Genomic DNA, 57,671 nt, shown 5'->3' with positions numbered 1-57,671 from the left:
GCACGGAATTAGATGAAGCTTTTTGCCGAGAAGTCCTGATAGCAGAAGAAAAGCATAAAGCGTATTTAGGTGCTTTGCGATACCTTGGCATACGCCCACGGACAAGCAGTCAGCTGCATTCTTATTTGGTAGAGAAGGGATTTTCTACGCAGATTGCCGAAGAGATATGCCAGCGCTGCAAGGATCACGGCTACATCGATGATGAAGCATTTGCGAAGCAATGGGTAGACGAGCGATTGCGTTTGAAGCCGCGGAGCCCGTATATGCTGCGTATGGAGCTTACTCAGCGTGGAGTGGACAGAGCGATTGTAGAGGATGCAGTACGTGGCGTGTCTAGGCAGGCTGAACTCGATGCTGCCCGCGCATTGATAGAGAAGAAGGCGCGACGCATAGAGGGGGCACCGAACCCCGATGAAGAACGCAAGCTGCTGTCCATGCTGATGCGCAAGGGATTCTCTCATGCGATCATTCAACAAATGCGTGAAGAATTGCGTCATAGAAGCGATAGTTAGGGCCAACTCTATTTGCATGATCTTGACAATTCTTGTTCACAAATAATAAAATAGGTTTGTATTTACTTGGTGTATCATAACTTTTTGTGATTTGCTCACTCGTTGCCTATGAAACAACTGAACAACCGTGCGAAAGCAGTACGGATTCAGCGGACCGAGTAAAATCGGTCTTGTTTTTTAGCCGAATGTTCAAATGTGAGAGCACTCCATGAAAAACAAATGCTTGGAAAGCGGGGAGATGTCTTACAATAAGGAGGTGAAACGAAAAAGCCTATGGATCCTATAATTACTGTTGTCATTGTGCTCGTTGCCCTGCTGATCGGCTTGGGTGCTGGCTACTTCACTCGTAAATCGATTGCGGAAGCGAAGATCTCCAGTGCAGAAGAAGCTGCACGACAGATCGTGGAGGAAGCCAAACGGGACGCCGAGGCCGTTAAGAAGGAAAAGGTGCTGGAGGCAAAGGATGAAGTGTTCAAGCTTCGATCCGAAGCGGAAACTGAATTGCGTGAGAGACGCAATGAGATCCAGCGTCAGGAACGACGAATTCTACAAAAAGAAGAATCGTTGGACCGCAAGATGGAGCAGTTGGAGCGCAAAGAAGAAGAATTGTCCGAGCGTGACCGTGCCATCGCAGAACTGCAAAGCAAGGTAGAGCACTTATATAAAGAACAAGTATCAGAGCTAGAACGAATCTCCGGCTTGACGCAGGATGAGGCGAAGACGATCATTCTCACAGATGTGGAGAATACCGTCCGTCACGAAATGGCTGTGATGATCAAGGAGATTGAGACTCAAGCCAAGGAAGAAGCGGACAAGCGTGCTCGTGAGATCATTACGACCTCCATTCAACGTTGTGCAGCCGACCACGTAGCAGAAACAACCGTTTCCGTGGTTACGCTGCCAAATGATGAGATGAAGGGACGTATTATCGGACGCGAAGGACGTAACATTCGTGCCTTGGAAACGTTGACTGGTATCGATCTGATTATTGACGATACTCCAGAAGCAGTCATCCTGTCTGGCTTCGACCCGATTCGTCGAGAAATTGCCAAGACAGCGTTGGATAAACTGGTCGCAGATGGTCGCATTCACCCAGCTCGCATCGAGGAAATGGTGGAAAAAGCGCGTCGCGAAGTAGACGAGCGAATCCGTGAATACGGTGAGCAAGCAACGTTTGAAACAGGCGTTCACGGCTTGCATCCGGATCTGATCAAGATTCTCGGACGCTTGCGTTATCGTACAAGCTACGGTCAAAACGTACTGAAGCACTCTATGGAAGTGGCACATCTCGCCGGTTTAATGGCGGCAGAACTGAAAGAAGATGTGAAGCTGGCCAAACGTGCAGGTTTGCTGCATGATATCGGAAAAGCGATTGACCATGAAGTAGAAGGTTCACACGTTGAAATCGGTGTTGAACTGGCTAAGAAGTACAATGAGCATCACGTAGTAGTGAACAGTATTGCGTCTCATCACGGTGATACCGAACCAACTTCCGTCATTGCTATGCTCGTGGGAGCTGCTGACGCTCTGTCTGCCGCACGCCCAGGTGCACGCCGTGAGACATTGGAAACATATATCAGACGTTTGGAGAAACTGGAAGAAATCTCTGAGTCGTTCGATGGCGTAGAAAAGTCTTATGCGATTCAAGCAGGACGCGAAATTCGCGTGATGGTTCAACCTGATAAGATTGACGATGCGGAAGCTACCCGTCTGGCACGGGATATCACGAAACGAATTGAAAATGAACTTGACTACCCTGGTCATATTAAAGTAACGGTTATCCGTGAAACACGGGCAGTTGAGTATGCAAAGTAAAGTGGCTGCGTGCCACTTTACTTTTTTTATCGCACATCAATTGCTTGCCGAAGTCAAGTTTTCTAATGAGCAGAGGAATTGTGTATACTAGCAATGAGGTGATTTGGTAATGAAGTTGTTATTCATTGGAGATATTATGGGCTCGCCTGGCAGAGAGATCGTGAAAACATATCTGCCGTTACTAAAACGAAAATACAATCCTACCTTTATCGTAGCGAATGGAGAGAATGCTGCGCATGGTCGCGGGATTACAGAGAAAATTACCAAGGAGCTTTTCGAATGGGGGGTTCAGGCGATTACGCTCGGGAATCATACGTGGGACCAAAGAGAAATTTTCGATTTTATTGATGATGAGCCGCGGATGATCAGACCCGCGAACTTCCCAGAAGGAGCTCCTGGAAAAGGGATTACATATATCAAGCAACCTGAAGGGGAACTAGCGGTTATTAATTTAATGGGGCGTACGTTCTTGCCACCGCTTGACTGTCCGTTCCAAATGGCTGACAAGCTGGTAGAGCAAGCACGGAAGCGTACGAAGCTCATTTTTGTAGACTTTCATGCCGAAGCCACATCGGAAAAGCAAGCAATGTCATGGTATCTCGATGGGAAGGTAACAGCCGTCGTGGGGACACATACCCATGTGCAAACCGCTGATGAACGGATTTTGCCTCAAGGAACCGGATTTTTGTGTGATGTAGGAATGTGTGGCCCAAGTAATGGCATTTTGGGGATGGAACGCGAAGCTGTTATTAAGAAATTTTTGACGCAGCTCCCTGTTCGTTTTGAGGTAGCGCCAGATCCAGCACAGTTGAATGCGGTGCTGATTACCCTAGATAAAGCGACTGGGCATGCGAAAAAAATGGAGCGAATCAGAATTGACTCTGACCATCCGTTTATGGAATAATGGGAATAAGATTAGAATTTTTTGAATCTTTCAAGCAAGTTAGCAGGAATTTTTAGGGGTTATGCGAATATCATTCTAATGATGACAGGATTCCTATCAGACGGGAGGTTCAAAAAGGATGGAAGTATTAAAAGTTTCAGCAAAGTCTAACCCCAATTCCGTTGCTGGTGCCCTTGCCGGAGTTCTTCGTGAACGAGGAGCGGCTGAGATTCAAGCCATTGGCGCTGGGGCGCTTAATCAAGCTGTGAAGGCAGTAGCAATCGCACGAGGGTTCGTAGCGCCGAGTGGAGTTGACCTCATTTGTATTCCAGCCTTTACCGACATCGTGATTGATGGAGAAGAGCGAACTGCAATCAAATTAATCGTAGAACCCAGATGATACAACTGCAAATGCTTCACCTGCCTGTTTGTTCGAAGAATGAACAGGTTTTTTCGTTTGTCTAGAAGTATTACCTCCGAGGTTATCGAACAGAAGGAGCGTTTCCATATGAAAATCTTTGATGCGCAATTGCGATGTATTATGCTAGCTATGGTAAAATCCCGATCTGGACTTTTATAAAGAAGACAAGCTCTTACATTCTGGTTTTACCGCTCTTGAAAACGGGAATGTAGACATACAAGTGCTTGCCTGTTTTGTCCCTTCTCAGGTGCCGTTTGGACGACGTTTTCATACAGTACTAGAGATGATCGATATTTTTTATCAAAAGGTGGCGAGTGATAAGTTCCGTCCCATTTTTACAAAGGGAGATTTGGCAGAATGCGTATTAAAGGGACAGAAAGGGGCTATTCTGTTTGTAGAAGGCGCGCATGCATTAGAAGAGAGCCTCGTTCAGCTGCGCACGTGGTTCCGGCTTGGCGTACGAGGGATGACGCTGACCTGGAATCATGGCAATGCCCTAGCGAGTGGAAATCACTCTCGCAATTTGACGGACGAGCAAATTCAAGCGTTAATCGCCAATGATGGAGCGATCGGCTTGACGTTTGTAGACTTCTTTACCGTATCGGAGAAGCGCAAGGTCTGGATTGATGACTTGTTGCTCCACTTGGATCACATCTGCGCATTGGGTGGCGTAGACCACGTAGGTTTTGGCTCCGATTTCGATGGGATTACCGAGACGTTTGGAGACATGCATCCGCAGCAGATTACTCCCAGTTACTAGAAGCTTTGTTAAAACGTTATAAAGAGGCGGAAGTATTGAAATTTGTGCAAGGAAATTGGTTGCGTGTTTTCGGAAACGTGCTACAATAAAGCATGAGGATATTAATGTACCAAGTTCAACATTAAAATTCAGGTCAAAAGTAAGTTGAGTAAAAGCACTTGCAATTTGACATGGACAGGACTACAATTGTTACTGTCTATGCACAGAAATGTCACATCTTATCAGTCTTTTCAAGGTGTGATAGGCAGCTTTTCTCACAGTCACTGAAAGGGTGGAATCTGAATGATTAGTCAACTTTCCTGGAAAGTTGGAGGACAGCAAGGGGAGGGCATCGAGAGTACTGGTGAGATTTTCTCGATGGCGATGAACCGGATGGGGTACCATCTGTATAGCTACCGTCACTTCTCTTCCCGTATTAAGGGTGGACACACGAACAATAAAATTCGCGTGAGCACAACGCCAATGCGTGCGATCTCTGACGATCTGGACATTCTCGTAGCGTTTGACCAAGAGACGATCGATTTCAATGCGCATGAGCTTCGTGAAGGCGGTATCATTATAGCGGATGCGAAATTTAATCCTAAGTTGCCGGACGGCTTGAAGCCAGTTCGCTTCTTCACTGTACCACTGACTGAGATCGCTGATGAGCTGGGAACTTCCCTGATGAAAAACATGGTGTCGATTGGTGCTTCCAGTGCCATCCTCGGCATTTCAGTGGAAAGCTACCGTCCCATCGTTGAAGATATGTTCCTCCGCAAGGGCGAAAAAGTGGTTGAAAAGAACATGGATGCCATTCGCCGCGGTTTTGATTTTGTAAATGAACTGACTGGTGGTCAACTGCCTGAGTTCCAAATGGAAAAGGCTGACCCACAAAAACAACTGTTCCTCATCGGTAACGATGCGATCGCTCTGGGTGCTGTAGCAGCAGGCTGCCGTTTCATGCCAGCTTACCCGATCACACCTGCTTCCGAGGTAATGGAATACTTGATTAAAAAGCTGCCTAAATTGGGCGGTACGGTTATCCAAACAGAAGACGAGATTGCTGCTGTAACAATGGCAATCGGTGCTAACTTCGCGGGTGCTCGTTCCTTGACTGCTTCTGCAGGTCCTGGTCTGTCCCTGATGATGGAAGCAATCGGTCTGGCTGGTATCACGGAACAACCAGTTGTAATCGTGAACACACAGCGTGGTGGCCCATCTACCGGTATGCCTACCAAAATCGAGCAATCCGATGTGAATGCTATGATCTATGGTACACATGGTGACATTCCAAAAGTAGTTATCGCACCAAGCACAGTAGAAGAGTGCTTCTACGATGCAGTTGAAGCGTTTAACATTGCGGAAGAATACCAACTGCCTGTTATCCTGATGACAGACTTGACACTGTCCTTGGGCAAACAAACAGTAACTCCATTTGACTACAGCAAAGTAGAAATCCGTCGCGGAAAACTGCTTGCTGGACAAGAATTGCCAGAAAAAGAGCAAAACGACCTGTTCAAACGTTATGAAGTAACAGAAGACGGCGTTTCTCCTCGTGTTATTCCTGGTCAAAAATACGGTCTGCACCATGTAACTGGTGTTGAGCATGATCAAACGGGTCGTCCATCTGAAAATGCTGCAAACCGTATTCAACAAATGGATAAACGTATGCGTAAAATGGAAGGCGTCCTGAAAAACTTCAAAGGCGCTGTAACAGCAGATGCTCCTCACGCTGATGCGGATGTTCTGGTTGTGGGTATCAACTCCACAATTGGTACGATTCAAGAAGCAAAAGGCCGTCTGGAACAAGAGGGAATCAAAGTAAACCATGCACAAATCCGTTTGCTGCATCCGTTCCCAACTGAAGAAATCAAAGCACTCGTGGACAAAGCGAAGAAAGTCGTTGTTGTTGAGCACAACATCCAAGCTCAAGTAACAAACCTGCTCAAACAACACGTTGGAAACGCTGAAAAAATCGAATCCGTGCTTAAATATGACGGTAACCCATTCCTGCCGAAGGAAATCTATGCTGAAGTGAAGGAGCTGGTAAAACATGGCGACTATGAAAGAGTTTCGAAATAACGTTAAGCCAAACTGGTGCCCAGGCTGTGGAGACTTCTCCATCCAAGCGGCTATTCAACGCGCCGCAGCAAACGTAGGCCTGGAACCTGAAAATCTGGCGGTTGTTTCCGGTATCGGTTGCTCTGGTCGTATTTCCGGCTACATCAACTGCTATGGTTTCCACGGTATTCACGGACGTTCCCTGCCAATCGCACAAGGTGTGAAAATGGCGAACCGCGAGCTGACAGTTATCGCAGCAGGTGGTGACGGGGATGGTTTCGCGATCGGTATGGGCCATACTGTACACGCTATCCGTCGTAACATGAACATCACGTACATCGTAATGGATAACCAAATCTACGGTCTGACAAAAGGTCAAACCTCCCCGCGTTCTGCGACTGGTTTCGTGACCAAGTCTACACCGGCAGGTTCCATCGAGTCCTCCATTTCTCCAGTTGAACTGGCGCTGTCTGTAGGTGCGACATTCGTTGCTCAATCCTTCTCCAGCGATCTGAAGGGCTTGACTGAACTGATTGAAAAAGGTATCCAACACGAAGGCTTCTCCTTGATCAACGTGTTCAGCCCTTGTGTGACCTACAACAAGGTAAACACGTACGACTGGTTCAAAGAGAACATCGTACCAGTAGACACGATCGAAGGATACGATCCACATGACCGTATCAAAGCAATGTCTACCTCTATGCAACACAAAGGCCTGATTACAGGTCTGATCTACCAAAATACTGAGCAAAAACCTTACGAAGCTCTCGTAAATGGCTTCAAAGAAGAAGGTTTGGCTAACCAAGATATTCGTTTGTCTGAAGAAGACTTCGAAAAATTGGTTAAAGAATTTGCTTAAGTTTGATAGAGTGAAAAACCTCTCCTTAACGGGAGAGGTTTTTTTGTTACAGGCGATCGCGCCACTGCCTGTACACGAGCATGACAAGGAAAAAGACAACCAATTGACCGAAGAGTGGATACAGGAAACGGAGAAGCGAGCTAAACCCGATAAAACTGATCAAATAGCAAATGAGCAAAATCCCGAGTATAATAGTCGGACCTCGAAGGGGGATAACTTGTCTAATCTGTTGGGTTAGACCAAATACGTTTGCCACAAGAGTCGAGAAAATTTCGGCATATACCAATAGGGAGAACAAAAAGGGAATAGTTGGTCCTAAGCCTTGCAGCACAGCGATCATGGGCATTTCCGCGTGATGGATTCCCGGCATTTTCACAGACAGAGAAGCGTAAGCGAGCAAGAGCAGAAGGCCGATTCCCAACCCTCCTATGATTCCCCCCAGAATAAGAGGCTTCTCGCTTGTGCTCTGTCTGCCCATCGGAATCAAAACCGCTTGTGTAAGTGTGACATTTAAGGCAACATAATAAAAGGGAGAGCTAAGCCACGCCCAAGGCCGTAACGATTCAACGACGACACTCGTATCTAACCATGGCTTCGTATAAAGGAAGACAAGTACAGTAAACCCAATGAGCATTGGAACAAAAATGCTGTTCACGTGATGGATGGCAAACAGCCCTTTTTTCGTCACGAAAAAAATCAAAATCATGCTAAACCAAATGCCGATTTGGGGGGATAATCGAAAAGACTCCCAAAAAATCGCACCGGTAGCAGCGAGCATGACGGAGGTAGTGCCTAGCAATACGGTTAGAAGCAAGGTATTAAACACAGTGCCAAACGGATGCCCAAATAAATAGATGCTGACCGCTTGATAGGAATCGGCCTGAATCCGATAGGCAATCAGCATGACGCGGATGCCGGCCCAAATAAACAGCGTCGTCGCCAGAATGATGCCAACTAAGCCTTGTGTTCCATATTGAACAAAGAACTCTACAATTTCTTTGCCTGAGGCAAAACCAGCTCCTACGACTGTCCCAATATACGTAAAAGCGATCTGCCATGCGGCTCTCCATGTTCCTTGCATCTCAGACCTCCTGTCCCACCTTATTCCATCCTATGAGAGGGAGTGAACCGAATATGCGCATTACTGTGTTAGGCTATCAATCTCCTTATCCTGGCCCAGGTGGTGCTACTCCGGGTTACCTGATTGAGACAGAGCGTGTCAAAATTCTTCTCGACTGCGGCAGCGGTGTTCTTGCGCAGCTAGGCAAGCATTTACCCATTTATGAGCTAGATGCCATGCTCTTATCTCACTATCATCATGATCATGTTGCGGATGTAGGAGTGATGCAGTACGGTTTGATGGTTCATCAGTTATTTGGCCAAAGACCTACTGACAAGCCACTTCCGATCTACGCTCCTGCGTTACCAGTTGTCAATGCTCAGACATTGGTGTATCGAGAAGCGACCACATTTACCCCAATCACCGAAGAAACGTCTGTTACCATTGGGGACGTCGTGATTACTTTTTTACGGACAGACCATGGCGACGGTGATCCATGCTACGCCATGCGCTTAGAAGCAAACGGACGTGTTCTCGTATACGGAGCTGACAGTGGACCAGGGACAGCTTGGGAGGGCTTTGCAAGTCAAGCGGATCTGTTTATTTGCGAGGGGACGTATCTGGATTACAATTTACCAGCGAAGCCAAATGGGCATCTGTCTGTTCGCCAAGCAGCAGAATTGGCACAATCCCTATCGTGCCGTTCTTTATTAGTTACGCATTTGTTTTACGGCTATGATGAGTCGCAGGTAATCGCGGAGGCGCATGCCTTTGTCGCAGGTCCAGTCTATGCCGCGCGAATCGGTCTGCAAATCGATTTATAACGTTGTTTGTGTACATAGAGAGGAGAGTTGACTTTGTTTCCTAATGTATTAGAAGTCGCACGCAAGTTAATCCGTGAACGCGTACAAGCAGGAGAAACAGTTGTAGACGCCACGATGGGGAATGGAAATGACACCTTATTTCTTGCGCAATTGGTGCAAGAAGAAGGGAAAGTAATCGCCTTCGATATCCAGCCACAGGCGATCGAGAAAACGCGAGAGAGACTTGAGAGAGAAGGTCTGGCAAGCAGGGTAGAAATGAAGCTCGCCAGTCATGAGGAAATTGACAAGCTGGAGATTAGTGCCGCGGCGATCATGTTTAATTTGGGTTATTTGCCGGGTGGAGACAAAGAAATCACCACACAAGCGAGCAGTACCATTCAGGCGATTCAATCGGGGTTGAGGGTGCTCAGACCAGGGGGAATCATGACAGTCATGATTTATTGGGGGCACCCGGCAGGAGAGACAGAAAAAGAGGCAGTGGAAGCATTTTGCCACGAGCTAAGTCAATTAGATTACTTGGTTTTAAAATACCAATATATCAATCAGCAAAACCAAGCACCATTTTTACTGGCTATCGAACGCAGGGGACAATAAAGAAGAACGCAACGGGATCCTTTCCCGGGCAAGTGCAGCATCCGACATCATTCCTGTGAGAAAGCAATAATTTGTCGGGTCGCCGACAGGTGTACAAAAATAGGCACGCTCTTGCCCTTTCTGGCACATACCCTATGTAGAGCAATGTGGCAAGGGGGATCAACGTGGACAGAATCGGAATAATGTTGGATTGGGCCCTTATGGAGAAAGGAATTCATGGCATCAAGTCATATGAGCGTCTGCCTTATTATGTCGAAATCGGTAAAGAGCTTGGATTGGAGCCTGTTTTTTTCCATCCGCGGCATGTGAAGCCAGGAGATGAGCGGGTCAAGGGATATTTTTGGAACGGAAACCGACTCGTTTCACAGCTGGTTTCGGTCCCGCGAGTCATCCACAATCGTGTTTTGACAGGGGATTCAAAAGCACGGAATGTCATTCGAAGATTGAGCCAAAAGAAGACAGTATTCAACGGCTTGGTTGTACGAGATAAGAGAAAAGTACATCAGATGCTCTGGAAAAACGAACAGATTCGCAGCTATCTGCCCCATACAGTGCCTTATTCCATGGAGCAGTTGCGTCTGTTCTTGGATAAGTACCAGGTGGTGTACGTCAAGCCTTCAATTGGATCTGTTGGAATTGGGGTAGCACGTATTGAACGGCACGGAGGCAATTATCACTTCATTGCATCGAAAAAACGTCAGATCTTATCTCGTTCGCAAATACTCTCCACGGTGCGACGTTGGGTCGGTAACAAAAGATTTTTGATCCAGCGAGGAATTCCTTTGGCGCGCTATGGAGGCAAAACATTTGATATTCGTGTTTCGGTGCAGAAAAACAAAGAGAAGCAGTGGACAGTTAGCGGGATGGTTGCCAAGGTCGCCAATAAGAAAAACAAGCTCAGCAACCTCTCGCGTGGTGGGACAGCAGTACCGTTTGCGGAAGCTTTGGCACCGATTTTTCCTGAGGTAAAACAACAACAAGCGGTCATGGATAGAGTAGGCATAGCGGCGGTGGAAATTGCGAAGCAGTACGGTCGGCATTTTTCATCACTAGCAGACTTAGGGATGGATATGGGAATTGACGAGCGAGGCAATCCGTATTTAATTGAAGTCAATGTGCGTGATCAACGCTATTCTTTTTTCAAAGCAGGAGAGAAGGCGATGTTTAAACAAACGTACCGTCATCCACTGGAGTATGCCCAGACATTGCTCGTGGAAAAAAAGAAACGGAAACATCAGCTCCTAGCGCCGAGCCAATTGGTTTAAGGAAGAACGCAGAAGAATTTGAAAAAGACGGTGGCATTTATTGCCCCGTCTTTTCGTATACGGTGATCTACGATTCTGCCGGCTGTTGTTGGTCAGCCAAAGGAAAGGGCAGATTGCGAAAGTGACGATATACCAAAGCCAAAATCGATTTTCGAGTCAAAATTCCTTGGAAATAGTGCTCGTCGTCTTCTATACAGACAAAAGGGTGATTAATGGACACTTCTAATGCTTTCAAAAATTCATCGGTGTCACGCAATCGAGGGACCTTCGTATCCATCACATCATCTACAATATGTTCGGACATACGCTCAGTCTCGAAGCGCTCCAAACCAAGAGTCTTATTCATGATCATATTCGTGCTGATTAACCCATGCAAACGATACTGATGATCCAGTACAGGAACGGCTGAATAGCCGGACTTGATTAGGACTAGCAGGGCGTGCTCAAGCGAATTACCTAGCTGCACATGTGCGACCTTTGTGGACGCGATTATGAGATCTTTGATCGGAATATGTAACAAAGGGATCTCTTGATTCATTCAGATCCACCACCTTTTCTTTCTGTCTTCTAAAGCAGTAAGAACTGCCTGTGGTCCCCTTCTATGATACCGTAAGAGAGGTACAAACGGTAGGGCTACATTTAGAAAACTTGGCGTTGCCAAGGCTTCACCTCCACGAAGAAAAATTTACTCTGCAATCGGCGGTGAAAACTGCATTTCCTAGCAAACGGCTGGCGATGTTGACGTTAACTATCTCTCATCAGAGACGCGGATTGAACGGAACGGTTTTCAAACGCAATTTTTGCAACTGGTGGAAGAGCAGGGATTGGATGAAGCGTTGGAAGTTGTTTCTTCGCTTGTTTATTTGAAGTGGTTTGTGACTACTTACTTGTGAATAAATGGAAAAACGTTGATATGGCGCACTAATTTTCCGAAGTCATTTGATAATAAGTAGAAGGATCGCATCAATTCAACAACTCCTGTTCTTATTTTTCTTGAACAACCAAAAACAGTTCCTTATTGGAAAATTCAGTAATAATCGCTTCTATGTTGAACTATACAAACCTAATCCAAATTAAACTAATGCAGGAATTATATTGAATAGGAAATCAATCGTAAGTTGCGTCGTCGCTGTTGCCATCGGTCTCTTTTCTGTGGTTCCTGCTGCTTTGGCGGAGGATATTTCTCCTTCCGCAATCTCTAAAGAGGCAAACTCCGCACTTTTTTCATGAGACATGGGTTTCTTTTGGCAGTAATTAGATTTAAGCTGCACCCCAATTGTTAGGCACAACTAAAGTCCAGTTTTACAGGTCAGACATAGAGGAGATGGTAAAATTATCCAGGGATTCAACAAAGATGGTGGGATGGTCTTCGTGGTTGGTGCAGATGGATTAGTTACAGTAATCGACACTGTTAGTGGAAATATACATGCTGGTCTTGACGTATGCACGTGGGGGTAGGCTCCCCAGTGACAAGACGTTAAGGAGAATTTTTCCGACGTCAACACGCTTGAGATTCTTGATAACGTAGAAAGAATACCAATTCAGTCTTAGAACTACAAAGAGGCCCCGTCCAGTGAGCGTCACATTGGCCCGACTGCTCAGGATTTCCAAGTGGCCTTCGGAGTAAATGGAGAGGATAATCTACATATCTCAAGCATAGATTTGCAGAGGATAGCCTTGGCTGCTATACAAGGCTTAAACGAAAAACTCAGGGATGAAAATGCTCAGTTACATGCGAGTTTAGCTAAACTCGAGGAACGTCTATCCGCCGTTGAGGCCGAGAGCTAAAGTTAAAAAACATGGATCTTATTGAGTTAACTAGATCGATAGCTTAACAAAGTAGCGGCGAGTCTAAGACTGATATGCTCCCCATACGGTAGTCTGACGACACTAAAATACTAAGTATTTAGCGTGAGATTAGCATGTGAAAGTATAAACCCATGTAGGAAATGTTGTTTTCCTACATGGGTTTTGTAATCATTATTGCTAGTTATTATCAATAGAGTCCAGCACTAATTTACCTCCCTCTAAAACGATTGAGAGTTTCACTTTTCTGTACATGAAAAGTGAATTTCATGTACCTAATGCGAAAAGAACTTCATAACTTTTTGTGGGAATATCAATCACTTTCTGAATTAAAAAGACTTACTAATTTTCTAGTCTTTCTTTTTCTTTAGAATGGAAATTTTTTATTCATAGAGTTAAATCTTTTTGATCAACTCCACAACTTGCCTACTGGAAAGGGTGGGGGGCGCTTCGTACCCGAGCCCTTCATTGGCTAACCGATCGCAAAAAATTCGGCAGCCTTTCTGCGCAATATGGATGTTTACTCCAATATTTCAATTCCAACGTCAATCATTCTCTCGTCTCCTAGAAAGTCAATGACAATTTTGGCTCTTTTCTTTCGCCGATTCACTTTTTTTATTATTCCTTCTTTTCCGGCAAGGGGACCTTTCTTGACGGTAATTTTGGAGTCGGTAATCTTTAAGGTTGAATATCCAAGTACCCCGTCTGTGTCCAGCATTTTTAAAATCGGAATGATTTCTGCTTCTTCGATTTCGGACACTTGCAGTAAACCATCCGATCGTTGTCTTGTCTGCTTATTATTATTTAGTAGCCTGAAAGTTCTAGGGGTTTCTTTAAGGTCGTAGTATGTCTTTGTGTCCATATTCGTTTGGATGAGTAGATAACCCGGAAACATAATTTTTAAAGGGTGGGTAATAAGACCCTGTTTTCGTTCAGGAAGCCTTCTTTTCGGTACAACGGCCCTTAATTGGCGAGAAGAGAATTTCTCCGAAAGAAATTTGGCCACTCGTTCTTCGTATCCGGTCTCTACATAAAGGGCATACCAATTCATCAATTCCCTCCTCGTAGTGTGACATAATTCTAGTAAAATTTACAGGATTCGACTTTTGTGGTACAATTAGATTATAATTCAGTAAACTATCTTTGTACATAGTCCCAGACGGCACGAACTAATCGTTGTTGCGGCACGTTAGTTTGCTTTGGATTCAGAATATTGGATGCATTTTTTGCTGCTATATAGCCGCGAAATGTCTCGTCATGTCCATTTTTGGGTGGTGGTCATCATTGCAGTGGCGTTCATTCGAGAAATGCATCGTGTTGAATAGGCCCGATCTAACCATGAACGCTGGGCTAAGCTTCGTTCATATCGGCGAGGATAAGGAACCTGGGATAGATCCGCTTATATTCGGCCTCGACGAAATGGAAGAATGTCAAAAATTGACATTTCATGTCGGAAAGAGAAATTATTTGTTAGGCAGAACAGCTGCCAAACGAGCGGCTTCGACAATGATGAGCCGGTTTGATTTAACAAAGATAACCATTAGCCGGGGAGTCTTCGGACAGCCAGTTCTTCATACCGGCAGCTCGGATAAATTAGCGGTCAGCATTTCTCATTGCCAATGCATGGGAGCTGCTATTGTTTTCCCAGAAGGGAGCCCAATGGGAATCGATGTGGAAGCCATCAATCCGTCTAGAAACGAAACAATGGCCAGTCAAATGACAGTGGCGGAGATGGAGAGCGGCGCAACTGTTATTAGCAACAAAGAATTTTTATTAACGTTGTTGTGGTCCAGCAAAGAGGCGCTGTCAAAGGTGCTTCGAACGGGACTTACCATCCCGTTCGAATTGCTAGAGATCGAAACGATTCAGACTTACGACGGGTTTTATGTGAGTACGTTCACGCATTTTCCGCAATACAGCGCCAAAACATACTTGACTTGCGGCTACGTCTGGTCAATCGTAGCCCCTCGCAAAAGCGAGTGGCATTTAGATCCCTTGGAAATGCAAAATTATTTTCTGGCATTCGATTGCGGCTGCCGTAAACAAAGTGCAACTATAAAATAAAAACCGTGTTTATAGAAAAAAATGATGCTCGGCTCCACTTAGTGGGGCTTTTTGTTTTGGGTTTTGCTCCTGAAGGGAGAGTTAGCTGCAATGAGCGAATCCTATCAGATCCATACCATTTCTACTAGCTATCTCAATGAATTGTCCAATTACAATTATTTAATCGTCGATAAAGCGACAAAGCTGGCTGCTCTTGTAGATCCTTCTTGGGAACTCGATCGAATTTTGACGGTAATCGAGGGGCTGGACGTTAAGCTGCATGCCATTTTGTTAACGCATTCTCATTTTGATCACGTCAATCTTGTGGAATTGCTAAGTGTACGATATGGGCCCGATGTGTACATATCAGCCAAGGAAGCGCAGTATTACGCCTTTTCTGCGCCCAATTTACATACGTTTAACGATTTAGATACCATTTCGCTGGGAAACACCACGATTACCTGTATGCTTACGCCGGGCCATACTGCCGGAAGCGCCTGTTATCGATTATCCGGTTGTTTGATAACAGGAGATACGCTATTTATCGAAGGCTGCGGCAGATGCGATACAACCGGCGGAAATCCGGATGATATGTTCGATAGCTTGCAAAAAATACGAGACACCGTGCCGATCTACGCCAGAGTCTATCCTGGACATTCATACGGGAAAGAGCCTGGATATCCGCTTTGGTATTTATTGGAGAACAACATCTATTTTCACCTTGTGAATCGTGCGCAATTCATTTCGTTCCGAATGCGTCATGCTCAAGGCTATGGCTCGGATGCGAGAGAGAGACGAAAGTAAAACGGAGGGGACAAATGGAGAAAAAAGTCGTGTTTATGTTCTCGGGTCAAGGCTCCCAATATTATCACATGGGTGAGACGCTCCTAGCTGAGGGAGATGTATTCGAAAAATGGATGACCCGGCTGGATCAAATTGCCGAACCGTTAGTTGGCCGATCCATCATGCAGCTGCTCTATGACCCTCGACATTCGAAAGCAGAATCTTTCGATAGGACGCTTTTTACTCATCCGGCTCTTTTTATGGTGCAGTACGCCTTGGCACAAGAGATGCTTCATCACGGAATCTTTCCTGATTATGTATTGGGCAGCAGTCTCGGGGAATTTGTCGCGGCCGCTGTCTCCAATATTATAGACCCGGAGCAGGCCCTCATTGCTGTCATCAAACAGGCTCAAACCTTTGAGATGAGTTGTGAAAGCGGTGGGATGCTGGCCGTATTGGATGATCCGCGCACCTTTCGGGATAACCCGCTCTTATATAACAACACCGAGCTTGCAGGAGTTAACTACGATGGGCATTTCGTGATCGCAGGCGGCAATGTGGGCTTGGACGGCATTCATGCGCATTTGAGGGATAAGGGTATTGCTTCCGTTCGGCTTCCTGTCTCCTACGCGTTCCATTCTAGGGGAGTTGATCCAGCCGAAAGCGCGTTTATCAGTCATCTTCGTACTTTATCGCTTCAAAAACCGGTCGTTCCTTTTTTGTCCGGCATGACTGGAGAATTGGTTGAAGCTTTGAGGCACGAATACTTCTGGGATGTGGTCAGGCAGCCGATGAGGTTTCGAGAAGCAGTAATTGCTATGGAGCGGGAACAGCCGGCCGTTTATTTGGATTTGAGCCCTTCAGGGGTGCTCGCAAATTTCACGAAACGTCTCTTTAAGGACGATTCAAGCTCTGAAAGTGCCGGGCTTCTGACGGTATATGGTTTTGACTTTGAGAAAATGAATGAGCTCAAGCGAACGATCGCAAGACCAAATGACTCGATTACGGGAGGGAAAGACGAAACCATGATCGCATATCTTTTTCCAGGACAAGGCTCGCAGCACGTTGGCATGGGGGAGGGACTTTTTGATGAATTTCCGGATATGACTGCAAAGGCGGATGCCATTCTTGGTTATTCGGTAAAGGAGCTATGCCTGAACGATCCGAAGCATGAGTTGAGCAATACCGCTTTTACCCAACCGCTTCTATACACCGTCAATGCTCTGATGTATATGAAGAAAAGTAAGGAAACAGGCAGACGTCCCGACTTTGTAGCCGGTCATAGCTTGGGCGAGTATAATGCCCTGTTTGCGGCAGAAGTTTTCGATTTCGAAACCGGACTGCGTCTCGTTAAGAAGCGGGGCGAGCTGATGGCCCTGGCTACAGGCGGAGGAATGGCGGCAGTAATCGGCATACAAGCGCAAGAGGTTGAAGACATTATTCGCCGGAATGGACACTTGGAAATTGACGTTGCCAATTATAATTCGCCCGTGCAAACCGTCTTGTCAGGGCGTAAAGACCATATAATAGAGGCGCAGCGCATTTTTGAACAGGCAGGAGCAGGGATGTACATTCCGCTTAATGTCAGTGGTGCATTCCATTCCCGGTATATGAATGAAGCGAAGAAAGAATTCGAGCAATTTCTGAATAACTTTATCTTCAGGGAGCCTATTATCCCTGTCATCGCAAACGTGTCTGCTCGTCCGTATCGGTTCAACGAAATCAAACGCAACTTGACTGAGCAAATCACAAGCTCCGTCAATTGGACGGACACCATTCGCTATTTAATGGGAAAAGAGGTAGAGCTGTTCGAGGAGGTTGGGCCGAAGGATGTGCTTACAAAGCTGACGGAGAAGATCCGGCAGTCGAGTTCTCCGTTATTCGTAGAGGAAGAAACGCCGGGGGAGTCGAGCACAAACGAACAGCTGGACGATCTGCCGTTCGTTGACAGGGAATCGGTCTCCATGCCGAGCACCCGGAAGACGATCACTGCAGATTCGCTTGGAAGTCCGGCGTTCAAGGACAGGTACGGTCTGAAATATGCCTATGTTTTGGGCGCGATGTACAAGGGGATTGCCTCGGCTGAAATGGTTGTGAAAGCCGGAAAGGCCGGCATGCTCTGTTTCTTTGGTTCCGGAGGACTAAGGATTACGCAAATCGAGGAAGCGATTCGGGACATTCAGCGCCAATTACGCGGCGGCGAGCCCTATGGAATGAATTTTCTTCACCATCCGGATAACCAGGCTCTCGAAGAAGCGGTTGCTGATCTTTACTTGAAGTACGGCATAACCGTAATAGAGGCTTCTTCCTTTATTACCATGACTCCCGCGCTCATTAAATATCGGGCGAAGGGACTGACAAGAAGAGCGGACGGAACGGTGGAGATTCGAAACAAAATTATCGCCAAGGTTTCCAGACCCGAGGTCGCATCCAATTTCCTAAGGCCGGCACCGGAGCGGATCATTGAGAGGCTTGTTCAAGAAGGTAAAATCACGCAGGAAGAAGTTCGCTTGCTGCAAATGGTGCCAGTTGCCGACGATCTGTGCATCGAAGCGGATTCGGGCGGACATACCGATCAAGGCAGCGCGTATGTGCTCATGCCGACATTGATCAGGCTGCGTGACGACATGGTACGCGAACATGGTTATACGAGCGAGATTTCCGTAGGTGCTGCCGGAGGGATCGGAACTCCTGAGGCTGCGGCTGCCGCGATATTGCTAGGTGCGGATTTCCTTGTGACCGGTTCCATTAACCAATGCACGGTGGAGGCTGCGACTAGTGATGCCGCTAAAGACCTTCTGCAGCAGGCGAATGTGCAGGATACCGATTATGCGCCGGCGGGCGATATGTTTGAAATCGGCGCCAAGATACAGGTTTTAAAGAAGGGCCTGTTTTTCCCCGCAAGAGCGAATAAATTGTATGATCTGTACCGGCATTTCAACGCCTTGGAAGAAATAGACGAGGCGACAAGGGAGCGTCTTCAGGATAAGTTTTTCCATCGTTCCTTTGAAGAAATCTATCAGGAAGTTATAGCACACAAATCTCCTGCCGAAATCGAGAAGGCGGAGCGTAATCCAAAGCATAAAATGGCGCTTATATTCAAGTGGTATTTCTCTTATTCGACGCGGTTGGCGATGACGGGTAGCAAGGAACATAAGGTAGATTACCAAATTCATTGCGGTCCTGCGCTCGGAGCATTCAATCAATGGGTGCTGGGCACGGAGTTGGAGCATTGGAGAAACCGTCATATCGATCAGATTGGAGAGATGCTGCTGAATGAAACGGCAGCCCTGTTGAACCACCGAATTTCCGAATTGGTTGGCAATTGACTGAGAAGGAGAACGTTATGGTTGATATAGCAATCATCGGGATGTCCTGCAGACTACCTGGGGCGCGGAATTATCATGAATACTGGTCCAATCTAATCGAGGGCCGTTCATCCATCCGGGAAATTCCCAAGGAGCGGTGGGACTGGAGAGATTATTGGGGAGATCCGAAAGTTGAATATGCGAAGACCAACAGCAAATGGGGCGGCTTTATTGACGATGTAGACGCTTTTGATGCCGCGTTCTTCGGCATATCGGCCAGAGAGGCGGAGGTGATGGATCCGCAGCAGCGGATGATGCTTGAGCTTTCCTGGTCGTGTCTTGAAGATGCCGGGATCGTCCCGTCAGCGTTATCGGGCAGCAAGACAGGGGTCTATATCGGCGTGTTCAACTTGGATTACAAGGAACTGCAGGAGAGGCCCTCTAGCCTTATTGAAGCTCATTATTCGACGGGAACCGCAGCAGCTGTTATCGCGAATCGCATATCCCATTTTATGAATCTGAGAGGGCCCAGCCTTTCAGTGGACACCTCATGTTCAAGTTCGCTGCAAGCGATTCATTTAGCGGTCCAATCGCTGCAGACGGGTGAATGCAGCATGGCTTTGGCGGGTGGCGTCAGTCTGATCCTGACTCCGACCCGCCATATTTCATTTTCCAGAACAGGCATGCTGTCACCTACGGGCTCCTGTAAAACGTTTGATGATAACGCGGATGGCTATGTTCGCAGTGAAGGCGCCGGTCTTATTTTGCTTAAGCCCTTGGCACTGGCGGAAAAAGACGGCGATTTAATCCATGGTGTCATTAAAGGAAGCGCTGTGAATCATGTCGGTAAGACACACACCTTAACTTATCCGAATGCACAGGCGCAGGCTGAAGTCATCGAGGAGGCGTTCCGCAAAGCGGGTCTAACACCGGATCAGGTGAATTATATGGAGGCACACGGCACAGGAACACCTAAAGGCGATCCGATTGAGTTTCAGGGCCTTACGCTTGCGTTTCAAAAACTCGAAGCAGAGATGGATAAGCCGCTTAGTCATCGTTATTGCGGCATCGGTTCAGCCAAAACAAATATCGGGCATGCCGAATCCGCAGCAGGCATCGCGGGCGTGATTAAAGTGCTGCTTTCTATGAAGCACCGAACACTCCCCGGATTACAAAATTTCAAAACGTTGAACCATCGGGTTGAATTAACCGAGACTCCTTTCTATATGGTGGACCGGCCGCGGGAATGGGAGCCGCTTCTGGATCATAATCAACAGCCGCTTCCGAGAAGAGCCGGCGTAAGCTCGTTCGGCTTTGGTGGTACGAACGGGCATGTGCTGATCGAGGAAGCACCGCAGAGACCGTCTCACAAGATGGCACAGAATGGATTGCCGTGCCATCTATTTTGTTTTTCTGCAAAGTCTGAAAAATCGCTTCTTCTATCGCTAGAGACGTTCGTTGCATGGTTGGACAGCGAAGGAAGCGAGTGTGAAGCCGCAGACCTTAGTGCAGCCTTGCTACTGCGCAAGCAGCATTTTGGCATTCGTACCGCTATCGCGGCTCAAAGTGTGGAGGAGCTTAAAGGTCGCTTAAAGGAGCTGTTGTCCGACCGGAAAGAGGCACAGCAATTTTTGAAGCAGGAAGCTTCCAAAATAGAAAAGACCAAAACTGCGCTTTTTCAAGAGCTGGCAGGCCTACTGATCCGGGACCTCCGCGAATGTGTGAATGATACGCAAAAGTATCGGGAGAAAATATCGGCTTTGGCAGAGCTGTACGTAAAGGGCTATGACTTCGATGCATTGGCGCTCTTTGAAGGAATGGACCTGAACAGACTTCGGCTGCCTACCTATGCTTTTACCAAAGAACGATACTGGATTACGGGCAATACTCCGGAATCCGCCATTGTGCCGACGTCAGGCAGCGGAGGTGTAGGTGAGCTTCATCCAGTACTGCATCGGAACACATCGGACTTTGCCGGCGTTCGCTACAGTTCGGTTTTCACAGGAGAGGAATTTTTTCTCGCTCATCATGTCGTCGCCGGGAAGCGTGTATTGCCGGGTGTCGTTTACTTGGAAATGGTTCGCGAGGCGGCTGAACAGGCCAGCAGGAAATGGTTAGGCGAACGTAAGCGTATCGTGCTGAATCGGGTGGTGTGGTCGAAGCCTGTTATTGTAACAGATAGCTCCGTTGAGGTTCATGTGTCGCTTTCGGTTCAAAGTGACGATAGCTGCAGCTTTCAAGTGTACAGCGTATCCGGTGAATCAGAGCAAGATCGTGTTCTTCATTGCGAAGGTCATGTCTCGTTTCGTTCGGCTGATCCGGCTTCCAGGAAGCTGCAAATTCAAGATTTCTTAAACTCCGGGGGAACCCCTGTCCCATCGCTCGTCTGTTATGAACGTATGGGGGGGATGGGCCTTCATTATGGTCCGGCTCATCAAGGAATTGAGCAACTATATCAAATGGACGGCATTATTGCAGCTAAGCTGTTGCTGCCGGAACCCATTTCCGATACGCGAAATCACTTTATTCTTCATCCGAGCTTGATGGACGCAGCTCTGCAGACGGCAGTTTACGGTTATTCAAATGCCAGACAAACGGCGGTTGGTGAAAGCGGCAATCCCTTGCTGCCATTTACGTTGCGGGAGCTCGAAATTATACGTCCGTGCTCTTCTGCTGCTTGGGCGATTGTAAGCGAGGAAGAACCGGAAGACAGCAAAATGACTAAACGTCTCCGTATTGATGTATGCGATGAGGACGGCAGCGTCTGTGTGAGTATCAAGGGTTTCGTTCTAAGGCCGCTGGAGGGCGGGTTCGCCGACGGCGTCTCAGATCCTGTAAAACCGGAGGCGTCAAAGGCGTATGCAGGATTAATGGTGCCGCTATGGGACCCGATCACACTGGCAGCACGTAAAACGGATGCTCCGAACATACGAACCGTAATAGCCGGGGGTTCGGCAGCGAGCCGTGACAAGATATGGCGGGTTATTCCGAATGCGCTGGATGTACAGCTACAGGTGGAGGATGACCTGAAAGTATTGGCGCGAAAGCTGGAGAAATGCGGCGAGATCGGCCATTTTGTTTGGATTGCTCCTGACGATTCGATAGAGTCAGCTGAATCGGATGCGATGCTTGCGGCGCAGCATGAAGGCGTGCTTTTCCTGTTTCGGATCATCAAAGTGCTGCTTTTGCTTGGATATGGCGCAAAGCCGTTAAAATGGAGAGTCATCACATTCCAAACGGTGCAGGTATCCCAGAAGGAAACGATTCGGCCGGCTCATGCAAGCCTGCATGGGCTTATCGGCTCGATGGCCAAGGAATATCCGAACTGGTCAGTTAGCTTTGGCGATTTGGAGCAGGGAGATGCTTGGCCGATTGAAGAGTTGATCACATTGCCGCCTGATGAGCGGGGCGATGTATGGGCATACCGGTCCAAGGAGTGGTACCGGCAGAAAATGATCCCGGCGCAGATCCCCAAACCCGAAGGTACAGCCTATCGGAAGGGAGGGGTCTATGCGGTAATCGGCGGAACCGGCGGAATCGGAGAAGCATGGAGCGAATATATGATTCGCCAGTATCAGGCGAACATCGTCTGGATTGGCCGGCGAGAGATTGATACCGGTATTCAGGAGAAGATCGATCGGCTGTCAAAACTGGGGCCGTCTCCGTGCTACATCCAAGCAGACGCAAAGGACGGGAAGGCGCTGGAACTGGCGTACGAGAGTATAAAATCCAGCTACGGACGGATCCATGGCGTCATACACTCGGCAATTGTGCTTTTGGATCAAAGTTTGGCGAATATGTCGGAGGAACGGTTCGCAGCGGGATTGACGGCAAAGGTGGACGTGAGCGTAAGGATCGCACAGGTATTCAGAAGGGAACCATTGGATTTCGTCCTGTTCTTCTCTTCCATGAACTCTTTTGCAAAACCCGGAGGTCAGAGCAATTACGCGGCAGGATGCACCTTCAAAGATGCATTCGCACAGCATCTGGCGATGGAATGGCCATGCAAAGTGAAGGTCATAAACTGGGGCTACTGGGGAGGCACAGGCATCGTTTCCTCGGAACATTACCGAAAGCGCATGGCACAAGCAGGGGTTGGCTCCATCGAGTCGGAAGAAGCGATGGACGCACTGGAGACGCTCCTTGCCGGGCCGTTTGACCAAATGATGCTAATCAAAACAACAAAGCCTTATCCGCTCATTGATATGAAGCATGATGAATGGATTTCAAACTATCCGGAACAGCTCTCGTCCAATATCCAACGGCTGATAACGGAGCGAAAGAGGCGCAGTGCATCGGAGCAGGAGTATCCTGTAGCAGCTTCTTCGGTATCGGCCGATGAGACAGCCGATCCTGTGCTGACGTATTTATCTGGTTTAGCCGCAGAATGGCTTCGAGTGGATTTCGGTGAAATTGATGTGGATACTCGGTTGGAGGAATACGGGATCGATGCGATCGTTCTTAACGAAATGCTCATGTCCGTAAATCAGCAGTATCATATCGATTTGCAGCCGGCCGAGCTGTCTGCTCAAGCATCGCTGCGTCAGATCGGTTCATGTGTGCGCGAGGCAATAAGAATCGGCGCTGACAAGAGCTGATACCCAATATCCGAAGGCGATGCATAATAAAAGAAAGGATGGCCTGCTAATGTCGGGATTTAAGGTTGGAAGTCTGCAAATGAAGTGGAACGATCCGCTTCTTTGCCGGCTACTCTGGGGTCAACTGCAATCGATTGGTATGTTTAGGGAACGAAATACGACAATGGATGCGCTAAAAGCAGCTGCCGGCTTGCGCGGGATATACGATAGATGGCTGGAAGAAAGTGTCGCTGTACTTGCGCGGCACGGTTATCTCGAGGTTAGCGGCGGCAATATCGATGTTTACGATACATCGCTTGTCCAAATCGAGACCATCTGGGCAGAATGGGACCGACAAAAAACGGAGTGGCTCGCCGACCCGAATCTAAAATCGCAGGTCGTCTTGGCCGAAGCCGCGCTTAAGGCGCTGCCGGAGATTATTACGGGCAAAATTCCTGCAACCGACGTTATATTCCCTCAAGCTTCCATGGCGCTGACGGAGGGGATTTACAAGAACAATCTGGCCGCGGATTACTTCAATGAAGTGATCGCAGACTTCGTGGTCGATTATGTACAAGAAAGAAAGCGTCAGGACGCCTCGGTGCGCATCCGGATTTTAGAGATCGGCGCCGGCACGGGCGGAACGAGCGCGATGGTCTTTCGCAAGCTGAAACCGTATCAGGCGAATATTGAGGAATACTGCTACACAGATCTGTCCCGTGCTTTTTTTATGCACGCCGAGAAAGAATACGGGCCTGACAATCCGTATTTGACCTGTCAAATATTCGATCTGGAGAAACCCCTTGCGGAGCAGCGCATAGAGCCGGGAGCCTATGAGCTGGTGATTGCAACGAATGTTCTCCATGCTACAAAGCAGATCAGGCAAACACTGCGCAATGCAAAAGCCGCGCTTAAAAAGAATGGGCTGCTTCTTCTCAATGAATTAAATGACAACTCCCTGTTCTCCCATCTTACCTTCGGATTTCTGGAAGGCTGGTGGAAGTATGAGGATGCAGAGCTCCGAATACCCGGCTGTCCCGGCTTGTACCCCGAGACATGGAAGCGGGTGCTGGAGGCGGAGGGCTTTCGGCACGTATTTTTCCCTGCTGAAGGCAGACATGAATGGGGGCAGCAAATTGTCATTGCAGAGAGCGACGGCATCGTTCGACAGCTTGAAAAACGTCCGGCCTCTGCCGGTGCTGCAGAGTCTACGAGATCCCGGGCTTCGTCTTCAGAACGCTTGGATCGGATCGAAACGCAGCATGGTTACCCAGCACAGCGTACTAAGGTAGAAGTGGCGAGCGTTCAGGAAATTGACCGACACGAGATAGCGGAAATGATTCGAGTGGTTATTCGAGAGAAACTGGCCGAATCGTTGAAGGTGAGTGCCGATAGTATCCAAGACGATGAATCGTTTGCCGATTACGGCGTCGACTCCATCCTTGGCATTCATCTGGTGCGTATATTGAATGAGGCGCTAAAGGTGGAGCTGGAAACAACGAGTCTGTTCGACTACTCCTCCGTAAACGAATTGACTGCACATATCCAGTCGACTTATATGGACGTTTTTATACATAAAAATGTGCATGAACCGAAAGCAGAAGCAGCTAATGTCGCAACTGGCAGCGTCGTAATCGAAACTGTGGAGCAAGAAAAGGAGATTGCTCGTGACCCGATGACAGCGGAGGGCATTGCGATTATCGGGATGAGCGGACGGTTTGCCGGCTCGGAAACGACGGACGAGCTGTGGCAGCATATCGCAAACGGCCATGATTTGGTAGGCCCGATCACCCGCTGGGATCTTTCTTCCCACCTGGCCTGGAGCGGCTCAGATGCTTGCCGCGACGGCAGCTTTTTGGACCAGATCGACCGGTTTGATCCAATGTTCTTTAATATTTCGGGACTGGAAGCATCGTATATGGACCCTCAGCAAAGGCTGTTTCTCGAAGAAGCGTGGAAAACGCTTGAGGATGCGGGTTACGCGGGATCGGCAGCTTCAAGGCGGCAATGTGGGGTCTATGTCGGATGCTGTGGAAGCGATTACAATGAATTATTCGGTAATCAACCTCCGGCTCAATCGTTTTGGGGGAACGCCATATCCGTAATCCCATCCCGTATCGCGTACTTTCTTAATCTGCAGGGGCCAGCGGTTACGATTGACACGGCTTGTTCCAGCTCGCTCACGGCTATTCATTTGGCTTGCCAAGCGCTTTGGTCCAATGAGGTCGAAATGGCATTGGCAGGCGGTGTTTTCGTGCAAGCGACGACTCGATTTTATGAAAACGCCATTCGAGCGGGCATGCTCTCGCCGAGCGGCCGCTGCTATACGTTCGATGAACGGGCGGACGGCTTTGTACCCGGCGAAGGGGTTGGTGTCGTGATGCTGAAGCGGCTGAAGGACGCATTGGCAGACGGCGACCATATTTATGGTGTCATCCGGGGCTCCGGAATTAATCAGGATGGGACGACCAACGGCATTACAGCGCCAAGCGCCAAATCCCAGGAACGACTGGAGCGCCAAGTGTATGACCGCTTCCAACTCGATCCGCAGGGGATCCAATTGATGGAGGCGCATGGAACGGGAACAAGACTGGGCGATCCGATCGAGTTTCAGGCCTTAACGCGTGCGTTCCGACATTATACGGATAAGGAGCATTATTGCGCTCTTGGTTCGATCAAAACGAATATCGGCCATTCAGTCGGCGCTGCCGGAGTAGCCGGCGTTATGAAAATATTGCTTGCTTTGAAGCATAAGCAGTTGCCGCCGTCGCTGCACGCAGAGCGCATCAATTCGAATATCCAGCTGGAAGGCAGTCCGTTTTTCATCAACAAGACCATTCGGGCTTGGGAGACGGAGCCCGGCACGCCCCGCCGCGCTGCTGTCAGCTCGTTTGGTTTCAGCGGAACGAACGCCCATGCGGTCATTGAGGAGGCGCCACCGCATATCGGACGCGGTAAGCGGCGGCGCTCTCTCTACTTGATTGTACTGTCGGCCCGGACAGGTGAGCAGTTACGCAGGCAAGCGGAACGGCTCGCTGCGTTTTGTAGGCGAGAGAACGGTAGTGTGTTCATCGGGGATATGAGCTTAACGCTTCTTCTCGGACGGAGACATTTTGCCGACCGGCTAGCCATCCTGGCTAGGGATACGGAGGAGCTTCTTCTCCGTCTTGAAACTTGGCTGATGAATGGAGAAGGTCCGGGTATCTATGGATCTGATGCCCTCACGAAAGAGCAACGGGAGAAGCCAGATCTGAAACAGTATGGCAATGAATGTATAGCCATTTGCGCAGCGGCCGACCAAGAAGCCAAGTTTATCGAGAGTCTGACTGCAGTGGCAGACTTATACACCCAAGGCTATTCCTTGAACTATGAACAATTGTTCGAGGGGTGCAGTTATAACAGAGTGTCTCTTCCGACCTACCCCTTTGCCGATGAGCGGTATTGGGTAAACGAGGGCGAGAGCAGTCCGCGTGCAGGAGTACAGGAAGCTTTGCAATCCTCAGAGGCTTTCCATCCGTTGCTGCATCGGAATATCTCTACGTTTGCCGAACAACGGTTTACGTCGATCTTTACTGGAAAAGAGTTTTTCTTGGAAGACCATGTGGTGCACGGGCAGCGGGTGCTGCCGGGAGTTGCATATCTAGAGATGGCAAGGGCGGCCGTTCAGTCGGCCGTAAGCGATGGGGAATACAGCGGGAAGAAGATCCGGCTCAAAAATGTGATATGGGCTAAGCCCATTACGGCCGGGGCTACAGCCGTTTCGGCCGAAATTACGCTGACACCCTCAACCGACGGCGATATTGCTTTTCGGGTATACGGTCCGGCAGAAGCCGAAACCGTCTTATGCAGTGAAGGCTCCGTACGCCTGGAGGAGCCAGATGAGCAGCCGCGCATTCCGATCGACCGACTGCTGAAGGAATGTGTTACACGTTCGATCAGCCGGACGGAATGCTACGAGATATTTAATAGGATCGGTGTCAATTATGGTCCTTCTCATCAGGTTATGGACATTCTGCTCACCGGACAGGGCAAGGCGCTTGCGAAGCTGGTGCTTCCCGAATCCTTAGCTGCGTCTGTGCAGAGTTTTGCGCTGCACCCGAGCTTGCTGGACGGCGCGCTGCAGGCAGCTTCATGTCTGCTGCTCGGACTCGATACAGAAGTCGGCTACCAACTAGGTACTTCTCCGCCCCTTCCTTTTGCGCTACAGGAGATGGAGCTGCTGAATGAATGCTTGCCTGTTATGTGGGCTTTCGCCCGCTTCAGCAGCGGCAGCGGTCAACACAATCAGCTTCCAAGCCTTGACATCGATCTGTTGGACGAGCAGGGGAATATTTGCGTACGAATGAAGGGGTATTGCGCCAGAGCGATGGAGGCGGGTGCTAGGCAAGAGGATGTCCTCTTTATGGTTCCGGAATGGAGGGAAAAAGCTCCACAGCCTGGAATTGCGAATTCGCCGGTAACCGAGCATACCGTGATCCTGTGCGAGCCCCCTCCCATGCTGCAAGCATCGGTGGAAAGCGCGTTCCCCGGTGTCCGTTGCTTGGTGCTGACGGCTGAAGAGGCCGCTATGGAGCAGAGATTCAGCCGCTTCGCGCAGAGGATCTTCGGAGAGACCCAGCGCTTACTGCGCCAAGTAACTGGGAGAGGCGTCATACAGATCGTTTATACCCCTGGTAGCGGTCGCGAGCTGCTAGCGGGACTGCGCGGGCTGCTAAAAACGATGCGTCTGGAAAACCCGCATATGTCAGGGCAATTGATCGAAATATCGCAAGACGATACAGAGTACGCAATCGTGCAAAAGCTTCGCGATAATCTCGATCATCCCGAGGATACTCATATCGGCTATCAAGGTTCCCATCGTATGGTGACGACACTCAAGAGGCGGGCTCCTGGAGAGGGAACGAACTCTCGGTTATGGAAGGACGATGGTGTTTATCTCATTACGGGCGGAGCAGGCGGACTGGGTATCATTTTTGCGAAGGAAATCGCCCGAGCTGTTCGCAGAGCGACGATCATTCTGACCGGCCGAGCACAGTGCGATCCCTATAAGCTGTACGAGATCAAAAATTCAGTTTCAGGAAACGCCGACATTCTCTACAAGCAAGCCGATATGACACGGATGGAAGAAGTAAAGCGGCTGGTTCACGCTATCGAGACGGAATACGGCGGTTTGAACGGGGTCATTCACAGCGCCGGCGTGCATGCAGATAATTATTTACTTCGCAAAAGCAAGGACGAATGGAATACGGTATTGGCTCCTAAGGTTTCAGGGCTCGTCCACCTGGATGAAGTAACGAAGCATATCCCTTTGGATGTATTCGTCATGTTTTCATCTGTGGTTGCTTGGCTCGGTAATCCTGGGCAGGCAGACTATAGCACGGCGAACGCGTTTATGGACGCGTATGCCGCCTTCCGCAGCAGACTTGCCGCAGAAGGCCAAAGAAAAGGCCATACTTGTTCCATTAACTGGCCGTTATGGCAGGAAGGCGGCATGCGGGCAGGCGAGCATGCGGAGCGTGAGCTCGCCAAGGCGATCGGATTGATTCCGATGTCCACCAAAGCCGGAATCCGGGCCTTCGATCAGGCGATGTCAATGGGTTCGCCGAACGTGATCGTCGCGGCCGGAAGCGCTAAGCGATTGGAGCAAGCCCTGACAGGGGATATCCAAGTATCGTCGGATGACGTGCAGCAGTACGAATCGGCAACGGACACCCTTTCGACCGAAGTGGAAGAACGTGTCCTCCTAAAAGTGAGGGAGATCGTTTCGTCTGTCATCCGGCTGCCTCTGCATCGGGTGGAAGCGGATGCGCACATGATGACGTTCGGGCTGGATTCCATTATCGTCATGCAATTGACGGGACAGCTCGAGCGTCTATTCGGTTCCTTGCCGAAAACGCTGTTTTTTGAATATCAAAATCTGCGTGACTTGGCGAAGTTTTTCATACAGCGGCACGAATCACGGTGTGCGCAATTATTCGGCGATCGTCCTCAGCCGAAGGTGCTGGAGGAAGATGCGCGTATGCCGGAGCATTCTGCCACGCGGCAAACGGTACTTTTACCAGAGAAGGAAAGCGAGGATGCCGCCCCTAAGCAGCGTAGCCTTCTCGGCAGCGCTCCCCTTGATATCGCGATAATTGGTGTTGCCGGCAGATATCCGGGTGCGAGAAATATGGATGAGTTTTGGGAGCTGCTGCAAGAGGGCGTTGATTGCGTGACAGAAATTCCGAAGGAACGATGGGATCATACCCCTTATTTCCATCCTGTCAAAGGAACGTCCGGCAAAACAAATAGCAAGTGGGGCGGGTTTCTGGAGGGCGTCGATCAGTTTGACCCATTGTTTTTTAATATTTCGCCGCGTGAAGCGGAGCTTATGGATCCTCAGGAGCGGCTTTTTTTGCAGTGTGTCTATGAAACAATCGAGGATGCTGGCTATACCCGGGACAGTCTTGCCGGAAGAAAAGGGGACGGTGCCGGTTCCAGTGTAGGGGTATTCGCAGGCGTCATGTACGAGGAGTACCAGCTTTACGGAGTTCAGGAGACGATGAACGGTAATCCGGTCGCGCTGAGCGGAAGTCCGGCGTCGATTGCAAATCGGGTATCTTATGTTTGTAATTTTCACGGTCCGAGCGTTGCTGTTGATACGATGTGCTCGTCCTCGCTGACGGCCATCCATTTTGCATGTCACAGTCTGCAAAGGGGAGAGTGCGATGCAGCCATTGCCGGTGGCGTAAACGTCTCGCTGCATCCAAACAAATATCTGTTGCTTGGCCAAGGCAATTTCCTGTCCACCAAAGGCCGGTGCGAAAGCTTCGGAGCCAACGGAGACGGCTATGTCCCCGGGGAAGGCGTTGGAGCCGTCCTGTTGAAGCCGCTTGCGAAAGCCATCGCCGACGGTGACCAGGTTTATGGCGTCATTAAGGGGACATCTATTAATCACGGCGGGAGAACGAACGGTTATTATGTTCCGAATCCGAATGCGCAGGCTTCCGCAATTGCGCGCGCGTTGAAGGAGTCGGGTATAAACGCAAGGTCAATCAGCTATGTAGAGGCCCATGGTACGGGCACATCTCTTGGCGATCCGATTGAAATTGCCGGGCTTTCTAAAGCTTTTGAAGCTTATACCAAGGACAAGCAATATTGTGCGATCGGTTCCGTCAAATCGAATATCGGTCACTGTGAAAGTGCCGCAGGCATAGCGGGTCTGACCAAGGTGCTGCTGCAGCTCAAGCACCAGAAGCTGGTACCGTCGCTGCATGCCGACACGCCCAACCCATTTATCGATTTCGCTACTACGCCGTTTCAGGTTCAGCGGGAGCTAGGGGAGTGGGAGCGTCCGGTGATGGTGCATGACGGGAAAATCGCGGAGCAGCCGAGAATGGCTGGCATTTCCTCATTCGGAGCCGGCGGTGCGAACGCTCATCTCATCGTTGCCGAGTATATTCCGGATCGTAAGCGTGCCGTGCATGCGCCAAAAGCTCAGCGAGAATGCATGATCGTGCTCTCCGCAAGAAGTGAAGACCAATTAAAAGAACGAGCTCGTCGTTTGCTGCAGGCAGTTAATAAAGACCTTGAAAATGACGATTCTTTCCTGATTAACATGTCTTACACACTCCAGGTAGGCCGAGAGGCGATGGAAGAGCGTATGGCCATCGTCGTAAAAACAATCGAGGAGCTGCGGGCAAAGCTTATCCAATATGTGGATGGGCAGCTAGGAATTCCGGATTTGTACAGAGGATCGGTAAAACAGAACCGGGAAACCGTTGCGCTCATTGCGGTGGACGAAGATATGATGAAAGCGGTCGGGGCCTGGATGACCAAAGGCAAATACGCGAAGCTCCTGGATCTATGGGTAAAAGGGCTGGATATCGACTGGAGCAGTCTCTATGAAGAAGGTGATAAGCCGAAGAGGGTCAGTCTGCCCACCTATCCGTTCGCACAGGAGCGTTACTGGTTGCCATCGGTATCGCCTAGTGATGAACCAGGGGCGTTCCACTCTTTAGAACGACAAACTTCCGAGCTCGCTCTTGAGCCTGATGAGACGGCAAAGGTTATTTCCGCTGAGGAATTTAGATCTCCGCTTACACATAACGGATTGCTCGTGCCTGTGTGGGACCCTGTACCATCACCAGTAAGAAACGCGGCTGATCGGAAACCGTATGGCCGTACAGTTATTATTGGCAGTACGGCCGCAAGGGTCGCGGAGATAAGGCGGCATGTGGAGGATGCATCGGATGTGCAGGTTTATGCGGGACAGAACACGGCGGAATTGGCACGGAAGCTGGAACTGTCCGGTCCGATCGGACATTTGATCTGGATTGCCCCGGATGACTCGATAGAAATAGCACAATCAGAGGCCATGCTAGAGGCGCAGCGTGAAGGGGTACTGTTCCTGTTTCGGACCATAAAAGCCTTGTTGGCCCTTGGATATGGCATGAAGCCGTTACGGTGGAGCATCATCACGGTTCGAACCGTCCAGGTTTACCGCGGCGACGCGATTAAGCCTGCCCATGCAAGCCTCCACGGGCTAATCGGCTCAATGGCCAAGGAATATCCGAACTGGTCCGTCTGTCTTGCGGACATGGAGACGGATAACAGCTGGCCGCTCGAGGAACTGTTCGCACTCCCGCCGGATGCGCGGGGCGATGGATGGGCGTATCGGTCCGGGGAATGGTACCGGCAGAGACTGATGCCAGTGCGCATGACCAAGACTACAGCTACCGTATACAAGAAGGGTGGCGTCTATGTAGTCATCGGCGGTACGGGCGGCATCGGAGAAGTGTGGAGCGAGTATATGATTCAGCGTTATCAGGCGAACATCGTTTGGATCGGGCGACGGGGGAAGGATACCGGCATACAGGCCAAGATCGATCGGCTGGCGAAGCTTGGACCGGCTCCACACTATATCCAAGCGGATGCGACTGACGGGAAGGCGATGGAGCGGGCGTATGAGGAAATAAGAAACCGATACGGACGCATCCACGGACTGGTCCACTCGGCCATCGTACTGCTGGATCAAAGCCTGGCGAACATGGAAGAGGAGCGGTTCGTTGCGGGATTGCGCCCGAAAACAGATGTGAGCGTACGAATGGCACAAATATTCGGTCATGAAAAGCTGGACTTTGTCCTGTTCTTTTCATCAATGAACGCGTTTCTAAAGCAGGAGGGGCAGAGCAACTATGCGGCAGGCTGCACGTTCAAGGATGCGTTCGCGCAGCGTCTGGCGACGGAGTGGCCATGCGCCGTGAAGATCATAAACTGGGGCTATTGGGGCAGCACGGGGGCTGTGTCGTCGGAACATTATCGCCGGAGAATGGCGCAAGCAGGCATTGTCTCTATTGAACCAGGCGAGGCGATGGACGTGCTCGAATCGCTGCTTGCCGGACCTTTCGATCAGCTTGCCCTGATGAAAACGGCGGCAGATAATGAAACGTTTGGCCAGCCGATCGCCGATGAGCTGGAAGCTTATCTGGAAGAGGACAGCCTGTCTTTCGAGCAAATCGTCAATCATCTTCGTTTGCCCGCGGTTCCGAAGGCTGAAGCTTCGGACTTGCTTAGAGCGGGAGAGTCTGTGGACCGACTTGGAAATTCCCTGCTACGGGCGGCAGCGAGCATATTGAATGTGCAAGCGGAAGAAATCGAAGCGGACATCCCATTCTATGAGTATGGATTCGACCCTGTTAAGCTGGCCGAATTTTCCCGGTGGATATCCGATCACTATAAGCTTGCTATGACAAGCGATACGCTCCTTCAACAGGCAACGCTTGGACAGTTGGAGGCCTTCCTTGCGGAGCATATCGGATAAACAAATAGATTCGGAAAAAATCGGAGATGGAGGCTTCTGTATGAGGGAAATGGAAGAACTGCTAAGCCGGCTGCTATGGCAGCAGCTTCGAACCATGGGGGAATTTGCGGAAGCCGGTTCTATTACGTCCGCATCAATGGCAGCAGCAGGAATAGACGGTAAATATGAGCGCTGGTTTGAGCATACCCTGGCCGTTCTGACAGAACACGGGTGGCTGAGGATAAAGGATACGGCTTATTTTGCTAACGATCGAAGCACCGGGCTGGAAACCGCATGGAGCGAGTGGAATAACCGCAAACAGGCCTGGCTGGAAGATTCGAGCTTGCGGGCGCGGGTCACCTTGCTTGATGCGGTGCTTCATCGGCTCCCGGACATCTTAACAGGCAAGCTGCCGGCTACAGATGTCCTTTTTCCTAACTCTTCCATGGAATTGGTTGAAGGTATTTATAAAGACAATAAGATTGCGGATTACTTTAATGAGGGAATGGCTAATGCGGTTGTTGCCTATATCGAAGCAAGTTTGAAACAAAATCCGCATGCGCGGTTTCGATTGCTGGAAATCGGTGCGGGCACAGGCGGGACGAGCGCCATGGTGATCCGTAAGCTTACAGCCTATCAGGACCGGATAGCGGAATATAAGTATACGGACATTTCGCAGGGATTTCTTCGGCATGCCGAAGCCGTCTTTGGAACGAAGGCGCCATACTTGACCTGCCAGCTCTATCATGTCGAGAAGCCTTGCGCCGAGCAGCAAATTCAAACAGGCGTCTATGATCTTGTGCTTGCGTCAAATGTACTTCACGCGACGGCTAATATTCGGTCAACCCTCAGAAATGCCAAGACGCTGCTGAAAAAAAACGGTCTGCTGCTCATCAATGAGATCAGCGACAACTCGTTGTTTGCCCATCTGACATTCGGTCTACTGCAAGGGTGGTGGCTATACGAGGATCATATGCTTCGGATCCCGGGCTGTCCGGGTCTCTACCCGGAAACCTGGAGAAGGGTTCTGAGTCAAGAAGGTTTTCAGCACGTGCTGTTCCCCGTTAAGGAAGCTCATGCGCTGGGGCAGCAGATCATTATTGCCCAAAGCGACGGTATCGTACGCCAAGCGCGAATCAGCGAAGCTGATGCTGCATGGATGGAGGCAGCGACCGGTTCTGCTTCCACTATGGTGAAGAAGACAGAGAAAGACTCTGTCTCTGTACATGAAGCAATGGACGAAGGTCAAGTTAAACGCCGTATACGGAGTATATTAATGGAAAACTTGTCCGTATCGCTAAAGCTCGACAAACAGCGCATCGATATAGATGAATCGTTCTCTGATTACGGTTTGGATTCCATTACCGGGGTTCAATTCGTTAAGCAGATCAACAACGTCTTGGGGACCGCCTTATCCACGACGATTTTGTTCGATTACAGCTCGATCCGGAAATTGACCGATTATTTGTGGAGTGCGTTCGGTCCGGTTATTACGGCTCAATGGGCAGAAACAGATGGCAACGTACCTTCCGTGTCCTCTGATAAAGAGGCAGGCCAACGAAAGCCGCCCGTGCAGCAAGAGAAGAAAACCGTTTCCTCCGATGGGACGGATCAGTTGGGAGAGGTCTTTTATAAAGAGCCGATCGCCATCATCGGCATGAGTGGTAAATTTGCCAAATCGGATACACTCGAGGAATTGTGGAAGCACTTGGAAAATGGCGACGACCTCGTGGAGAAGGTAACACGTTGGGACCTGTCTTCTTATATGGAGAACGATTCTTTCTGCAATTTCGGCAGCTTCATCGAAGGCTTCGATCTTTTTGACCCGTTATTTTTTAACATCTCCCCAACGGAAGCTGCCTATATGGACCCGCAGCAAAGGCTTTTTCTGGAAGAGGCCTGGAAGGCGCTTGAGCATGCCGGTTATGCCGGAAAGGGAATGGATGGACGAGCTTGCGGGATTTATGCCGGATTTAATATGAATTATTACGCCGAGCTGATCGAGGGCCGGCCTCCAGCACAAGCGATGTGGGGGAACGCAGGGTCTGTTATTCCCGCACGTCTATCGTACTATCTCAATCTGCAGGGACCAGCAGTAACGGTAGATACCGCGTGCTCCAGCTCGCTTGTGGCCATCCATTTGGCTTGTCAGAGCTTGTGGAGCCGGGAGACCGAGGCCGCCATTGCTGGAGGGGTGTTTCTTCAGCCAACGCCTAGCTTCTATATTAGCGCAACCCGGGCTGGAATGCTCTCCGCAGATGGACGATGCTATACCTTCGACGACCGTGCTAACGGATTCGTTCCGGGTGAGGGTGTAGGTGTCGTCGTGTTGAAACGGCTGCAGGATGCACTGAAAGACGGAGATTCCATCTATGGCGTCATCCGCGGTAGCGCCACGAATCAAGATGGGACAACAAATGGGATAACGGCACCAAGCGCAAGGTCTCAGGAAATGCTGCTGCGTCAGGTGTATGATTCATTCGGTCTTAACCCGGCGGACATCCAATTGGTCGAGGCGCATGGGACCGGAACCCGGTTGGGCGATCCGATCGAGTACCAAGCGCTCAGCCGGGCATTTCGTCAGCATACGAGCAAAACCGGATATTGCGCATTGGGTTCGATCAAAACGAATATCGGACATACGACAGCGGCAGCAGGAATTGCGGGCTTGTTGAAAATTTTGCTGGCCATGAAGCATCGGAAGCTGCCTCCTTCGCTGCATTTTCAATCGATAAATGGAAACATCGAGGCATCTGATAGTCCATTTTACATCAATACATCGCTGAAGAATTGGGAGGTTGAGGCAGGGGGGAAACGGCGAGCGGCCATCAGCGCATTCGGATTTAGCGGAACGAACGCCCATATGGTAATCGAGGAAGCTCCGGATATGGCGCCGCCGCGTACGCACAAGCCCGCTTACCTCATCGCACTGTCGGCGCGGACAGCCGGACAACTGCGCAGGCAAGCGGAACAAATGATAGCGTACGTCAAAGGCGAACCGAATGTCGATCTTGGACATGTAAGCTTTACGCTTCTTCTGGGCCGAAAGCACTTTTCGCACAGGCTCGCCTGCCTCGTGCAGAACGCCGGACAATTGGCGGAGCGGTTGAACGCATGGCTAGAGAACGGGCAAGCCGAAGACCTGTTTCAATCCGATCCCGGAGCACAGCTGCCTCTAGAGGAGCTCCCGAGCGATCATTATGGCTATGCCTGTATGGATGCGTGTGCGCGGGAAACCGAGGGAATGAACTATTTGGAACGGATTGCGTCGATTTTGGAACTGTATACGCAAGGCTATGAGATGTCATTTGACCGTTTATTCGCGGATGGCCGTTATATCAGGTTGGCGCTTCCTGTTTATCCGTTTGCGCGGGAACGTTATTGGGTGCCTGAATCCACCGCAAGGCAAGCTATCCGGACAAAACCAGCGGGGGGCGCTGTCCTGCATCCGCTCCTTCACCGTAAAATACCGGCGGTTGAAGGGACAGGCTTTCGCTCCACGTTCACGGGCCACGAGTTTTTTCTGGCGGATCACGTCATTATGGGACGATCGTTATTACCGGGTGTAGCCTTTCTGGAGATGGCCCGAGCCGCTGTCGGGATGGCATTTGGATCAAGTGGCGGAGACTATGAAATTAGGTTGAAGGATCTGTTCTGGACTCGGCCCTATAGTGTGGACGGTCCGCATACGGAGCTTGAAATTCATATGGAAACCGTAGATAACGGTACCATTGACTATGGCATATACGCCACAGCAGCTGATCAGGACGAAGCGGTACGCTGCCACCAAGGCAAAGCTGCGGTCGTACCGTTTTCTCGCGCGGAGAATGTAACCCTGGACGCAATCCGGCAGAAGTGCAGCTTGGCGATGCTGGATGCACAGCAGTGTTATACGGCTTTCAGGCAGATCGGCATGAATTACGGTCCGACCTTTCAATGCATCGAACGTCTATATATTGGCGAGGAACAATCGCTGGCCAAGCTTCGGCTGCCGGCTGCCGCGCGGGAAACGGCCAGTCATTACGGGCTTCATCCCGGCATGCTGGATGCAGCGCTTCAAGCGGCGGGTGTCGTAGCTACGGCGGACCTCGCGGACAGAAGCAGCGTTCTTGACCGGATTAAATCGGTCATTCCTTTTGCACTTAAGGAGCTTCGTGTTTATAAGAGCTGTACATCGGACATGTGGGCCCATATAAGACGGAGCGCGAATGCGCTGTTCGATGAACGGACCCGGCAGACCGACATCGATTTGTGCGATGAACAAGGGAACGTTTGTGCACGGCTTATTGGTTTAGCTTTCCGGGAGCCCAAATTGGAAGACGTAGCAGCTGAACAAGGAAATGAAACACTCTTGTGGGAGCCGGTATGGGTAGAAAAGGAGGCCGTCCGTGAAGATGACTCCGAAACGACATCGCGGCATATCGTCTTCCTATGCGAACCGAATGAATCGATCGTCAATTTTGTACAATCGGAAGCTGACAGCATGACCCGATATGTGACGCTTAGCGCAGGCCGTGCAGCGGAAATAACGGAGCGTTACGAGACTTACGCCGTTCAAATGATGGAAGAACTCAAATCTATCCATTCAGCAGGGGTTCACGGGGAGACGCTAATCCAGATTGCTTCGTTGAGTTCGGAAAGCGATTGGCTGTTTCGGGGTCTGACCGGATTGCTACGGACGGCATGTCTGGAGTATTCCGGTTTTATCGGGCAGTACATCGAGCTGGAACAAAATGTTCGAGCGGAGGATTTAATTCGGAAGCTTCTCGAGAACAGGAGCTGCCCGGAAGACTTTATGATTCGTTATCGCAAGGGCGTTCGACAGGTTCAGCATTGGGTTGAACGAGAGGAGATCCCTTCGGCGGCTGACATTCCGTGGAAGCATAATGGCGTTTATTTCATTACAGGCGGTGCCGGCGGTCTGGGATATGCACTTGCCCAGGAGATCGCAGGGAAAGTCGCCTCTCCGACGCTTGTGCTTGCCGGAAGAACGCCGGCCAGTACAGCGATCCGTGAGAAGCTTGCCGCGTTAGGAAGCTTAGGCGCACAAGCAGTATACATGCAGATGGACGTATCCGATAAGGAGCAGACCGTTGCCGTCATCCAAGAGGTTAGGTCCAAGTACGGACAGCTGAACGGAATCATTCATGCCGCAGGCTTGCTGAGAGACAGTCTCCTTGTTCATAAAACCAAGACTCAGGTTGCTGATGTTATGGGTGCGAAGGTAAAGGGAGTTGTCCATTTGGATGACGCAACCCGAGAGCTGGAAGTCGACTGGGTGCTTGTATTCTCCGCTGCTGCGGCTGTGCTCGGCAATTACGGACAAGCCGATTACGCTGCGGCGAACGGCTTTATGGATGCCTACGCTGCATATCGAAACGGACAATCATCCGCCGGCGGCCGTAAAGGCAGAATGCTCTCCATTAACTGGCCATTATGGCAGGATGGCGGTATGCGAGTTACCCGCGAAACCGAGCAGAGCCTAAGAGACAGGATCGGTATGGCTCCCATGAAGGCAATGAATGGTATGCAGGCTTTGTACCGGGCATTTGGCACAGACCGGGATCAACTGCTTTTCATGCATGGTGATCCAGAACGCTTAAGGGCCTACATCCGTTTGGTGAACCGTCCTGCCCGTCCAAAGAAACCGAAAGCTCATCATCATGGCGCGGTGCTCCGGGACGAATTAACGGTATGGGTTAAACAGCAGCTGGCCGGTATTATCGGAATATCTGCAGACGATATTCACTCCAATACAGCATTCGATAAATACGGCATGGATTCCATCATGCAGCTGGATCTGATCCGCGAGCTGGAAAAACTGACCGGAGAGTTGCCCAAAACGCTCCTTTTTGAACATAACACTGTCCGTGAGGCAGCTGCTTATTTGGCCGATCATTATGCGGAACAGATTCGAAAAACATGGCCGGTGGATGTTATAGACCTGCCTCCAGCCCCGCATATTTCCGTAACGCCGCCCTCAGGCCCGGTCTCTGTCCGTGAAGCGTTTGAAACGCAACAGCAGGATGTGAATTCGAGTGCCTTGAAGCAGGATGGTATCGCCATTATCGGGGTAGCGGGTAGATACCCGAAAGCCAATCAACTGGAGGAGCTGTGGGAGCGGCTCAGGTCGGGAGAGAACTGCATCACGGAAGTGCCTGCTGACCGATGGTGCCGAACGTTGCTTCGGAGGTCGTCGGTCAAAGAAACCGAGCAGAAGGCCGCTTATTACGGCGGATTTTTAGATGCAGTCGATCGCTTCGACCATCGGTTGTTCGAAATGGATGCCGAAGAAGCCCGGGATCTTCCTCCGGAAGCCCGGCTCTTCCTCGAGACGGTCTGGGAAACGTTCGAGAGCGCAGGTTATTCCAAAGCGGCGATACAGCATTGGCAGAACCGGGAGCAGGCTGGTATCGGCGTGTTTGCCGGAACGATGTACAGCCAATATGGCTGGCAGATGCCGTCGTTGGAGCAGGCGGCGCTTCATTCGAATCGGACCGATTGGCAGATCGCAAACCGGACATCGCATTTCTTCAACCTGACAGGTCCTAGCTTAACAGTGAATACCGCCTGCAGCAGTTCGCTTACCGCGATACATCTCGCTTGCGAAAGCCTAAGGCAGAACGGGTGTTCCATGGCTGTTGCCGGCGGAGTTAACCTGACGCTTGACGTGTCCAAATACGAGGCCCTGGAGCAGGTCAATTTTCTCGCGACTGGCGGCAAGAGCAAATCGTTCGGCGACGGTGACGGTTATGTTCCCGGAGAAGGCGTCGGGGCGGTGCTGCTCAAACCGCTTTCTCTGGCTGAACGTGACGGAGACCAGATCCTCGGGGTCATCACGTACAGCGGAGTTAATCATGGCGGCGGCCGGCAAAAATATAGCGTCCCCGATCCGAAACAGCAGGCACAGCTCATGGAATCGGCAATCAAGCGTTCGGGGGTCAATCCCGAATCGATTACCTACGTCGAGTGCGCGGCTAACGGTTCGCCGCTGGGCGATTCCATCGAGGTCGCGGCTTTACGCAGCGCTTTCTCGCGATTTACCGGCAAGCAGCAATATTGTGCCATCGGATCGGTCAAATCTAACATCGGGCATCTTGAAGCGGCTTCCGGCATCTCGCAGCTCAGTAAAGTGCTGTTGCAATTGAAATACCGGATGCTCGTTCCATCGATTCATGCTGACGTGCGCAATCCGAATCTCAAATTGGAAGGCACGCCGTTTTACTTGCAGGAGAAATTCGAGCCCTGGGAGCAGAAGGTTGACCCGTCAAATGGGAACCTGCTCCCACGCAGGAGTATGATCAATTCGTTTGGTGCTGGCGGTTCATATGCCGTGCTTATAGTTGAAGAGTATATCGGTCCGCACATCCGGACAGAAACTGGGGCGGATGCGGCTATTGACCCGCCGTCAGAGTATCTGGCCGTTTGGTCGGCCAAAACCGAATATAGCTTACGAAGCTATACGGATCGTATGCTACGACTGCTAAGAAAGGAACGTAATCTCCCGGCAGAAGCACTTTCGGACTCGCTCATTCGGATTAACCACGATTTGGAATACCGTTTGGCTATCATTTATCGTTCTGTTTACGATCTGCGACTGAAGCTGGAAGCGTTGAGAGCAGGGGAAGAAGTGCGTGACCCGGATATATTCATCTCGCCAAATAGCAGGCTAGGTAAATCTGTACATGTGGTAAACACGAAACGGCAGGACCATGCTGGGGAGCTGTACCGGATTGCCCTTCAATGGGTTCAAGGACGATCCGTGGATTTGGAAAGCCTAATGCATCACCCAGCAGCGGGAACATTGAATCTTCCCCATTACGCATTCGATTATGGAACGGATGATGGCGAAGCCTCCGTCCATGGAAGCGGGGAAACCCAGCTGCGCGTGATTTTGGAGAGAGTTTCGCGCGGCGAAATGTCCAAAAGCGAGGCTATGCAGTACTTTTTCGATATCGAGGTGTAAGGATGGACATGAAAAAGGAAGAATTGGAACGTCTTCTTGAACGGGTACAAAACGGCAATCTGGAGGTCGAGCAGGCGCTTCAGGAAGTCCGGGAAGCCCAGCGGCTTGCGAGCCAGATTCCGCAACGGCCTGCTCTCGAAGGGACCAACCGCCGGTGGACGAGAACCTATCATTACGATGAGACGCTTCTACGTGACCACAAAGTCGGCGGCCAACCGGTTATCATAGGCGTCGCTCATGCTTCAATGGCCATGGATGCTTATTTTGCCCTCTATGAGAGGGAGCGCTGCGGCCGAATACGGAATCTTTCCTTCATCAGCCCTATAAAAGTCGATCCTGCGCAGCCGGTGATCGTCGAGATGAAGCTCGAGAAGGACAGCTATGAAGCCGCGGGCTTCGAGACCGTGTATGGGGACCTCTCCTCCGAGGACAGACAGCTCACAGCTAAAGGCGAGCTTGTTGTAGGGCCGGTAAGCAACCGGGTTTTGGATCTGGCCGAGCTACAGGCATCAACCGAACTGTACGAGCAGCTGGATCGGATCTATGAGATCAATCGAACCGTTGAATTAGGGCCAAGCTTCAGAACCATTCAGCGTGTATACAAAGGACAGGACTATATCCTTGTCCGGGCTGAACTGACCGGTGAATCGGCTTCCGAGGAATCTGAATCGAGTATTCATCCTCTGCTTTTGAACAGTGCGTTTCTCTCGGTCGTCCCCCTTTTGAATAAGGCGACCGGTTGGGACGGTTATTTGCCGTTTGCAGTCAAGGATGTGCTCTTCCATAAAACCGAACGATTGCACCAATGCTGGATCCATATCCATCATTTGAAAGAATCGGACGAAATGATCGTCTTCGATGCAGAGCTGATTGAAAACTCCGGCATAGTGGCGGCGGAGCTGACGGAATGCTCGATCAAGCGCCTCCGTTTGTCAGCAATCCCAGGTGAAGAGACTGCGACGAATGATTCCGCTGATGGCGGAATCGAGGCTCTGGAAGAGTGCATCATCGGCTATTTGGTGCGTCAGGTGGAGACGGTCACCGATGGCCGGTTAAAGTCTTTCAGCATTACGGCGAATTTAATGGAGCTTGGTCTAAACTCCGCCCAGCTTATTGCACTTACCGGCGTTATTGGACAGGAAATCGGCTCCGAGCTCTATCCGACCTTGTTCTTCGAGTACCCAAGCATTGAGGAGCTTGCGTCCTATTTTGGCAAGGAGCATAGGGAAGCCTTCCAGAAGCTGCTGGGAACGACATCTGCACCGATTGCGGAAGCAAAGCCGAAGACTCATTCGTCGCCCTCCGGCCAGATCGTAGGAAACGACGTCGACAATGAAGATATCGCAATCATTGGGATGGACGCATTATTTGCAGAATCGTCCGATATCGAAACGTTTTGGGAAAATATCGTATCCCGGAAGGATCTGATCAAAGAGATTCCGCCCGACCATTGGGATTACCGGCCTTGGTTCGACGAAGACCGTCAGGCCAAGGATAAGACGTATTGCAAATGGGGCAGCTTTATCGATGACGTCGATAAGTTTGATGCAGAATTTTTTAACATATCGCCAAGAGAAGCCGAATGGATGGATCCACAAATCCGTCTGCTGCTGCAAAGCGTCTACGCAACCGCAGAGGATGCAGGCGTTGTGAAGCAATTAGCGGGAAGCAGCACGGGAGTATTTGTCGGGGTGTGTGTTCATGATTACGCGGACCGAATCGCGGAATTGAATCTCCCCGTCGATCCTCATATGGGGACAGGCAATGCGCAGACCGTCGTCGCCAATCGGGTATCGTTCATCTTTGATTTGAAAGGCCCGAGCATGGCGATAGATACAGCGTGTTCCTCGTCTTTATTCGCTTTACATACGGCTTGCCGTTCCTTGCAAAACGGGGAGTGCAAGATGGCCTTTGTCGGCGGCGTCAATCTGCTGTTGTCGTCCTGGCACTACCGGTATTTCAGTAGTATCGGCGCCTTATCTCCCACCGGCCGCTGCCATACGTTTGATGCAGCCGCCGACGGGTATGTACCAGGGGAGGCGATCGCCAGCATTCTGCTTAAACCGCTGTCGCAAGCGAAGAAAGACGGCAACCGTATCTACGCCGTCATAAAAGGTTCAGCGGCCCTGCATGGAGGACATACGCCGTCCCTAACGGCACCAAGTATCGAAGGCGAGGAACATGTCATTGCGAAAGCTTGGGAGGACGCGGGGATTGCGCCGGAATCGATCGGTTATATCGAAGCGCATGGCACCGGTACGGCACTCGGGGACCCGATCGAAATAAGCAGCTTGAAGAAAGCGTTTGAGCGTTTCACCGACAAGAAGCAGTTCTGCGCGGTCGGTTCCGTGAAGTCGAATATCGGCCACACGGAAGGTGCTGCCGGAATCGCCGGCGTCATCAAAGTCATCCAACAGATGAGGCATCGGCAAATACCGGCAATGCCGAAGCTTAATCAAATAAACCCTTACATCCAACTAGAAGACTCGGCGCTTTACATAAACCGGGAGAATCAATACTGGGACACAAGGGACGGACTTCCGAGGCGGGCGGGTATCAGCTCCTTCGGCTTTTCGGGCTCCTATGCCCATGTCGTCATCGAAGAATATGTGGAAGAAGCATCAGCCACTCTGGAAATAGGAACTCCTTATGCGCTGATATGGTCGGCCAAAAATGAAGAACGGCTGCGTGAGCAGGTTCGCCAGTTCGTCGAGTGGATGAGCAAATCGAAAAATAGCGAAGCGGAATTGGCGCAGATTGCTTATATGCTGCAGACCGGCAGGGAAGAGCATGAAGAACGGTTGGCTGTTGCCGTTGAATCGGTGGAGGAGCTTCACTATAAGCTCTCCGCTTATTTGGATGGCCACGAAGGAATTCCACTGCTGTACAAGGGAAGTGTTGGTGCCGGCAGCAGGGGAAGGAAGCTCGAAATACTCGAGCACGAGGAAATATCGAAGGTTCTTGAACGGTGGGTTCAGGGCGGTGTCTATGATTGGAATCGCCGATACGATGCGCTAAAGCCTCGTCCGATCACGCTCCCGACGTATCCGTTCGCCAAGGAGAGATACTGGGTCCCGGATATGAGAAGCACCCAAACGGCAGCGGGTGCTGATCCGCTTCATCCACTGCTGCACCGCAATACGTCGGATTTCACCGTACAGCGCTTCAGCTCGCGGTTTGAAGGAACTGAATTTTATTTGGAAGACCACCGGGTTGAAGGCAGGCGCATTCTTCCGGGAGTCGCTTATTTGGAGATGGCCCGAGCAGCGTCTGTCCTATCCATCGGCAAGTCGCTGCCGGAGGTAACCGTCCGATTGCAACAGGTGGTATGGGCGCAGCCGATCCAGGTAGGCGATGAACCTGTACATGCCCATATCACCTTGAAGCCAAGCGACAACGGGACAATTGATTATCGGATTTATACCGGGGCACCGGAGGAACAAGCTGGGGAGAACGTGCACAGTCAAGGAACCGTGCTGGTCGTAGAAGCTGCTGAGTCGCCCGTTTTAGATTACCATGAGATTCGGAAGCAATGCTCGCGACGACAGTTATCGAGTGGGCAATGCTACGAAGCGTTCGAGGGAATGGGCATTCATTACGGTCCCTCGCATCGCTCAGTATCCGTGATTTATATCGGCGACGGGCAGCTGCTTGCGCAGTTGTCGATGCCTTCATTGATTGTGGAAACAAAGGATGACTTTGTGCTGCACCCTAGCATGATGGATGGCGCCTTGCAGGCTTGCATCGGTTTGGCTGCAGTAGAATACGGGCAAGCACCGCTTGCGATGCCGTTTGCGTTGACATCACTTGAGGTGTTCCGCGGATGCACGCCATCGATGTGGGCTTATATCCGGAGCGTCACGGAGGAAGGCAATGGTAAGGACCGGGATCTCACATTCGATATCGACTTATGTGATGACCAAGGCCGCGTCTGTATCCGGATGACAGGTCTTGTAACTCGGGCGTTGATCGCAAAACGAGAACTTGCGCTTCAGGCATATTCCGCTGGAAGACGCACGGCCGTTCAACTGCGGCCGGTTTTGATAAAAGCTGCGGCTTCCATTTTAGGCGTAAAGGAAAACGAGATTGATCCAGACGCCGAGATGGAGGAATACGGTATGGACCAGATCAAGCTGAATGAATGGGCTCATCAGCTATTCGAAGCTTGTCAGCTTGAATTACGGCCATCCGAATTGCCCGCGTTTAAGACGATGACGATCAATACAATAGCGGAGTATCTTAGCGGATCCGGAGGAGTATCGCGAATTTTGGGTGGCGATGAAGAAACGGCGCAGGATAAAGCCAAAGTGTCGGAAGCAATCGATCGAATAAACGATATGAACCACACACTGTGTCGGATGCTTTGGGCTTATTTTTGCGAAACAGGATGGGTAGCCTCTTTGTCAGCCTTTGGAGGTTACATACCCCCGGAAACGGAATTGCTGAGCTCTTATCGGAGATGGTTTCAAGAAAGCGTCGCAATGCTGGTCCGCAGCGGCTATTTAAAGCCGGAGGCAGGCGGCGTTTACGCCCCGGCTCAAGAGTCGGCAACTCTCGGGCAAGCCTGGGCGGAATGGGAAGCGAACAAGAACAAATGGCTGGGTCATGACGATGTTTCTGCAAAAGCTTCCCTAGTGCAGGCGACGATGCGCGCGCTTTCCGAGATTCTCTCCGATGGCGTTAGACCGACGGATGTCATGTTTCCAGGTTCGTCCGCGGCGTTGGTGGAGGGCATATATAAAAATAACCGCGTAGCCGACTTTTATAACGACCTGCTCGCGGATTCGGCGGCGGATTACGTGCGTGAACGGATTGCGCTTGATCCGAATGCGGAAATACGGATTTTGGAAATTGGCGCCGGAAGCGGCGGAACGAGCGAGGCGGTGCTTCGGAGGTTGAAGCCTTATGAAGCGCATATCATCGATTTTAGCTACACGGATGTATCTAAATCATTCTTGCTCCATGCGGAACAGAAGTATGGCAAAGAATATCCGTACCTTTCCTTCCATTTATTCGATGTCGAACAAGCGTTGGAAGGGCAGGGAATTGCGAAGGGCAGCTTCGATATCGTGATTGCGGCCAATGTGCTTCATGCGACCCGCAATATGAAAAAGACGCTGTATCATGTCAAATCCGCACTGCGCGCAAACGGACTGCTTCTGTTAAACGAGCTTACCGGCAACACGGTGTTCAATCATGTAACATTCGGTCTGCTGGAGGGATGGTGGCGTTATGAAGATCCGGAGCTTCGAATTCCGGGATGTCCGGGCCTGCATGTGCCGGTCTGGCAGTCCCTGCTTGCCCGGACAGGCTTTCACGGGATCATGGTTCCTTCTGATGGTCGACTTTCATGGGACCAGCATATTATCGCCGCGTTGAGCGACGGCATATTAGATCAACCTAAGCGGCTTGCGACCGGAGAACGGCACGAGCGGCTACATGACCTGACCAATACGGACCGAAGCGGTGAACATATGGAAGAACAGTGGATTGAAGATTATGTCAAGAAGACGATACGGGAATATGTCGCGCAAGCCTTGAAAATGGACGAGAAGCGTATTCAGGATGAGAAAAGCTTCTCCGAATACGGCGTAGATTCCATCGTGGCAGTCAGTCTCGTAAACAGCCTGAATCATCACTTCGGCCTTATTCTCAAGACAACGGTGCTGTTTGATTACAATAACGTGAAGCGCTTATGTGCGTTTTTGATCAAGGAGCATACGGATCAAATAACCGTTCTTCTCAAGCGGAGCGAGCTGGCTGCCGACAGAGAGGAAGAGGGCGCACGAGCCCTAGAGGCATCGGCAAAGCAGTCCGTTCAAAGCGGTCTTAGCATGCCAGCGTTGAGCAATCGCTTTCTATCGCAACCGTCAGGATCCCCGGCGCCTGCAGTCAGTGAGCATCCGAGCGCTCCCCTTCCTTCGGAAAAGCCGACGTATCACCATGTCGTGATCGACCGGCCCGGGGGTGTTGATTCGCTGCGGATTGCACAATCCGGCGTTCCGGAGATGAGATCTGATGAGGTTCGCATCGCCGTCCGTGCCTTTGCCCTGAATTTCGGCGATCTTCTCTGCTTGAAGGGTCTATACCCAACCATGCCGGCATACCCGTTCACACCGGGCTTTGAGGCAAGTGGGGTTGTTGTAGCCTCCGGTGCCGACGTTTCGACCATTCGCACGGGCGATGAAGTGATTGTGGCGCTCGGGGCTTCTTTCGGCGGACATTCCACCATGATCACATGCCGGGAAGACCAGCTGTTCAAGAAGCCGGATTACCTCACGTTTGAGCAGGCTTGCACCATTCCGGCAGCCGCCATGACGATGATCAACGCTTTCCGCAAAGCGGATCTCAAGAAAGGCGAGAAAATTCTCATCCATACCGCGGCAAGCGGAACAGGACTTATCGCGGTACAGCTTGCGCGTCATTATGGTGCGGAAATATATGTTACAGCCGGGTCCAACCGTAAGCTTGAATTTTTGGAAACGTTCGGTGTGAACTATAGGATCAATCACAGGGAGACCGATTTCGAGAAAGAGATCGACAGGCTAACAGGCGGTAATGGAATTGATGTCATTATCAATACGCTTCCCGGGGACGCCATTCAGAAAGGAATCAACTGTCTGGCACCGGGAGGTCGTTATATCGAGCTGGCGATGACGGCACTCAAAACCGCGAAGACGATCGATTTATCAGCGCTGGATGGGAATCAGACCTTTTATAGCATCAATTCAAGAAAGCTTGCTAACGAGAATCCAGCCGAGCTGCGCGGTTATGTCGAAGAGATGCTTGCGCTTGTCGAAGCAGGAACGATAAGCCCTGTCATTGATGGGGTTATCCCGTTTGAACGGGTGGCGGATGCTTACCGGTCTATTGAGGATCGGACGGCCATCGGAAAGCTCGTCGTTACGGTTACAGAGCCTTATCGATATCAAGAAACGGCGACTTTAGTCAAGCGGTTGGACAATGCGGAACAACCGAGAGCACCGCACTGCGTGGAACAAGGCCGAGATCCGGAGCCCATTGCTGTGATCGGGATGAGCGGCAGATTTGCCAAGTCGGAAACGCTGGAGGAATTTTGGGCCAATTTGGCAAACGGGACCGATTTGATCGAGGAGGCAAGCCGCTGGGATCTTAGCCCATACAAGGCAGGGAAAAACAGTTTCTGTTCGAAAGGTAGCTATCTCGATGCGATCGACCGTTTCGACCCGGTTTTCTTTAACATTTCGGGTTACGAAGCGAATTATATGGATCCTCAACAGCGTTTATTTCTAGAGGAAGCGTGGAAAGCGCTTGAAGATGCCGGTTATGCTGGAGCGGGAATGGATGGGCGAAAATGCGGCGTGTTTGTCGGCAGCAGCGGAAGCGACTATGCCCGACTGATGGGCAAGGAGGCGCCGGCACCTGCGTTTTGGGGCAATGCCAGTTCGGTCATTCCTGCACGAATCGCCTATTATCTTAACTTGCACGGACCGGCGGTAACCATCGACACCGCGTGCTCCAGCTCGCTTGTCGCTGTCCACATGGCCTGCCAGAGCTTAAGGTCCGGGGAAACGGAATTGTCGCTGGCCGGCGGTGTTTTTATTCAGTCGACACCAAGCTTTTATGAGAGCGCTAATCAAGCGGGGATGCTGTCCGCGTCGGGACGGTGCTACACTTTCGATGAACGGGCAGATGGCTTTGTACCCGGTGAAGGTGTGGGAACTGTCGTTCTGAAGAGGCTCCGTGACGCACAGGCAGACGGTGATAACATCTATGGCGTCATCATAGGCTCAGGCATAAACCAGGACGGTACAACGAACGGTCTTACGGCTCCAAGCGCGTTATCCCAGGAGCGTCTCGAACGGGATGTTTACGATTCATTCGGCATTGATCCAGAAAGCATACAGCTGATCGAAGCACACGGAACCGGCACGCGATTGGGCGATCCGATCGAATATCAAGCTCTGACGAATGCGTTTCGACATTATACGGAGCGACGGGAGTACTGCGCCATCGGCTCCGTCAAGACCAATATGGGCCATGCTGCAGCCGCTGCGGGTATTGCCGGCTTGCTCAAGGTACTGCTGGCGCTCAAATATAAGCAGCTACCGCCGTCCTTGCATTTTAGTAACGGCAACCCCGGCATTGATTTTAAAGAAAGTCCGTTTTATGTCAATACCGAGCTTAGAAGCTGGGAGGCCGAGGCAGGAAGCAGGCGCCGCGCAGCCGTCAGTTCGTTCGGGTTCAGCGGGACGAACGCGCATCTTGTTGTCGAAGAAGCCTCTGCAATCGAGCGTAAGTCCGTCAAACGACAGGGCTACCTGATCGTCTTGTCGGCTTGTACGCAGGAGCAGCTGCGCCGACAAGGGGAACAGCTTCTGGAGTACAGTTTAGCCAATACTGGCGCTGATTGTGGCAGCATAAGCTTTACGCTGCTTACAGGGCGGAAACACTTCCATCACAGACTGGCGCTTGTCGTCCGTGATACCCGTGAATTAGCGTCCTTGCTGTCTTCGTGGATCGGCAGTGAGGCCACGCCGCGGATATTCCAGTCCGAGCTAGACGCCAATGGAGCGCGGCAGCAGCTTGCTTTGAAACGGTATGGAAACCAGTGTATTCGCGAGCTGCAACATGCGGACGGTGCTGCAGACTATATGGAACGTTTGTCATCGATAGCCGAGCTTTACGTACAAGGTTATGAGCTTGATTATCACGAGCTGTTCGCGAAGGGAAGGAATTTCAAAATTCCACTGCCTACCTATCCTTTTGCCGATGAACGGTATTGGGTGCCGGAAGTTAAACTTCATGCGGATGCGAAGACGAAAAGTGATGCGGCAAAGCAAGCCGTACTCCACCCATTGGTACAAAGAAATACATCAGATTTCCTGGGCATGAAATACAGCTCGACCTTTACAGGTGAGGAATTCTTCATCAGGGATCACGTTGTGGACGGCGAACTGGTTATGCCCGGTGTCGCCTATTTGGAGATGGCTCAAGCCGCGATTCGGATGATGGCAGGCGGCGAGCGGGAGAGCAGTTTCGGGATCCGTCTGAAACGAGTCGTGTGGGCACGGCCTATGATTGTGGCTGCCAAGCCTCTGGACGTTCGGATCGGGGTGAAGCGGGAACAAAACGGAGAAGTCAGCTACCGGGTTACGAGCCAAATCGAGGAAGAGAGCGTTCTCCATTGTCAAGGGGCAGGAGAATTTTTCGAGATTCGGGAACGACCTGTGGTGTTGCTTGAAGCGTTGAAAACTACGCTGACCCAGAAGCGGTCCGTTCAGAGCTGCTACGAGGCATTTGAACGAATGGGTATTCAATACGGTTCTGGGCAGCGTGGATTGGACGAGGTTTACACAGGGCCGGAGGGCGTACTCGCCAAGCTATTGCTCCCCGCGAGTGTCCAGAGCAAGAAGGATCGCTACACGATGCACCCAAGCATGATGGACTCCGCCCTGCAAGCGGCGGTTCTCTTTATGGACAGGACGGAAGAGAACAAGATGAAGCTCCCGTTTGCAATCGATGAGCTTGAGCTGTTTGACCGCTGCGCAACGGTTATGTGGGCTTGGTTACGGCCAACAAGCGGCGAGGCTGCAGACGGCCACATTCATAAGCTTGATATCGATCTGTGTGATGAACAAGGGACCGTATGCGTGGCAATAAAGGGATTTTCGTCACGTTTGACGGATCGGAACGCGACGGATAACGCGATTTCGTCAAACACGGCTTATGCTTCCGGGAAGTCTGACCAGAACTTGTCGGATTTGCTGACGTACGTCTGGGACGAGGCGGAAGTAGAAACAAGCGGCGTCCAACCGCCGAACCGGACCGTAATCATTGCGGAGGACGAAAGCGCGGCCGTTCATGAAAATCAGCATGCGTGGCCGGCAGCGCGGAGCATCATCCTGAAGGCTTCAGATACGATCGAGGAGATGGCCCACAAGTTACGGGCGTGCGGCGAATTCGAGCATCTGTTGTGGATTTCAGCACGGGAACCGGTCGGAGTTGCCGCTTCGGATGCTCCCATCGAAGAACAGGAAAAGGGCGTCCTTCACCTGTTTCGACTCGTAAAGGCCTTGTTGGCGCTGGGTTATGGGAGCAAGCGTATCGCCTTGAGCTTCATCACCCAGCAAGCCGTTTCGGTCAAACGCGATGATGCCGTGCGTTCTTCCGCTGCCAGCGTGCACGGATTGGCCGGCGCGATCGCCAAGGAATATCCGCTATGGGCAATACGGGTTGCCGATTTGGAAGCAGGCGGCAGCCTTTCGGTTGATCAATTGTTCCGTCTGCCTGCTGATCCGGAAGGTCACGTATGGGCCTGTCGGGATAACCGATGGTATCGCCAACGAATACTTCCGGTGGCCGCAGCCATACCGAAGCAAAGCCTTTACCGTCAAGACGGCGTTTATGTCGTCATCGGCGGTGCCGGCGGGATCGGCGAGGCGTGGACTGAATATATGATCCGCCAATATAGAGGACGGGTTGTTTGGATTGGCCGAAAATCGCTGGATGAAACCATTCAGCATAAGATTGATCGACTGGGTGCGGCTTATGGGATAGAGCCGTTGTATATTTCGGCCGATGCCAAAGACAAACAGTCTTTGCAGCAGTCTGTCGACGAAGTGAAGTCACGTTATGGCGCAATCCATGGCGTCATCCATTCCGCTATCGTCCTGCTGGATCAAAGCTTAGCAAACATGGATGAAGCACGCTTCCGCGCGGCGCTGTCGGCGAAAGTAGATATCAGCGCTCGGATGGCACAAGTATTTGCGACTGAGCAGCTTGATTTTATGCTGTTCTTTTCTTCCATTAATTCGTATACCAAACCAGCCGGTCAAAGTAATTATGCTTCCGGCTGCGCCTTCAAGGATGCTTTTGCCCACCGGCTTGGCAAGGAGCTGCCCTTCCCGGTCAAGGTGATGAATTGGGGCTATTGGGGAAGCGTAGGCGTCGTTGCCTCGGAGGAGTACCGGAAGAAAATGGCCTCGCTTGGCGTCGCTTCCATTGAATCAGACGAGGCAATGGAAGCGTTGGAATTGTTGCTTGGAGGACCATTGGACCAACTGGTGATGCTGAAGATGACAAAGCCGGTGCCGCTTGCAGGATTGCTGCACGATGAACGTCTATTCATTCAGGCAGACCGCAGCTCACTGCTTCCAGGAATTCGAAACCGCATGCAGGAAACAGATGATTCACGGCTTAGGCGTATACAATCCGAAATGGGGCACCCCATGGCGTTGCTGGACGCTGCCATTTGCAAATTGATGTGGGCGATCTACAGAGAACGCGGCTGGCTTAGCAGTGTTGAAGACGGTGCGTCCGGGATGCTGCCGGCCTACTACAGATGGCATCAAGAAACCATAGCCGCCTTTGAACGGGCCGGTTATGTTCGACGCGAGGACGGCACGGTGCGCATATTGGACACACGCCCTCTGGATCTGGATGAAGAGTGGCGTCAATGGTACCAGACGAGAAGCAAATGGAAGAGCAACGGCAATATGAATACACAAGCCGAGTTGGCAGAAAAAACGTTGCACGCCCTCCAGCGCATTTTGGTCGGGGAATTACCGGCAACGGATGTTATTTTCCCGAACGGTTCCTTCGGATTGGTGGAGTCTGTTTACAAAAACAATTTGATTGCTGATTTTTTCAACGAAGCGCTTGCGGATACGGTGGAGGCTTATGTGCAGGAACGCTTGGCGCTGAACAAGTCGTCCAAAATACGGATCCTGGAGATCGGAGCAGGTACGGGAGGGACGAGTGCGGTTGTACTCAAGCGGCTAGACCCGTATCAATCCCACATGGCCGACTACCTTTACACGGATTTATCCAAGGCGTTTCTGATTCACGGAAAGCAGACGTATGGGGCGCAGGCTCCTTACTTATCCTGCAAAATGGTCGATATTGAACGTCCGCTTGCCGAGCAAGGGATTGAAGAAGGAAGCTTCGATCTTGTCATAGCAACGAATGTGCTCCATGCCACTGCACGGATAAGCCGTACGTTGCGTCATGCAAAGGCAGCACTGCGCCCGGGTGGGTTATTGCTGATTAACGAGATTCATGCAAACCGCCTGTTCATGCACGTGACTTTCGGGTTATTGGAAGGCTGGTGGCTGCATGAGGATGCCGAAGTACGCATTCCCGGCAGTCCGGTGCTAACTACGGAAATGTGGCAGCGGCTTTTGGCGGAGGAAGGTTTCCGGAGCATCTTCTATCCGGCACGGAAAGGTCATTTTCTCGGCGCCGCTGTCATTGCAGCGGAGAGCAACGGCGTGTACCGGCAGTACCTAAGTGGTTGCGCGAGCGTTCCGTCCGATTTTCAGGAGCGGGAGCCGCTCCCGATCAGCCCGTCCACAAGCGGAGCAAACGGCATAGACGGTGCCGGTGACGTTTCGGACCGGGCGCTTGGTTCGTTTATCCAAACAGTTATTCGAACAGCGGTGGCGGATGCACTGCAAATCGATGCAGGCCGAATCCAGGACGATCGGAGCTTCTCGGATTACGGCGTCGATTCCATCATTGCGGTTAACCTCATTAACATCATTAATAAGCACTGCGAGACGCAGCTGCAGACGACGATCATTTTTGACTATAACAGCGTCGAGCGGCTATCCGATTGGCTGCTTCGCGAGCATCGGCATGAACTGCTGAGCAAGTACCGGCAGCCAGATAAAAACGCAACCCAATCCCCGCCGCAGGTTATGGCTGAAGAACGGGTCCCGGCGCCGGAGGCATCGGAGGACGGGTATCGAGTCACAGAAGATGCAGCTGCCTTCGAGCTGGTGGAAAAGAGTCAGACGCCGCGGGTACGCCATCATATAGTCGTTGAACGCCCCGGCGGTATCGACGAGCTTCAACTGAAACAATCGGCAGTGCCGTCGCTAACGGAGCATGATGTGCTGGTTGAGGTACGCGCCTTTTCAGTGAACTTCGGCGATTTGCTTTGCGCCAAAGGTCTCTATCCAGTGATGCCGCCTTTTCCTTTTACGCCTGGCTTTGAGGCAAGTGGTGTTGTCATTGATACAGGGAAAGCGGTAACCTCCGTCCGGCGTGGTGATCAAGTGGTTGTGACCGGAGGGGAGAATATAGGCGCGCAATCGACCTACATCGTTTGCTCGGAGCAGTCGCTTCTTCCAAAGCCTGACTTTCTGTCCTTCGAAGAAGCTTGTTCGCTGCCGGCAGTCGGTCTTACGATGATGGACGCCTTTCGCAAAACGGCAGTCAAATCCGGCGACAAGGTGCTTGTTCAGACGGCGGCGGGAGGAATCGGCTTGATGGCCGTACAGCTAGCCCGCCATTACGGCGCGGAAATTTACGCTACCGCAGGCTCCAAGGAAAAATTGGACTATCTTGCAGGTATCGGTGTTTCAAAGCTCATTAATTACAGAGAAAACGATTTCGAGCAGGAGCTCAAGAGGCTTACGGACGGACAAGGGGTACAGATCGTTGTGAACACACTGTCCGGGGACGCGATGTCGAAAGGATTCCGGTGTTTGGCGCCGGGAGGCCGGTATATTGAGCTCGCCTTAACCGCGCTGAAGTCCGCGCGGAGCATCGACTTGTCGCTGTTGAACGAGAACAGAGCATTCCATTCCGTTGATTTAAGAGCGTTGTCAGCCGAACAACCGGCAGCGATACAAGCTTATTGGGACGAGTTGACAGCTCTGATTAGGCAAGGGGTCATACGGCCGACAATCGGCGGCGTTTACGCTCTCTCTGATTTTAAAGAAGCCTATCGTCAGTTGGAGAACCGGAAAAATATCGGCAAGATTGTGGTGCGTATACCTGGAGGCGATTACCTGTCCGAACCCGAAGTCAGTTCTTCTGCTATAGAGAATGCAAGCATGCGGCAGGTTCCAACGCCTTTAGAACCGGTGGCCATTGTCGGGATAAGCGGCCGTTTTGCTCGTTCGGATTCGGTGAAGGAGCTATGGTCACATCTTGAGGCAGGAACCGATCTGGTAGAAGAAGTGACGCGCTGGGAACTCCGTAGGAGCGGCTCGGACCCAGAAGGGGTCAAAAGCTGCCGACATGGAAGCTTTCTAAGCTCAATTGATTGTTTCGATCCGCTTTTCTTTAACATCACTGGCGTGGAAGCCGATTACATGGATCCTCAACAGCGCATTTTTCTCGAGGAATCGTGGAAAGCGCTGGAGGATGCTGGATATGCGGGGCCGGGAGAGCATACGCGACGATGCGGCGTCTATGTCGGAAGCTGCGGCAGCGATTACGCGAGATTGTTTGGAGACGAAGCGCCGGCTCAGGCGTTCTGGGGCAATGCAGGATCCGTCATACCTGCACGGATCGCTTATTACCTGAACCTGCAGGGGCCTGCGGTAACAGTGGATACAGCCTGCTCCAGTTCGCTGGTTGCGATTCATCTGGCCTGTCAAAGCCTGTGGACAAGGGAAACGGACATGGCACTCGCTGGCGGCGTATTCATCCAATCAACCCCCGAATTTTATACCGTCTCCAATCGTGCGGGTATGCTTTCTCCTACCGGCCGATGCCATGCTTTTGACGAAAGGGCCGACGGCTTCGTGCCGGGAGAAGGCGCCGGTGCGGTTGTTCTCAAACGTTTGAAGGATGCGCTTGCCGATGGCGATCATATTTATAGCGTGATCCGCGGCAGCGGCATCAATCAGGACGGCACGACAAACGGCATTACAGCACCAAGTGCGAATTCACAGGAGCGCTTGCTGCGGCATGTGTATGATACCTTCAGTATCAATCCGCGCCATATTCAGTTGGTGGAGGCGCATGGAACGGGAACGAAGCTGGGAGATCCGATCGAGTTTCAGGCCCTGACCCGGGCGTTCCGACATTATACGAACGATCACCGCTATTGCGCGGTCGGCTCGATTAAATCGAATCTCGGCCATCCGGCTGCTGCCGCAGGCATTGCGGGCTTTTTGAAAGTTATTCTGTCATTACGTCACAAAAAGCTGCCGCCTTCACTCCATTTTGAAAAGGGCAACACAAGCATTGCTTTCGAAAATAGTCCCTTTTACATCAATACGGAGCTTAGGGATTGGACACTAGGCGAGGGAACGAAACGAATGGCGGCCATCAGCTCATTCGGATTCAGTGGAACGAATGCGCATCTTGTTCTTGAGGAAGCTCCTCAGCCGGTTCGCAGACGGGAGGCGAGAGCCGCATACTTGTTCGTGCTGTCGGGACGGACCGCGGTACAGCTGCGCCAACAGGTTGAAAGGCTGGCTGAGCACTGCAGACACTCCCCGCAGTTGGACTGCGCAGCGGTCAGCTTTACGCTGCTGGCAGGACGTAAGCAATTGAAGCACCGGCTTGCATGCGTCGCCGCCTCCCAGCATGAGCTACTCGAACGGCTTGGCGAATGGTTGGATAATGGCCATGCGCGAGACGTTGTCCAAGCAGAGCTGCAGCCTGTCGGGGTGCGGGATGAAGAAGAGTGGCGAATCGACGAAGTCAATCAAAGCATCCAGGCATACCGAGATAATGTCGACAGTCTGGCACGAGAGCATCTGCTGGCTTGCGCCGAGCTGTTTGTTCACGGTTATCCGCTGGACTTACGCAAGCTGTTCCTGGAAGGGGAGCAGCAGCGGATTCCATTGCCGACATACCCCTTTGCCAAAGAAAGCCATTGGGTAAAGAAAGCGGAGCAACGGGAAGAGGCGAAGACGGATGAAGACGGCTTCAGTGATCTTCTAGATCAGTTTCTCGACGAAACCATAACGTTGGAGACCGCCGTCCAGAAAGCGGAACGAATCCTATCATCTTTGTCTTAGCAGGCTTCTAACCGGGAGGTCAATATGAGAGATTTCTTGCAAGATGTGTTGAGTGGAGTCAAAGAGGGCCGTCTGTCCAAGCTGGAGGCCCTTCGAATGTTGAACAAGTATAAGCAGAGCGCCCCACCCGAAGCAAATGATGATTACGGCGTGCTGCTTTTTCGACCGTCCGAAGAGGAAATTGCAAAGTTTCCATCGGACTCCTCTGGGCTAAATCAGGACCGATTGATCATATTTGGCGAGTCGATCGAGGTCCGCGCAGATAAATTAAAATGCATGACAGGCAAAGCTGAATGGCTTGTTCTTGAATTCTCAGACCAGCCGATCGAGCAGAGGTATGAGGCTTATACACTACAAATCGTCGACCGCCTCCAGCGCCTTCTGCATAATCACACCGGCCGGGAAACGCTTGTGCAGCTTTTCATCGCAAATAAAGAGGAGTCGCCATGGCTTGTTGGATTATACAGCTTACTGTTAACCGCACGTGCAGAAAATCCGAAGCTCACGGTAGAATGTCTCGAATGGGCGGAAAATGGTAAGGGAGATATTGCCGGTGCTCTCGAGGCAGGTGCTTGGGGGGGCGGCAGCACAAGTGCTGTCCAATCCCGGCACGGTCGCTACTACCGTT

Annotated in this window: 20 protein-coding genes and 1 pseudogene (2 of these 21 running past the window's edge); 18 read left to right on the top strand and 3 right to left on the bottom strand. The window is 51.0% G+C overall.

The window, feature by feature from the left end; translation table 11 throughout:
• From C7R94_RS11040 to C7R94_RS11010, 7 genes are all read left to right on the top strand, one after another.
• Nucleotides 1–512 carry the 3' portion of a RecX family transcriptional regulator gene (locus tag C7R94_RS11040; protein WP_106780942.1) on the top strand. It extends 130 nt beyond the left edge of the window, so the window shows 512 of its 642 coding nt (coding positions 131–642); its start codon lies off the left edge, out of view; it ends in the stop codon at nucleotides 510–512.
• A gap of 273 nt (nucleotides 513–785) precedes the next feature.
• On the top strand, nucleotides 786–2,327 hold the full coding sequence (rny, locus tag C7R94_RS11035) for a ribonuclease Y (RefSeq protein WP_007719154.1): 1,542 nt from the start codon (nucleotides 786–788) through the stop codon (nucleotides 2,325–2,327).
• A gap of 109 nt (nucleotides 2,328–2,436) precedes the next feature.
• Nucleotides 2,437–3,231 (top strand): TIGR00282 family metallophosphoesterase, encoded by a 795-nt coding sequence (locus tag C7R94_RS11030; protein ID WP_106780939.1) that lies wholly within the window; start codon nucleotides 2,437–2,439, stop codon nucleotides 3,229–3,231.
• 118 nt (nucleotides 3,232–3,349) lie between these two features.
• Nucleotides 3,350–3,610 (top strand): stage V sporulation protein SpoVS, encoded by a 261-nt coding sequence (gene spoVS, locus C7R94_RS11025; RefSeq protein ID WP_003385776.1) that lies wholly within the window; start codon nucleotides 3,350–3,352, stop codon nucleotides 3,608–3,610.
• A 166-nt stretch (nucleotides 3,611–3,776) separates the two neighbouring features.
• Nucleotides 3,777–4,391 carry a dipeptidase gene (locus tag C7R94_RS11020; protein ID WP_275051359.1) on the top strand — a complete coding sequence of 205 codons (615 nt, stop codon included), beginning with the start codon at nucleotides 3,777–3,779 and terminating at the stop codon, nucleotides 4,389–4,391.
• Between the two features lie 282 nt (nucleotides 4,392–4,673).
• Nucleotides 4,674–6,452 carry a 2-oxoacid:acceptor oxidoreductase subunit alpha gene (locus C7R94_RS11015; RefSeq protein WP_047067763.1) on the top strand — a complete coding sequence of 593 codons (1,779 nt, stop codon included), beginning with the start codon at nucleotides 4,674–4,676 and terminating at the stop codon, nucleotides 6,450–6,452.
• A complete protein-coding gene (locus C7R94_RS11010; protein ID WP_047067761.1) occupies nucleotides 6,424–7,290 on the top strand; it encodes a 2-oxoacid:ferredoxin oxidoreductase subunit beta in 867 nt (288 codons plus the stop codon). Before C7R94_RS11015 ends, C7R94_RS11010 begins: the two co-directional genes overlap by 29 nt.
• Nucleotides 7,291–7,336: 46 nt before the next feature.
• Here the strand turns inward: C7R94_RS11010 and C7R94_RS11005 are convergent, their stop codons facing one another.
• Nucleotides 7,337–8,371, bottom strand: coding sequence for a YkvI family membrane protein (locus C7R94_RS11005; RefSeq protein WP_106780937.1), 1,035 nt, complete (start codon nucleotides 8,369–8,371; stop codon nucleotides 7,337–7,339).
• Between the two features lie 53 nt (nucleotides 8,372–8,424).
• Here C7R94_RS11005 and C7R94_RS11000 point away from each other — a divergent pair, with 53 nt between their 5' ends.
• The 3 genes from C7R94_RS11000 (at nucleotide 8,425) to C7R94_RS10990 (ending at nucleotide 11,033) form a co-directional block, all read left to right on the top strand.
• Nucleotides 8,425–9,174, top strand: a complete 750-nt coding sequence (locus C7R94_RS11000; RefSeq protein ID WP_106780935.1) for an MBL fold metallo-hydrolase — start codon at nucleotides 8,425–8,427, stop codon at nucleotides 9,172–9,174.
• Nucleotides 9,175–9,207: 33 nt separating this feature from the next.
• A complete protein-coding gene (mnmM, locus tag C7R94_RS10995; RefSeq protein WP_106780932.1) occupies nucleotides 9,208–9,768 on the top strand; it encodes a tRNA 5-(aminomethyl)-2-thiouridylate-methyltransferase MnmM in 561 nt (186 codons plus the stop codon).
• A 164-nt stretch (nucleotides 9,769–9,932) separates the two neighbouring features.
• Complete coding sequence (locus tag C7R94_RS10990) at nucleotides 9,933–11,033, top strand: YheC/YheD family endospore coat-associated protein (protein ID WP_106780930.1); 1,101 nt, start codon at nucleotides 9,933–9,935, stop codon at nucleotides 11,031–11,033.
• A gap of 67 nt (nucleotides 11,034–11,100) precedes the next feature.
• On the opposite strand, the gene cbpB is transcribed toward C7R94_RS10990, so the two are convergent.
• Together cbpB and loaP are read right to left on the bottom strand one after the other, a co-directional pair.
• Nucleotides 11,101–11,571 (bottom strand): cyclic-di-AMP-binding protein CbpB, encoded by a 471-nt coding sequence (gene cbpB, locus C7R94_RS10985; protein WP_047067754.1) that lies wholly within the window; start codon nucleotides 11,569–11,571, stop codon nucleotides 11,101–11,103.
• A 1,788-nt stretch (nucleotides 11,572–13,359) separates the two neighbouring features.
• The gene (gene loaP / locus C7R94_RS10980; protein ID WP_106780927.1) at nucleotides 13,360–13,890 is read right to left on the bottom strand and encodes an antiterminator LoaP; all 531 of its coding nucleotides are present in this window, start codon (nucleotides 13,888–13,890) and stop codon (nucleotides 13,360–13,362) included.
• A gap of 416 nt (nucleotides 13,891–14,306) precedes the next feature.
• Between loaP and C7R94_RS10975 the strand changes: the two genes are divergently transcribed.
• The 8 genes and pseudogenes from C7R94_RS10975 to C7R94_RS10940 all read left to right on the top strand — a co-directional run.
• Complete coding sequence (locus C7R94_RS10975) at nucleotides 14,307–14,903, top strand: 4'-phosphopantetheinyl transferase family protein (protein ID WP_158264672.1); 597 nt, start codon at nucleotides 14,307–14,309, stop codon at nucleotides 14,901–14,903.
• A gap of 90 nt (nucleotides 14,904–14,993) precedes the next feature.
• A complete protein-coding gene (locus C7R94_RS10970) occupies nucleotides 14,994–15,686 on the top strand; it encodes an MBL fold metallo-hydrolase (protein ID WP_106780923.1) in 693 nt (230 codons plus the stop codon).
• Nucleotides 15,687–15,700: 14 nt separating this feature from the next.
• The gene (fabD, locus tag C7R94_RS10965) at nucleotides 15,701–18,994 is read left to right on the top strand and encodes an ACP S-malonyltransferase (RefSeq protein ID WP_106780921.1); all 3,294 of its coding nucleotides are present in this window, start codon (nucleotides 15,701–15,703) and stop codon (nucleotides 18,992–18,994) included.
• 17 nt (nucleotides 18,995–19,011) lie between these two features.
• Complete coding sequence (locus C7R94_RS10960; protein ID WP_106780919.1) at nucleotides 19,012–23,571, top strand: type I polyketide synthase; 4,560 nt, start codon at nucleotides 19,012–19,014, stop codon at nucleotides 23,569–23,571.
• A 49-nt stretch (nucleotides 23,572–23,620) separates the two neighbouring features.
• Nucleotides 23,621–33,322: pseudogene (locus C7R94_RS10955) on the top strand (SDR family NAD(P)-dependent oxidoreductase); the annotation flags it as partial.
• A gap of 70 nt (nucleotides 33,323–33,392) precedes the next feature.
• Nucleotides 33,393–41,297 carry an SDR family NAD(P)-dependent oxidoreductase gene (locus C7R94_RS10950; RefSeq protein WP_106780915.1) on the top strand — a complete coding sequence of 2,635 codons (7,905 nt, stop codon included), beginning with the start codon at nucleotides 33,393–33,395 and terminating at the stop codon, nucleotides 41,295–41,297.
• A gap of 8 nt (nucleotides 41,298–41,305) precedes the next feature.
• A complete protein-coding gene (locus tag C7R94_RS10945) occupies nucleotides 41,306–57,043 on the top strand; it encodes an SDR family NAD(P)-dependent oxidoreductase (protein ID WP_158264670.1) in 15,738 nt (5,245 codons plus the stop codon).
• Nucleotides 57,044–57,067: 24 nt separating this feature from the next.
• Nucleotides 57,068–57,671 carry the 5' portion of an SDR family NAD(P)-dependent oxidoreductase gene (locus C7R94_RS10940; RefSeq protein ID WP_106780911.1) on the top strand. 4,922 nt of this gene lie beyond the right edge of the window, so the window shows 604 of its 5,526 coding nt (coding positions 1–604); the start codon lies at nucleotides 57,068–57,070; its stop codon lies beyond the right edge, outside the window.

Origin of the sequence: Brevibacillus sp. NRRL NRS-603 (assembly GCF_003013445.1) — a bacterium.
GTDB lineage: Bacteria > Bacillota > Bacilli > Brevibacillales > Brevibacillaceae > Brevibacillus > Brevibacillus formosus.
This window is presented reverse-complemented; position numbering and strand designations above follow the sequence as displayed.

What these genes read in the sequence shown, in the direction of transcription:
- C7R94_RS10950 (WP_106780915.1), top strand. Translation starts at nt 33,393, where the DNA reads ATGAGGGAAATGGAAGAACTGCTAAGCCGGCTGCTATGGCAGCAGCTT.
- cbpB (WP_047067754.1), bottom strand. Translation starts at nt 11,571, where the DNA reads ATGAATCAAGAGATCCCTTTGTTACATATTCCGATCAAAGATCTCATA.
- C7R94_RS11000 (WP_106780935.1), top strand. Translation starts at nt 8,425, where the DNA reads ATGCGCATTACTGTGTTAGGCTATCAATCTCCTTATCCTGGCCCAGGT.
- C7R94_RS11015 (WP_047067763.1), top strand. Translation starts at nt 4,674, where the DNA reads ATGATTAGTCAACTTTCCTGGAAAGTTGGAGGACAGCAAGGGGAGGGC.
- spoVS (WP_003385776.1), top strand. Translation starts at nt 3,350, where the DNA reads ATGGAAGTATTAAAAGTTTCAGCAAAGTCTAACCCCAATTCCGTTGCT.
- loaP (WP_106780927.1), bottom strand. Translation starts at nt 13,890, where the DNA reads ATGAATTGGTATGCCCTTTATGTAGAGACCGGATACGAAGAACGAGTG.
- fabD (WP_106780921.1), top strand. Translation starts at nt 15,701, where the DNA reads ATGGAGAAAAAAGTCGTGTTTATGTTCTCGGGTCAAGGCTCCCAATAT.
- C7R94_RS10945 (WP_158264670.1), top strand. Translation starts at nt 41,306, where the DNA reads ATGAAAAAGGAAGAATTGGAACGTCTTCTTGAACGGGTACAAAACGGC.
- C7R94_RS11030 (WP_106780939.1), top strand. Translation starts at nt 2,437, where the DNA reads ATGAAGTTGTTATTCATTGGAGATATTATGGGCTCGCCTGGCAGAGAG.
- rny (WP_007719154.1), top strand. Translation starts at nt 786, where the DNA reads ATGGATCCTATAATTACTGTTGTCATTGTGCTCGTTGCCCTGCTGATC.
- C7R94_RS11010 (WP_047067761.1), top strand. Translation starts at nt 6,424, where the DNA reads ATGGCGACTATGAAAGAGTTTCGAAATAACGTTAAGCCAAACTGGTGC.
- C7R94_RS11005 (WP_106780937.1), bottom strand. Translation starts at nt 8,371, where the DNA reads ATGCAAGGAACATGGAGAGCCGCATGGCAGATCGCTTTTACGTATATT.
- C7R94_RS10970 (WP_106780923.1), top strand. Translation starts at nt 14,994, where the DNA reads ATGAGCGAATCCTATCAGATCCATACCATTTCTACTAGCTATCTCAAT.
- C7R94_RS10960 (WP_106780919.1), top strand. Translation starts at nt 19,012, where the DNA reads ATGGTTGATATAGCAATCATCGGGATGTCCTGCAGACTACCTGGGGCG.